We start from the raw sequence: 57671 nt of genomic DNA on the forward strand, positions 1-57671 counted from the left end.
ATCCACAATGCGCCATGCGAAAGGCTAGGACGCCTGGTCGCGCATGCCTTCCAGGCAGATGGAAAACCAGTCGTATCCCTCGCACAGCGTATCGATCTCGCTGTCCGGCGACAGCATGCCCAGCGCCGCCGTCAGCGCCCAGTACTCCCCAAGATGATGTTCGAGCAGGTCGGCGTTCTGCTCCAGATGGCGGAAAATCTCCAGCCGCAGGGCATCCAGGCGGCTGTAGTCGAAGCCTGGCTGCAGCGATTGCGTCACCATCGCCATGGCGCGGCGCGCCAGTTCCGGCAGGGCGAAATCCCAGCAGCCCAGCTGCAGGCACATCGACACGCGCACGTAGTCGTTGGCGGCAGCCAGGCCATGGTTCTGGAACAGCTGACGAATTGCCGGATGGTCCGCCATTGGCTACGACTGCGCCTAATCGACAAAAAGAGAATCCAATTAGTACACGAAGTCGCGCGATTGCGGTATCCGTTCCTGCGCGTCGTGGCTTAGACCTTGGTCGTTGGCACTAATGGCCTGCAACACGCGAATCGGAAGAGACTGACTCGTTCCGGCCGCGCTGGACTTGCCGCTCACTCGGGCTGTAGCACTGCTCCCCTCACCCCGAAGCGGCGCCCAGCACGACCAGCCCTTCGCCAGTCACTCCCGACTCTTCGATTACAGGCCACTAGCGATTGGTCAGCTGGATCTCGATGCGCCGGTTACGTGCCAGTGCCTCGGGTGTCTGCGACGTATCCAGCGGCTGGAACTGGCCGAAGCCGTTGGCGGAGAGCCGATGCGCCGGAAGCCCCTGCACCACGAGATACTTCACGATCGACACGGCGCGGGCCGACGACAGCTCCCAGTTCGAGGGGAAGCGATCCGTATGGATGGGGCGATCATCCGTATGGCCGTCGATACGCAGCACCCAGTCGACGGTGGAAGGAATCTCCGACGCCACCTCCCGGACCGTCATGGCCAGTGTGGCCATCGACGCCAGTGCTGCCGGGCTCAGCTCGGCCGAGCCCGAATCAAACAGGATGTCCGTCGGCACGACGAACCGGTCGCCCACGATGCGGACGTCCGCCCGGTTGCCGAGCGCCTCACGCAGGCGGCCGAAGAACTCGGACCGGTAGCGTTCCAGCTCGCCCACGCGATTGGCCAGGGCAATATTGAGCTCCTTGCCGAGGTTGGCGATCTTCAGGTCTTTCGCGGTGATGTCTTTCCTGGCCACGTCCAGCGCGGCCTGGATCTGCGCCAGCTGCGTGTTGACCGCCGCCAGCTGGCGATTGAGCAACTCGATCTGCGCCACCTGCTGGGCGGACAGTTCCTTGCCCTTGGCCGTCTCCTCCTGGCTGATGCCGAGCTCACCGGCGAGCTTGGCGACCTCGGTTTCCAGCTCCGCCTTGAGCTTCTGCAGTGCCGCCACGTCGGCGCCCAGGCGCGCCGCTTCGGTCTGCGCCGCATCGAGGGAGGTCTTGAACTGGTCGCGTTCGGCGGCGGTGGCGCCCAGTGATGCCGACAATTCCTTCACCTGCGCGTCGAGCGCAGTCTTGGCGGATTCGGCGAGCGACAGGGTTCTCGCCAGTTCCGCCACGCGCGCGTTCAGGCTGTCCAGCGCGCGGTTCTTGCCGGCGAGCGAGTCAGACAGCACGAACTGCCCGATGGCGAACAACAGCAACACGAACATCATCACCATGATCAGCGAGGTGAGCGCATCCACGAATCCCGGCCAGATATCCAGGCCGCGGCGACGCGTCGCAAGACTGCGCATGGGAGGCCTCAGTAACCGCGGTCAGCGGGAGCGGGACGACGCTGCGTGTCCATCGCGGCTGCGATCGTGCGCGACAGCAGGCGGAACTCCGAACGTAGATCGTCGGAGAGCGACTGTCCGCCCTGGGACTGGGCTGCCAGCGACTTGAGCACCGTGCGCAGTTCCTCCTGCACTTCAAGGCTGGCGTGCCGCTCGCGCGCATCGCGCGCGAGGAATTCGGTGAGCTTGGCCAGCTGTCCGCTCAATTCGCCCAGGTGCTCGTTCGAGGCGCGGCGCTCGCGGTCGTTTTCGACCAGGGCGCGATGCATCCGCTCCAGGCCGTCGGCCGTCTGCTCGAGCAGGGCCTGCACGTAGGCAGGCACCGATGTGTCGCCTTCGACGCCGACGGCGGTTCCACCGGAAAGGCGGGTGAGACTGGACAGCCATTCCTCCAGTTCGTTGTAGAAGCGGTTCTGCGCGTGACCTGCCTGCAGGTCGAGAAAACCGACGATGAGCGAACTGGCCAGGCCGAACAAGGACGTGGAGAAGGAGGTTGACATGCCCGCGAGCGGTTCGCGCAGATTGGCCTTGAGCGCAGTGAACATGGCGGCCGCGTCGCTGCCCACGTCCAGCGAGCCGATGATGTCGGAGACCGAACGGATGGTCGCCAGCAGGCCCCAGAACGTTCCGAGCAGGCCCAGGAAGATGGCCAGGCCGATCAGGTAGCGCGACAGGTCGCGCGATTCCTCCAGCCGAAGATAGACGCCGTCGAGCACCGTGCGCATGGAGGTAGGCGTCAGCGCCAGCTTGCCGCGCTCGCGGCCGGCCAGCATCCGCGCCATCGGCACCAGCAGGCGCGGCTTGCCCGGTACCGGCCGCTCGGGGTTCGCACGGCGGAAATGCTCCATCCAGTCGATGTCGCGATTGAGCATCAGCACCTGGCGCAGGTTGACCGCGATGCCGCAGGCCAGGGTCAGCAGGATGATGCCGTTGAAGAACGGGTTGGCCTGGAACGCATCCACCAGGCGCGGCGCAATCAGGGCGACAAGGGCGGCGATGGCGGCAAGGAAGCCGATCATCCAGAGGAGGCTGCGGTACGGTCGGGTCATGTCGGTGCCTGGAGGAGGTCGGGACGGGCGTAACGCCCCCCGGTTGGATGCCGATCAGCTCCGACCGGTTGCGTCGGACTTGGTTCCCGTCCAGCGCCGCCGCGGAGGCTGGCCGACTGTACCGCAGCGTCCGTGAACGTCAGTCCAGCCCGAAGAACTGCATCGCCGTCGCGGTCGTGGCGGCGGCGGTCGCTTCGAGGGACTCGCCGCGGTCCCGCGCGAGCTCCGCGCAGATATGCCCCAGGAACATCGGCTCGTTGCGCCGGTGGCTGGGCATGGGTTTCAGGTTGCGTGGCAGCAGGTAGGGGCTGTCCGTCTCGATCATCAGCCGGTTTGCCGGGATATTGCCGACGATTTCGCGCAGGTGCGTGCCGCGGCGTTCGTCACAGATCCACCCGGTGATGCCGATGTGGCAGTCCAGGTCCAGGTAGTCGAACAACTCCTCGCGCGTTCCGGTGAAACAGTGCACGACCACGGCGCCAAGGCGATCGCGGACGGGTTTGAGCAGGGAGATGAAATCCGCGTGCGCGTCGCGCTGGTGCAGGAACAGGGGCTTGCCGCAGTCCAGGGCGATTTCCAGCTGGCGCTCGAAGGCGAAGAGCTGGGTCGGGCGTGGCGACAGATCGCGGTGGTAATCAAGCCCCGTTTCGCCGACGGCGCGCACCTCGGGGGCTGCGACGAGTTCGCGCAGCAAATCGTCCGTTTCCGCGTCGAATTCGGAGGCGTGATGCGGATGGATGCCGGCCGTCGCGGCCATCAGGCCAGGAAACTTCCGGGCGAGCTCCAGTGCGGCCGGGCTACCCTCGCGGCTGGCACCGGTAATGACCATCCGGCAGACACCGTGTGCGCGGGCCCGCTCGACGACGGCGTCCAGATCATGCTGGAACGAGGAATGGGTCAGGTTTGCGCCGATGTCGATCAACTGCATGGGGTATCACCGCGACAAAGAGCGCGATTATCCTTCAAGGCCGCGCACGCCTCCACGCAGGCACGGCGAGCGACCTCAGACGGGCGGGAAAGTTCATAGGGAATTCATGCGTTCGCGGACAAGCTGCGGACGGTGCGGAAGGCTTATCCAACGGAGAGTGTGATGCGCAATTTCAAGGTTCTCGGCTGGGCCGGGTTGGTTCTGGTGGGCTTTTCGGCCACCGTCATGGCGGCCGACGTGGTAACCGGTGCTGCCGCTGAGGGACGTCGCGAGTCGGTAGCCAGCGAGCAGCAGCAGGCACAGGTCCTGCTGGGCGGGGCAACGCAGAAGACCACCGCCAGTCGCAGCGCTGGTGCCGCAACGACGCCGGGCCCCGTTGCCAAGGCGACCACACCGGCTCCCAACGCGTATCGTGCCTACGCTCCCAGCTGCTTGTCGCACCCATTGCCGGAACAATTCTCCGGCCCGCTCACACCGCCCACGGCTCCCTTCCGCGTGCGCCTCGCCGCAATCCAGACCGGCGTGAACGGCTACGTTACCGAAGATGTCAACGTGCGCCTGTGGCGTATTCCCTGCAGCAGCAGCGGACAGTTCTACGAATCGGTCACCCTGCTGGCGATCGACCGCGATGCGGCGAACGAAGGCAACACGCAGCGCTACCCGCTGTTCCCGGGCGTCCGGGTCACGCAGGGCAGCAATACGCTCAAACTGGTGCGCGTGGCCGAAGAACCCAACACGGTGCTCTCCCACACCAAGGCGGATGAGCCGCTGATCCGCAGCAGCACCTTCGTCCTGGAGAACTTCGCCTCCAACGACAGCTCCACGGCGTACTTCGACTTCAACAATCCGTTCACCATTACGTTCTTCAACTTCTTCAACGGTGACACGGGCCAGGCGCTGCAGGTGCCGGTCTACAACCCGACGCAATCGACTTATCCCACCGCGTTCCAGAACCAGCCCATCACGGGCTATCTCACCGGCAACTGGTATGACCCGGCGCACAGTGGCGAGGGCATCCTGGTGCAGGTGTTCGACCTGCCGGGCAACACCACGCGTAAGCTCTTCACCTTCGCCTGGTTCACCTACACCAATGATGGCCGTCCGTTCTGGCTGTTCGGTGCACAGGACTTCCCCATCGATTCACGCGGACCGCTCGTCGTGCCGACGGTCTACCAGAACGGCGGTGGCTTCGCCGGCAACTTCGGCGCCAGCGCGCAGAGCCTGCCGTGGGGTTCGGTGACGTTCAACTTCCCGACCTGCTATTCGACCAGCTTCACCTTCAACGGCACCGCCAATATCCCCGGCGTCCCGGCCGGCAGCGGCACGCGCAACTGGATCCGCGCGGTCGATACCAACGGCTTGACCTGCGAATAGGCCCACGTTACACCAGTTGTTCCCGCAAGCGCCCCGCGAGGGGCGCTTTGCGTTTGAGGGCAATCAACGGGCTTACCCTATGACCGACGCATTCGAGATCACCACCGACCCGGCACGCGTGGACCGCGACGTCGTCTTCCGCTACCTCTCCGGACATTCGACCTGGGCACGGGGCATATCCCGCGCCGTGGTGGAACGGTCGCTCGATCATTCCCTGTGTTTCAGCGGCTACGTCGGATCCACGCAGGTGGCCTTCGCCCGCGTCATCTCGGACTACGCCACCTTCGCGAACCTGGTCGATGTCTTCGTGCTCCCCGATCGCCGCGGACAGGGCTACAGCAAGCGGATGATGGAAGCGGTGCTGGCGCATCCGCAGTTGCAGGGGTTGCGACGTTTCACCCTGGCGACCTGGGACGCGCACTCGTTGTATGCGCGCTACGGCTTTACCAGCCCGAGCCGGCCCGAGTCGCTGATGGAGCGGTATTTTCCGGACATCTACGCGAACGCCGCTACGCCATGAGCAGCGACTCCGTCTCGATCATTCCGCAGACTGGGGATTACGTCCGCGCCGCCGGCGAGCTGATTGTCGCCATCCAGCGCGATGAGTTCGGCTTCGCGATGAGCATCGACAACCAGCCTGATCTGGTCGACGTCGATGGCTACTACCGTTTGGGCAAGGGAAATTTCTGGATTGCTCTCTCGGAAGGACGTGTCATTGGCACGATCGCGCTCAAGGACATCGGCAATGGCCAGGGCGCCTTGCGCAAGATGTTCGTGCATCCGGATTTCCGCGGTGCCGCGGCCGGCGTCGCGCAGCGCCTGCTGCAGGTGCTGCTGGATTGGTGCCAGGTGCAGGGTTTCCAGACGGTCTTCCTTGGCACCACGGAGCGCTTCCAGGCTGCACACCGGTTCTACGAACGCAACGGCTTCGTGCCGGTGGCGCAGGAAGACCTCCCGGCCGCGTTTCCGCTGATGGGCGTCGATACACGGTTCTATGTCCGGCGGCTTGGGGCAAGGTCTTCCGCTCAATAGGGCATGGCGGCATGGCGGCATGCGCGGCCTGTCCGCGCCCGTTACGCTATGCGGATGACCCAGCCCGCTCCCGTCGCATTCCCCATCCACGAAATCCTCCCCGATATCCGGCGCGCCCTCGCTGAAGGCACGCGCCTGGTACTGGAAGCGCCACCGGGCGCGGGCAAGACGACGCAGGTACCGCTGGCGTTGCTGTCCGCTGAATGGTTGGCCGGGCGCAAGATCATCGTGCTGGAGCCGCGTCGCATCGCGGCGCGGGCGGCCGCCGAGTTCATGGCGCGGCAGCTGGGCGAAGAGGTGGGGCAGACGGTCGGTTATCGCATCCGGTTCGAGGCCTGCGTGAGTGCGACGACGCGGATCGAGGTGGTGACCGAGGGCATTCTGACGCGACTGATCCAGTCGGATCCGGAATTGCCGGACATTGGTGCAATCCTGTTCGACGAATTCCACGAGCGCCATCTGCAGGGGGATCTGGGGGCGGCGCTGGCGCTGGACGTGCAGGGCACGCTGCGGCCGGATCTGCGGCTGGTGATCATGTCCGCGACGCTCGACGGCGAGCGGATTGCGCGGTGGCTGGAGGCGCCGCGGCTGACCAGCGCGGGGCGCAGCTTCCCGGTGCGCATCGAGTATCCGCCCGCGCGTTCCAACGAAGACCCATTCACGCACCTGCGACGAACAGCGGAGCAGGCGCTGCAGGAAACCGATGGCGACATCCTCGTGTTCCTGCCGGGCAAGCGTGAAATCGATCGTGCGCGCAACCTGCTCGAGTCGGTCGTGGATGCGTCGGTCACGGTGCAGCCGCTGCACGGCGAATTGTCGCTGGCGGACCAGCGCGCCGCACTCGCGCCCGCGGCGGCCGGGCAGCGTCGCATCGTGCTGGCCACGAACGTGGCGGAATCCAGCGTCACGCTACCGGGTATCCGTGCGGTAATCGATGCCGGGCAGGCACGCGAGCCGCGCTTTGATCCGAACTCCGGTTTCACCCGACTCCAGACCGTGGCGATCGCCCAGGCCTCGGCTGACCAGCGCGCCGGTCGCGCCGGCCGCGTTGCGCCCGGCATCGCTTACCGGTTGTGGCCACAGAGCCAGCGCCTGGAAGCAGCGCGCCGGCCGGAAATGGACCAGGTGGAATTGTCGGGCCTTGCGCTGGAGCTGGCAGCCTGGGGCGCGGATGCGCTGCCCTGGCTCGATGCGCCGCCCGCTGGCGCATTGGGCCAGGCGCGACAGCTGCTGTCATTGCTGGGCGCGCTGGATGATGCCGGCCGCATTACGGCACTGGGTCGCCAGATGCTGGCGCTGGGCGCCCAGCCACGCTTGTCCGCCGCGGCGTTGCGCGCGCCGGACGCGTCACGTGCGCTGGTGGCCGACCTCCTGGCGGCGATCGATGCACGCTCGCCGCTGCGTGGCGAGGGCGCCCGCAGTGACGATTTCCGTGGGCGCATCGCGGCGCTGCACGCGTGGCGTCGCGGCGACCGCGGCGCGGAAGGCATCGACCGGGGCGCGATTGCGGCCATCGACCAGGCGAGCACCGGATGGCGGCGGCGCCTGCGCTGCGATCGACCGGCGCGGGAAATCCCCGATTCCCACGCCATCGGCGATCTGCTGTTGCACGCCTTCCCCGATCGTGTCGCACGCCAGGACGCCAGCAATCCCCTGCGTTACGCGCTGGCGAACGGGCGCGGCGCGCGCCTGCACGAGAACACGGCGCTGTACGGCGAACCGTGGCTGGTCGCGCTCGATCTGCGGTTCGAGGAGAAAGACAGCCTGGTCCTCGCGGCGGCGCCGTTCGATCCGCGCCTGCTGGAACGCGATTATCCCGAACGGTTCGTCACGCAGCGCGCGGTGCGGTGGAATGATGCGCGCCGTGGTGTCGAGGCATTTGAAGAACGCCGTTTCGCCGCGCTGGTACTGGAACGGCGAAGCGTGCCGGCGAAGCCGGAGGATGCCGTGCCTGCCCTGATTGCCGCGATTCGCGACCAGGGCCTGGACTGCCTGCCCTGGAGCGACAACGCCCGTGAACTGCGCCGTCGCGCCGAATCGCTGCGTGCCTGGTGTCCGGAACTGGAAATGCCGGACCTTTCCGACGCTACCCTCCTGGCCAGCCTGGAAACGTGGCTGGCCCCGTATCTTTCCGGCAAGTCGCGCCTGGACGCCCTGCGCACGGACGATCTTTCCGAGGCGCTGGCTGCCTTGTTCGACTACGAACAGCGCCGCACGCTCGACGCGCAGGCGCCCGTGGCCATCCGCGTTCCCAGTGGCAATGAGCGTCGGCTGGAATATGTGCCCGGCCAGGCCCCCGTACTTGCGGTGAAACTGCAGGAATTGTTCGGGCTGGCCGACACGCCGCGCGTGGCGCAGGGGCGCATCCCGGTCACCCTGCACCTGTTGTCGCCGGCGCAGCGACCCATCCAGGTCACCCAGGATCTCAAGGGCTTCTGGGAGCGCACCTATCCCGAAGTGAAAAAAGAGCTAAAGGGGCGTTATCCAAAACATCCCTGGCCCGATGACCCCTGGACCGCCACCCCGACAGCCCGCGCCAAGCCCCGCGGAACCTGAGCGCTTCGCCGTGACGGAAAACCGTCACGATGCCGTTGCACAGCGTGTCGCGCGGCGCAGGCCGGCGCGGTCGTCGACACGATTGCACCCCTGATCGCGACTGCCCTGGCCTGTGGCGAAAAATCCACTATGATGAGACGGCGCGTCGCCTGGCGGCGGCGTGGCGGGGCCAACAGGGGTCGCCATGAAGACATGGGATCGGTTCGTCGAGGCAAGTGCGAGCGCGTTGTCCGGCGCCGGATGCGCACGGTCTGAATGACACCATGCGCAGCGCCCGCCGAACCGACGTCCCGCCTGTCGATTACCGGCGCCTGCTGTCCCTGACCTGGCCTTACCTGGGCATCGTGGCCCTGGTCGTCGCAGTGGCCGGTTTCAGCATGGACATCATGTCCGCCTGCCGTGCCTACGTCGGCGGCGAGGCTATGTGGTCCAAGGGCCAGAAGCGCGCCAGCGCGGCATTGGACCGCTACACGCGCACCCGTGATCCGGCTGATTTCGACGAGTACCGCCGGGCGGTTGAGGTGACCCTTGGCGACCGGCTGGCGCGGGTGGAACTGGACAAGCGCCGCCCGGACCTCGTCATCGCGCGGGCGGGTTTCCTTCGCGGGCGTAATCACCCGGACGACATTCCATCCATGATCCGGCTGTTCCGCAATTTTCGCGGCACGGCGGACGTCGACCGGGCGATCGCCTTCTGGGCCGATGGCGACGCACTGATTGACGAAATGGTCCAGCTGGGTGATGAGATCCACGCCTCCCTGACGACCGGTTCGCCGGTCCTCGACCTGGACGCCGTGCGTGCCCGCCTGTGGTCCATCGACGCGCGCCTGACGCCGCTCCAAGAGGGGTTTTCGCAGGCATTGGCGCAGCTCTCCCGGCGCACCCAGACCATGCTGGCGCTCGGCATCGTCGCCGCCTCGGCGGTGCTGGTGTTGATCGCGGTGTGGCGCACGCGCCGGATGCTGGCTGAGAACGAACAGTTCGAACGCAATTCGCGCCTGAACGAAGAGCGCTTCCAGCGCGCGGTCACGGGATCGAGCGATGGCCTGTGGGATTTCGAGCGCGACGACGGCAGCCTTTACCTGTCGCCGCGTTTCATCAAGATGCTTGAGCTGGACCCCGCCCTGGCGCCGCGGCATCCCGGCGAACTGCTGGCGCGCGTCCATCCGGAAGACCGTGCGCCGCTGCTGCGCTGCCTGCGCCTGCACCTGACCCGCGGCCTGCGTTTTGACGCCGAATGCCGCCTGCGGCGACGCGACGGACATTACTGCTGGTTGCGCGTGCGCGGCCATGCGGAACGGGACGGCGACGGCCGCGTGCTGCGCGTGAGCGGATCGGCCGGCGATATCGCTGACCGCAAGAAGGCCGAAGCACAACTCTTCGCCGAGAAGGAACGCGCGCAGGTGACACTGGCCTCGATCGGCGACGCCGTGATCGCCACGGACATCCACGGCTCGGTGGAATACCTCAATCCTGTGGCCGAGTCGCTGACTGGCTGGACCAACGCCCAGGCACGCGGGCTGCCCCTGGCCATGGTCTGCGATATCGACGACGAGGCGACCGGGTCCGGCGTGCGCGATCCCGTCGAGGCCGTGCTGCGCGAGCGTGGAACCGTGGCGCTGGGTACCAAGCTGCTGCTACGTCGCCGCAACGGGGGCACCACGCCGATCGACGAGACGGCCACGCCGATCCGCGATCGCGACGGGGAGATCGATGGCGTGGTGCTGGTGTTCCGCGATGTCAGCCGCGAACGGCAGTACTCGGAAACATTGAGCTACCAGGCCAGCCACGATCTGCTCACCGGCCTGTACAACCGTCATGAGTTCGAACGTCGCCTGGATCTGGCGCTGCAGCAGGCGCGTCTGCTGCAGCGGCCTTATGCCCTGCTGTACATCGACCTGGACCAGTTCAAGCTGGTCAACGACACGGCGGGCCACGCCGCCGGCGACGAGATGCTGCGGCAGATCGGCAAGCTGCTGCAGCGCCAGGTGCGCGAAGACGACGTCGTGGCACGGTTGGGTGGCGACGAATTCGTCGTGCTGCTCGACAACTGCCCCCCGGATGCTGCGCAGCGTGTAGCGCAGAAGTTGCGCCAGGCCATCGCCGAGCAGCCGTATCACTGTGGCCAGCGGCACTTCACGGCCCATGCGTCGATCGGCCTGCTGGACCTGGGCTCCGCCCCGCTGACGCGCGACGATGTGCTGGGCATCGCCGATGCCGCGTGCTACGTCGCCAAGGACCAGGGGCGCGACCGCGTGCACCGGTACCACCCGGACGACACGCTGCTCAATTCACGCCGCGGCGAAATGGCGTGGGTCGAGCGGCTGCATCGCGCCTTCGAGCGGGGTCAATTGCGCCTGTATCGCCAGGACATCGTCCCGCTGGGGGCCGAGCCCTACGAAGGCAGCCATTTCGAGGTGCTGTTGCGGCTGGAGGAAGAGGACCGCGTCATCGTGCCGATGGCCTTCATTCCCGCTGCCGAGCGCTACGGACTGATGCCGCTCCTGGACCGCTGGGTGATCCGCGCCGCATTCCATCGCATGGCGCTGGCGCGTCGCGTGCCCGGGGGCGAGCGGATCTCCCTGTGCGCGATCAATCTTTCGGGCGCGTCGCTGGCGGACGACAGCTTTGTCGACTACGCCAAGGAACAATTCATCCACTTCGGGATTTCACCGGAAAGCATCTGCTTTGAGATCACCGAGACGGTGGCGATCTCCGACCTGAACCGGGCGGCGAGTTTCGTGCAGGAACTGCGTGCCCTCGGCTGCCGCTTTGCGCTGGACGATTTCGGCGTGGGCATGTCGTCCCTGACCTACCTCAAGACCTTGCCCGTCGATTTTCTCAAGATCGACGGCAGTTTCGTGCGCGACATGCGCAGCGACGCCATTGACCGCGCGATGGTGGAGGCGATCCATCGCGTCGGCCAGGTCACCGGCAAGGCCACCATCGCGGAGATGGTGGAGGATGCCGCCACGCTGGAAGAAGCCCGCATGCTTGGCATCGGCTTCGCGCAGGGCTACGCCGTTGCCAAGCCACGTCCTTTCCTGGTGGCTGCGGCGGCCGCGCCGGTTCGCGTCGGCAGCGACGATCCTTCGTGATCGCGCCTCAGGCGCGCAAGCCCACGCCCCGGCGCAGCAGGCTCATGCCGAATGCCGCAAGAATGGCGGCGGCCAGCAGCATCACCCCGTAGGCGACGGCGAGGTTCACGTCACTCACGCCAAGCAGGCCGTAGCGGAACGCATTGACCATGTACAGGATCGGGTTGGCCATCGTCAGCGCGTGCCAGGGCTGCGGGAGCAGGTCGACCGAATAGAACACGCCGCCCAGGTAGGTGAGCGGCGTGAGGATGAAGGTCGGCACGATGGCGATGTCGTCGAACTTGCGTGCGTAGACGGCGTTGACGAATCCGGCGAGGGCGAACACAACGGCCGTGAGGACGAAGGTCGAGAGTGTGACCAGCGGGTGGTAGATCTTGATGTCGGTGAAGAACAGCGACACCGCCAGCACGATCGCGCCCACCATCAGGCCGCGCGCGACGGCCCCGGTGACGTAGCCGGTGAGGATCACCCAGTTGGGCATCGGCGACACGAGCATTTCTTCCACATAGCGGCCGAACTTGGCGCCGAAGAAGGAGCTGGAGATATTGCCGTAGGCATTCTGGATGACGCTCATCATGATCAGGCCGGGCACGATGTAGTCGATATAGCGATGCCCGCCCATCTCGCCGATGCGGCTGCCGATGAGATTGCCGAAGATCACGAAATACAGCGCCATCGTGATGGCCGGTGGCAGCAGGGTCTGGCCCCAGATGCGAAGGATCCGCGCAATTTCGCGGCGAACGATGGTGCCCAGGGCAACGAAGCTGGCTTGTGCGTTCATGTGGGATGGCAGTCGTTGGGAGGTGGTCAGGCGGCCTGCTGCGGCGCAGCGGCGTTGTTGCCTTCGACCAGGCGGACGAACAGTTCTTCCAGGCGGTTGGCCTTGTTGCGCATCGAGATGACGGTGACGCCGCGCGCGGTCAATGCGGCGAACAGCGAGTTGAGGTCATGCGTGCGCGCCATTTCGGCCTCGATCGTGTGATCGTCGATGCGCGTCATCGTGATGCCGTCGACGACGGGCAAATCCGCCGGCGCCTGCGCGACGTCGAGGATGAATGTTTCAACATCCAGTTTGGCGAGTAGCCGCTTCATCGAGGTGTTCTCGATGATCGTGCCTTTGTCGATGATGGCGATGTTGCGACACAGCTGCTCGGCTTCTTCCAGGTAGTGCGTGGTCAGGATGACCGTCGTGCCGGCGCGGTTGATCTCGGTGACGAACTTCCACATGGCGCGGCGGATTTCAATGTCCACACCGGCGGTGGGCTCGTCCAGGATCAGCAGCCTGGGCTCGTTCATCATGGCGCGGGCGATCATCAACCGACGCTTCATGCCGCCCGAGAGCGTGCGCGAGGGGACGTCCTTCTTTTCCCATAGCGACAGTTGTTTCAGGTACTTCTCGGCGCGTTCCCGGGCGACATCGCGCGCAATCCCGTAGAACCCGGCGGAATTGACGCAGATGTCGAAGGGATTCTCGAACTGGTTGAAGTTCAGTTCCTGTGGGACCAGCCCGATCAGCTGCATTGCGGCGCTGCGGCGGCTGTGGATGGATTCGCCGAAGATCCGCGCCTCGCCACCGCTGGCGTTGACCAGCGAGGAAAGAATGCCGATGAGAGTGGATTTGCCGGCCCCGTTGGGGCCCAGGAGCGCGAAGAAGTCGCCCGGCTGGACGGTGAGCGAGACACCTTTGAGGGCTTTCACGCCGGTGGCGTAGGTCTTGGTGAGGTTCGTGACTTCCAGCGCGGGTGTCGTGCTCATGGGCTGCGCGAACGGGGAGGGGCAGGTAGTATACGACCCCCTTTGCTGCCGATTGGCTCCGTTCCGTGACTGAACACTTTCCGCTTCGTCTCGTTTCCAGCTACATGCTTGCCGAGGCGTGTCGGCACCTGGTGTTCGAGCGTGCCGACGGCAAGCCCTTCGCCTTTGCGCCCGGGCAGTTCATCCAGATCCATTTCCACTATCCGGACGGCAAGGCCACCAAGCGCAGCTACTCGGTAGCAACCATCGGTGCCGGCGATGCGACGCCTATCCAGCACATCGAGATTGCCGTCTCCTATGTCGAAGGGGGCGCTGCGACGGCTCTGCTATCGGGCCTGAAGGAAGGCGACACCGTCGACGCCAGCGGCCCGTACGGCCGCTTCTGCCTGTTCGACGCGGACGCCAACAAGCGCTACCTGCTGGTCGGCACCGGCACCGGCATCACGCCCTACCGCGCCATGCTGCCGCAGATCCGCCGCGTCATCGAACAGCGCGGGTGCGAGGTCTACGTCATCTTCGGCGCCCGCACCGAACGCGAACTGTTGTACGGACAAGATTTCATCGATTTCGAACGCCACACGCCCGGTTTCCGCTTCTACTCCTGCTTTTCGCGCGAGCAGCGCGCCGTGCCGCGCCTGTACGACCGCAGCGGCTACGTGCAGAACCTGCTGGCGGAGCTGGCGCCCGATCCCTCCGGTGACATCGCCTACCTTTGCGGCAACCCGAACATGGTCGACCAGGCCTTCGCCCAGCTCAAGGAAGCCGGACTGGCCGTACCGCATATCCGCCGCGAGAAATACATCTCGTCCAAATAGCCGGATCCGGCCTGCCACCGGGCGCAGTGGTTGCTGCGGCGCGTCAACCGACTGCCCGGCGCCGCACGGTGCCGGGCGCGCCTGGCCGGGCGGGACGCGGGCTCCGTACGTGGGAGCACGCCAAGCCTGCAATGGGTAAATGTCCGGACAGATTCTCCGGGCACGAAAGGGGCATAAGCGGCTAAATTTGACGATTATCGCTGTACTGATGCCGGTATTCGTCAAAAACCAGGGGGTGCGTTGACAGCCTCCGCGACCCGCAACTAGCGTCCGTTGCCATGACGCAACGCACCAACCACCGCTGGATTCGCACTGCCGGGCACCCGCTCGCAACGCAGATCCTGCGTGTGTGCGAAGCGCGAATTTCGCTCGTCCTCGTACTTGTACTTCTCATTACCAGCGGAGGTGCGGGTTAGGGCGCGCGTCGAAACAAACGACACGAACACTAAGAACCCCGCACCCGGAAACGAGTGCGGGGTTTTTTGTTGCCCGAGGCCTGCGAACAGCAGCCATGCCGACAGAAGATCCCCAGAACCCCCCGGTACCGAACAGCCCGCGCGAACGCGTCCGGGTGTTCGATACGACCCTGCGCGACGGTGAACAGGCGCCGGGCTTTTCCATGACCCGTGCGCAGAAGCTGCGCATGGCCAATGCCCTGGCTGACCTGGGCGTCGACACCATCGAGGCGGGCTTCCCGCAGGCCTCCGACGATGACTTCGCCGCCGTGCAGGCCATCGCCCGCGAGGTGCGCAGCGCCGGCGTGTGCGGGCTGGCCCGCTGCCAGCGCGGCGATATCGAGACGGCAGCACGTGCGCTGGAACCGGCCGCCCGTGGCCGCATCCACGTGTTCATCGCCACCAGCCCGCTGCACCGCGAGTTCAAGCTGGGCATGAGCAAGGACCAGGTGATCGATGCCGCGGTGGCCGGTGTGCGTCGCGCGAACGAGCTGTGCGGTGAAGTGGAATTCTCCGCAGAAGATGCGATGCGCACCGAGCCGGAGTATCTGGCCGAGGTGTTCGCCGCTGTCATCGAAGCGGGCGCCACCACGCTGAATGTGCCCGACACCGTCGGCTACACCACGCCGGCGGAGATGCACGAACGCATACGCTACCTCCGGGGTAGCGTGCGTGGCATCGAGCGAGCCGTGATATCGGTGCACTGCCACGACGATCTGGGCATGGCCGTCGCCAACAGCCTGGCCGCCGTGGCGGCCGGTGCGCGCCAGGTCGAATGCACGCTGACCGGTATCGGCGAACGCGCCGGCAACGCGGCGCTGGAGGAGATCGCCATGGCGCTCAAGACGCGCGCCGAGTTGTACGGCGTCGAAACCGGCGTGCGTACACCCAAGCTGTATCCGACGGCGCGCCTGCTGGCCCAGATCACCGGCCACACGATCACGCGCAACAAGGCGATCGTGGGCGAAAACGCCTTCGCGCACGAATCGGGCATCCACCAGCACGGCATGCTCAAGCATCGCGGCACGTACGAAATCATGCGTCCCGAGGACGTCGGCTTCGCGCGGTCGGCCCTGGTGCTGGGCAAGCACAGTGGCCGACATGCCTTGCGCGAGCGCCTGTCGGCGCTGGGGTTCGCCCCCGCGGACGGCGAGCTGGAACAGATCTTCGCGCGCTTCAAGGCGCTGGCCGACCGCAAGCGCGAAGTGTTCGACAGCGACCTGGAAGCCCTGGCCCTGGGGCGTGACGCCGACGAACCCGGTCCCTGGCACATTGTGCACCTGCATGCCGCCTCGCATCTGGGGGGCAGTGCCTCGGCGTCGGTGCGCCTGCAGCACGAAGACGGCCGCAGCGCCAATGAAGCGGCCATCGGCGACGGCCCCGTCGACGCCACGCTGCGCGCGATTGGCCGCGCCGTCGGCCATGAATTCGAGCTCACCGATTTCCAGATCCGCGCGCTGTCCGAGGGCGGAGACGCCCAGGGCCAGGCCAACCTCGGCGTGCGTTACGCCGGCAAGGAATGGCGCGGCCGCGGCGTGTCCACGGACATCGTCGAAGCCACTGCGCATGCCGCGCTGGAAATTGCCAATCGTATAGAACGCCACGAATTCGCTTCGGGGGTCGCGGTCGGTCCGGCGCCCACCGTTACCCCGAACGAGCAACCCGACGCGGCCGCCCGTGCGGCCGTGAATCACCGCTGAGGATCCACCGCATGAAATCGCCCGCATTTATCTGGCACAACGGACGCATCAAACCCTGGCAGGAAGCGACCGTCAGCGTAGGCGCCCATGCCCTGCACTATGGGTCCTCGGTCTTCGAAGGCGAGCGTGTCTACGCCACGCCCGGCGGCCCGGCCTTCTTTCGCCTGCGTGACCACACCGAACGCCTGTTCAACTCGGCACGCGTGTACGACCTCGACATTGCCTACAGCCTGGACGAAATCGATGCGGCCTGCGCCGAAGTGGTCCGCGCGAACGGTCTGGGAAGCGCCTACCTGCGCCCGATCGTCTACCGTTCCGGTTTCACCTTCAGCCTGGCACCGCCGCGCGATACGGCCATCGACGTCGCCATCATCGCGATCGAATGGGGCAGCATGCACGGCGCCGCCGCGCTGGAGCAGGGCGTGGACGTCTGCGTGAGTTCCTGGAACCGCGCTGCACCCAACACCTATCCCAGCGGCGCGAAGGCCGGCGGCAACTACCTCAACAGCCAGTTGATCGCACAGGAAGCGATCCGCGGCGGTTTCGTGGAAGGCATCGCGCTGGCGCCCGGCGGGCTGCTCAGCGAAGGTGCGGGTGAAAATCTGTTCATTGTGCGCAAAGGCGTGATCTACACGCCGCCCGTCGGTGCCAGCATCCTGTGCGGCATCACTCGCGACACAGTGATCACGCTGGCACAGGAACTGGGCTACAGCGTGGTCGAGCAACCGATGCCGCGCGAGATGCTGTATTTCGCCGACGAGATTTTCATGACCGGAACCGCCGCCGAGATCACACCGGTGCGCAGCGTCGATCGCAAGCCCGTCGGCGAGGGCCGGCCGGGCCCGGTCACAAAGGCCCTGCAACGCGCCTTCTTCGGACTCTTCGACGGCAGCACCGAAGACCACTGGGGCTGGCTCACGCCGGTTGGCGCCGCTGCGCTGGCGAAGGAGGCTGCGTGATGGCCGCACGTACGTTGTTCGACAAGCTCTGGGATGCGCACGTCGTGCGTCCCGCCGGCACGGCCACGCCGGCGATCCTCTACATCGACCTGCACCTGATTCACGAAGTCACTTCGCCGCAGGCGTTTGCGGAATTGCGCGCGCGCCAGCTCGGCGTGCGCTGCCCGGAACGCACGCTGGCCACGCTCGACCACTCCACGCCGACCACGCCGTTCGACGATCTGGGCCAGCCGGTCTACGCCAGCGAAGAAGCGGCCGCGCAGGTCGCCGAGCTCGAGCGCAACTGCGCGGAGTTCGGCATCCGCCTGAATGGCTGGAGCAGCGACCACCGCGGCATCGTGCACGTCATCGGCCCTGAACTGGGCGCGACGCAGCCGGGCATGACCATCGTCTGCGGCGACAGTCACACCTCCACCCACGGTGCCTTCGGAGCGCTGGCCTTTGGCATCGGCACGACGGAAGTCGGTCACGTGCTGGCGACCCAGTGTCTGCTGCAGCAGAAACCGAAGACGCTGTCGATCCAGGTGGACGGCGACCTGCCGCCCGGCACCAGCGCCAAGGACCTGGTCCTGCACATCATCGGGCAGATTGGCGTCAACGGTGGCACCGGTCACGTGATCGAGTATCGCGGCAGCGCGATCCAGGCGCTATCGATGGAACAGCGCATGACGGTGTGCAACATGTCCATCGAAGCCGGTGCCCGCGCGGGCCTTATCGCACCGGACGACACCACGTTCGCCTACCTCAAGGGACGTCCCTACGCGCCGCAGGGCGAAGATTGGGAACGCGCGGTGGCCTATTGGCGCACCCTGCATACTGAACCGGGCGCAGCCTTCGATAGGGAAGTGCGGATCGATGCAGCGTCGGTCAGGCCGAGCCTCACCTACGGCACGCATCCGGGCATGGTGGTCGCGATCGACCAGCCCGTTCCCGCCGCGACCTCGCTGCAGGACCGCCGTGCGCTGGAATACATGCGCGTGGAGGCGGGCAAGTCCTTGCTGGGCATGCCGGTCGACGTGGTGTTTGTCGGCAGCTGCACCAATTCGCGTCTGTCGGACCTGCGCGATGCCGCCGATGTGCTGCGCGGACGTCGCCTGGACGAGCGCGTGCGCATGCTGGTCGTGCCCGGTTCGCTCGCGATCAAGCGCGAGGCCGAACGCGAGGGGCTCGACCAGGTGTTCCGCGCCGCGGGCGCCGAATGGCGCGAGCCCGGCTGCTCGATGTGCATCGCGATGAACGGGGACCTGGCGCAGCCCGGCCAGCTCGTCGTAAGCACCTCCAACCGCAATTTCGAAGGACGTCAGGGGCCGGGTGCACGCACCGTGCTGGCCAGCCCCGCCGTTGCCGCCGCCAGCGCGGTGGCCGGCCGCATCACCGATCCACGCACGCTGTCGCAGGAGCAAGCCGCATGAAGCCGTTGACCCACCTGCGTTCGCGCACCGCGGTGATCTCGCACGAGAACATCGACACCGACCGCATCATCCCGGCGCGCTTCCTGACCACCACCGAGCGCGTGGGCCTGGGCCGGGTCGCCTTCAACGACTGGCGCTATCTCCCGGATGGCCGGCCCAATCCCTCGTTCGAGCTCAACCGGCCCGAGGCACGGGGCTGCGAGATCCTCGTCGCCGGGCGCAATTTCGGTTGTGGTTCCTCGCGCGAACACGCGCCGTGGGCGCTGCTGGACTTCGGTCTGCGCGCGGTTCTCAGCAGCGAAATCGCCGACATCTTCCGCAACAACTCGCTCAAGAACGGCCTGCTGGCCATTGTGGTGAGCGAGGCCGAGCACCGTTACCTGCTGGAACACCCGGGTATCGAGCTGGCCATCGATGTGGCTGCCCAGACGATCGAACTGCCCGATGGCGGGCGCTTCTCGTTCCAGCTGGATCCCTTCGTGAAGCACTGCCTGCTGGCCGGCGTCGACCAGCTGGGTTTCCTGCTTTCCCACGCCGTGGATATCGAACGCTACGAGCGCACTGCGCCGGGCCCGGCGAACTCCGGCGCGGTCGCGCGCCACGCCAGCCACGCATGAGCACGTCGCCACACCCAAAGGAATAATGAGATGAAAGCAAGAATTGCCATTCTACCCGGCGACGGAATCGGACCGGAGGTCACGGCGGCGGCGGTCAGCGTGTTGCGTGACGTGGCCGCGCGTGGCGGCCATGAGTTCAGCTTCAGCGAGCATCTCATCGGCGGTTGCGCCATCGACGCGCAGGGCGATCCGCTGCCCGCGGAGACGCTGATCGTGGCCAAGCAGGCCGACGCGGTGCTGCTCGGCGCCGTCGGTGGCCCGCGTTGGTCCGATCCGAAGGCGAAGGTGCGGCCCGAACAGGGGCTGCTGCGCCTTCGGGCGGAACTGGGCGTATACGCCAACCTGCGGCCGGTCCGCGTGCATCCGCGCCTGGCCGAGCTGTCGCCGCTCAAGAGCGATCGCCTTGGCGGCGTGGACCTGCTTTTCGTGCGCGAACTGACCGGTGGCGCCTATTTCGGCGCGAAGACGCGCACGGCCGACACCGCGACGGACGAAACGCGCTACACGACGCCCGAAGTCGAGCGCGTCTGCCGCCGTGCCTTCCAGCTGGCGCGCTCGCGCGGCCGCCGCGTGACTTCGGTCGACAAGGCAAACGTGCTCGAAACCTCGCGTCTGTGGCGCGAAACCGCGCAGCGCGTGGCGCACGAGTTTCCCGACGTCGCGCTGGAACACCAGCTTGTCGATTCGATGGCCATGCTGCTGCTCACGCGTCCCGCGGCCTACGACGTGATCGTCACCGAGAATCTCTTCGGCGACATCCTGACCGACGAGGCCGCGGCGCTGGTCGGTTCGCTGGGCCTGCTGCCGTCGGCCTCGCTTGGCGATGGCACGTCCGGCCTGTACGAGCCGATCCACGGCTCCGCGCCGGATATCGCCGGGCGCGGCGTGGCCAATCCGATCGGCGCCATCCTGTCGGTGGCGATGATGCTGCGCTATTCGCTCGACCTACCCGAGGAAGCCGGCCGCGTCGAAGCGGCGGTGGACCGGGTCATCGATGCGGGCGTGCTCACCCGCGACCTGGGCGGCGAAGCCGGCACGCGCGAAGTCACTGCCGCGGTGCTGGCGCAACTGGCCGCACTGGCTGCGACGCGGGAGGCTGCGTGATGCGTTTCGTCGCATATCGCCGCGTGCGCAACGCGGAAAACCAAGACGGCACGGCGCTGCGGCGGGCAACCTGTACGCCAGCGTCGCTTGTAGCGATGGCATCGCCCTTTTTCCACCCGCGCGCATCGGATGCGCTCTCTCTTCGAAGCGACTCATCCTCGCTGGAATCTTGCACCCATGCGCAGTAACGCCATCAAGTCCGGACCCGATCGCGCCCCGGCACGCGCCATGCTTCGTGCCACTGGTCTTGATGACGAGGCCATTGCAAAGCCGCTCGTCGCGATTGTTCACACCTGGTCGAACGTCAGCCCGTGCAACCTCAACCTGCGCGAACTGGCGGCGGCCGCGAGCGAAGGCGTTCGCGCGGCCGGCGGCACGCCGATCGAGTTCAACACCATCGCGGTCACCGACGGCATCGCCATGGGCACTTCCGGCATGCGTGCCTCGCTCGTCAGCCGCGAGGTCATCACCGACTCCATCGAACTGGCGGTCGACGGCCACTGCCTGGACGCAATGGTCGTGCTCTGCGGCTGCGACAAGACCATTCCCGCCGCGGCCATGGCGCTGGCACGCCTGAACATTCCCGGCGTCGCGCTGTACGGCGGCAGCATCGCACATGGACGTCTGGACGGCCGTTCGATCACCGTGCAGGACGTCTTCGAAGCCGTTGGCGCGCACGGGGCCGGCAACCTGCCGGCGAAAAAGCTGTGCGACGTGGAGAAGCATGCCTGCCCGGGTGCAGGTGCCTGCGGTGGGCAGTTCACGGCGAACACCATGGCGATGGTGCTGACATCACTCGGGCTGTCGCCGCTGGGTCTCAACGACATTCCGGCCACGGATCCGTCCAAGCGGGATGCCGCTTTCCGTTGCGGCCAGCTGGCGATGGAATGCTTCAACGCCGGCCGCGTGCCGCGCGAGGTCCTCACACCGGCCGCGTTCCGCAATGCAGCGCGCGTCGTGGCCGCGACAGCGGGTTCCACCAACGCGGTGCTGCACCTGCTGGCCATCGCCCGCGAAGCAGACGTGCCGCTGACGCTGGAAGATTTCGAAGATGCCTCGCGGCGCACGCCGGTCATCGCCGACCTCAAGCCCGGCGGTCGCTACACCGCGGTGGAACTGAGCGCGGCCGGCGGCTTGGCCCTGGTAGCGCGGGAAATGCGTGCGGCAGGCCTGCTGGACGATGCGCCGACGGTCACCGGGCAGGGCCTGTATGCCGAGCTCGACGCCAATCCGCCGGCCGCGACCAACCAGGACGTCGTGCGTCCGGTCAGTGCGCCGCTCAAGCCGCGCGGCGGCTACTCCATCCTCTACGGCAACGTGGCGCCCGAGGGCTGCGTGCTCAAGCTCGCCGGTCACGGCCGCACGCGTCACGAAGGTCCGGCACGGGTGTTCGAAAGCGAAGAGCACGCGTTCGCCGCCGTCCAGGCCGGTGCCATCAAGGCCGGTGACGTCGTGGTGATCCGCAACGAAGGCCCGGCTGGCGGCCCCGGCATGCGTGAAATGCTCGCGGTCACGGCGGCGCTGGTCGGGCGAGGCCTCGGCAACGATGTCGCGCTGATCACCGACGGCCGTTTCAGCGGCGCCACGCACGGCTTCATGGTCGGTCATATCGCGCCGGAAGCGGCACGCGGCGGCCCGATCGCGCTGCTGCGCGAGGGCGACCGCCTGGTGATCGACGCGGAGCTGCGCACGCTCTCGACCGACGCCCCGCTGGAAGAGCGTCGCGCCCAATGGCGCGCGCCGGAACCGAAGGTGACGCGCGGCGCGCTCGCCAAATATGCACGACTGGTCGGCTCCGCGGCCGAAGGCGCGGTGACCAGTGCCTGAGCCCGCGATATTCGCCGATCAATTCATTCTTTGTATCGCATTTCCTCTTTCCCATTTTTCTAACGGAGACGCCCCATGACCGCTACAGTACCCACCACCGCTGCCCTGCAGACCGCCCGTGTTGCCGTACTCGGTTACGGCAGCCAGGGCCGCGCCCACGCCCTGAACCTGAAAGATTCCGGCCTGGACGTCGTCGTCGGCGTGCGCCGCAACGGCCCGTCCTGGGAGAAAGCCCGTGCGGATGGCCTCAAGGTCGCCGAGCCGGCCGAAGCCGTGAAAGAAGCGGATCTGGTCGCCGTGCTGACGCCGGACATGGTCCAGCCCGCCCTGTATCGCGACGCGATCGAGCAGAACCTCAAGCCCAATGCCGCACTGCTATTCGCGCACGGCTTCAATGTGCACTTCGGCCAGATTGCGCCGCGCAAGGACATCGACGTGATCCTGGTGGCACCGAAGGGCCCGGGCGCGCTCGTGCGCCGTGAGTACGAAAAGGGCCACGGTGTCCCCTGCATCTACGCCGTTCACCAGGACGCCAGCGGCAAGGCGCGCGACAAGGTGCTGGCCTACGCCGCCGGCATCGGCGGTGCCCGCGCGATGCTGATCGAGACCAACTTCGGCGAAGAAACCGAAACCGACCTCTTCGGCGAACAGGCCGTGCTCTGCGGCGGCGCCACCGAGCTGGTGCTGGCCGGATTCGAGACGCTGGTGGAAGCCGGCTACCAGCCGGAAATCGCCTACTACGAAGTGCTGCACGAGCTGAAGCTCATCGTCGACCTGCTGCACGAAGGCGGCCTGGCCAAGATGCACCAGTACGTTTCCGAAACCGCCCAGTACGGCGACCTGACCCGTGGTCCGCGCGTGGTCGACGCCGGCACCAAGGCGCGCATGAAGGAAATCCTCGACGAAATCCGCGACGGCCGCTTTGCCAAGGAGTGGGTGGGCGAATACCAGGCCGGCAACGGCAACTACCGTTCGCTCAAGCAGAAAGATCTCGCCCATCCGATCGAACAGGTCGGTGCCAGCCTGCGTTCCCGCATGCCGTGGCTCAATCCGGCGACGCCTGCCGTCACGACGGTCCCGGCCCCTGCGGCTGATGCACCCTTGAAACGGAGTGCCTGACCATGGACGGGGGCGGGGATAATCGCAGCAAACCGGATACCGCGAACGACGCGGATCCGACCTCGACGGCCATGCGCACCGGCGCCCAGCATCTGCTCGATGCCCTCGAAGCCGAGGGTGTCGACACGATCTTCGGCTATCCGGGCGGCGCGATCATGCCGGTCTACGATGCCCTGGTCGATTCGTCGCTGCGCCACATTCTGGTGCGGCATGAGCAGGGCGCCGCGCTCGCGGCGGATGGCTATGCCCGGGCCAGCGGACGCGTCGGCGTGTGCATGGCGACCTCCGGTCCGGGTGCCACCAACCTGCTGACGGGCCTGGCCAACGCCTACCTGGATTCGGTACCGATGCTGGCGATCACCGGCCAGGTACCGACCAGCCTGATGGGAACCGATGCGTTCCAGGAAGTGGACGTCTTCGGCATGAGCCTGCCGGTGGTCAAGCACAGCTACATCGTGCGTCGTGCGGAAGATGTCTACGCGACCGTGCGCGAAGCGATTGCGATTGCCACCAGCGGCCGGCCCGGTCCGGTGCTGGTCGACCTGCCCAAGGACATCGCCAATGCCCGTGCCGTGGCACGTCCGCGTCGCACCATGACCCGCCCGGCGGTCACGCCGACGGATACGCGCTTCACCGAGGCGCATACCCTGCTGGCGCGCTCCAAGAAGCCACTGCTCTATGTCGGCGGCGGCGTGGGAATCGCGGGTGCCGAGCGTGAGCTGCGTGAGTTTGCGCGCATGACGGGCATTCCTTCGGTCAGCACGCTCAAGGGCCTGGGCGCCTGTGATCCGGACGAGACCCATCACCTGGGCATGCTGGGCATGCATGGCAATCCGGCGGCGAACTTCGCCGTGCAGGAATGCGATCTGCTGCTGGTCGTCGGCGCGCGTTTCGACGATCGCGCGACCGGCCGCCTGGCCACATTCGCCCCGGATGCGCGGGTGATTCATCTCGATGCGGACCCGGCCGAACTGGGCAAGCTGCGCGCGTGCGATGTCGGCCTGGTCGGCGATCTGCGCGAATTGCTGCCGCGACTGGTGCATCCGGTCGCGATCCGCCCGTGGCAGCGCCGCTGCCGCGTGCTCAAGCAGCAGCACGCGTGGCGCTACGACGCACCTGGCCAGAGCATTTATGCCCCGGCGCTGCTCAAGGAACTGTCGGAAGCCGGTGGCAATCGCCTGATCGTTTCCAGTGACGTCGGCCAGCACCAGATGTGGGTCGCGCAGCACTGGCGCGTGCCGTACACCGCCGCGCATCTGTCGAGCGGCGGCCTGGGCACGATGGGTTATGGCCTGCCGGCTGCCATCGGCGCACAGCTGGCGCGTCCGGGTGCGACGGTGATCTGCGTCTCCGGCGACGGCTCCATCATGATGAACATCCAGGAGCTGGCCACGCTCAAGCGCTACAACATTCCGGTGAAGATCGTCCTGCTGGACAACTCCAGCCTGGGCATGGTGCGCCAGTGGCAGGAGCTGTTCTTCTCCGAGCGCTACAGCGAAGTGGATCTGTCGGACAACCCGGACTTCGCCGAGCTGTCGCGCGCCTTCGGAATCCCGGCATTCACGATCGAACGGCGTGACCAGGTCGAGGGCGCGATCCAGCGGCTGCTGCGCGAGCCGGGCCCGTTGTTCTGCCACGTGAAGATCAACGCGCGCGAAAACGTCTGGCCGCTGGTGCCGCCGGGCAAGTCCAATGCTGAAATGATGGGGTGCGCCGCATGAGTTGCAGCCTGGAGCTCGCGCTGGATCGGGCCGAAGGCGCGCTGCTGCGCGTGCTGGGCACGATCGAGCGGCGTGGCTGGAATCTGGTGACGGTGAGTGCGGCCAGCGGGCCGAATGTTTATGCAGTCAAGGTAACGCTCGACGGCGCGCGCGATCCGGAGATCCTCTGCCGGCAACTGGAACGGCTGGTGGATGTCCAGAATGTGCGTCTGCTGGCGGCGGAAGTCTGAGCGCAAGAAATCTCACGTGCGGCCGGAAGCGGCCGCACGTGAAGCCGGTGACGCGGTCGCCGGTGGCAGGAACGGAACGTGGCCGCCCACGCGCGGCCGCAACGTTTTCAACCTCTTCGTGATTGAAGGAATCCACAATGAACATTCTGTCCATTCGAATTATTGGCGTGTCTGCCGCTCGTCCCGTCCTTTCCCTGACTTGCGACCGCCGCCATGACTGCTCACGCAAACGTAGCCTCCTCGTACTTCGCTGATCGTCCCGCAGCCTCCGCCGCGACCGCCCTGCCGGCTGTGCCGGCGCGAGGGCCGTACCCGCTGCACATCGAGACTCCGCTGCTCGAATCCCGCGTCGGCGACCGCCGCGTGCAGCTCAAGCTGGAAAATCTGCAACCGGCCCGCTCGTTCAAGCTGCGCGGCATCGGCCACCTGTGCCAGCACCACGCCGCCAATGGCATCCGCCGGTTCGTGTGTTCCTCCGCCGGCAACGCCGGCTACGCCGTGGCCTGGGCCGGCCGGGCGCTTGGGATCCCCGTCACCGTTGTCATCCCCGAAACCACGCCCGACTTCATGCGCCAGCGCATTGCGGCGCTGGGTGCGGAGGTGCGCTGCGAAGGCCGCGTCTGGGACGAGGCCAATGCCGTGGCGCTCACCCTGGCCCAGGCGCGCGCGACCGCATTCATCCCTCCGTTTGACCACCCGCTGCTGTGGGCCGGGCACGCGAGCCTGGTGGATGAACTGGCGCGGCAGTGCGATACACCGCCGGATACGATCCTGCTGGCCGTCGGCGGCGGCGGATTGCTGTTGGGCGTGCTCGAAGGCCTTGATCGGGTCGGTTGGCGCAACACGCGTGTCGTGGCCGTCGAGCCGGAAGGCTCGGCCTCGCTGGCGGCGAGCCTGGCCCTGGGCCGGGTCGTGGAGGTGCCGGCGCCGCGCAGCCTGGCGACCAGCCTGTGCGTCAAGCGCATCGCGCCGGCGTTGATCGGCGCCTGCAAGCGGCACGATGTCGTGCCCGTCACCGTAAGCGATGCCGATGCCGCCATGGCCTGCGTGCACCTGGCTGAAGACCATGGGCAGATGATCGAACCGGCCTGCGGCGCGGCGTTGGCACCGCTGTACAACCGGCATCCTGCCCTCGACGGCGCCCGGCACGTCGTCGCTGTCGTGTGCGGTGGGCAGGTGGTGACCTTGCGCCAGCTCGCTGACTGGGGGCGGCCGTCGCCGCCTGAGGCGACGTCATCCGGAAGCCGCGGGTCCGGCTTCCGGCGAAAGGCAAGCGAGCATACACAGCCGTCCGCACCGTTTCTTCGTCACTGGCAGACGCCGGCGCGAGGGCTTGATTACACTTTGCCGGTTCTGTCTGGGAACCCGGCCATGCTCGCCTCACTTGCTACTGTTTTGATTGGCGCGGCCACGGCCGCCGCGGACGACGGGTTTTCCGTCGGTACCTTGCGCTTTGCCCGCTGTGAATTGGCGACGGCTCGCGCGGCGGCCACCAGCGCGGGCTGGTGCGCCCCTTTGACGTACCGGAGGACCGCGCCACGCCGGGTGGTCGCCGGCTGGCGATGAAACTGGCCCTGATCCGAAGCACTGCCGCCGAGGTCCAGGATGATCCGGTGGTCTTCCTGGCGGGAGGCCCGGGGCAGGCGGCGACGCAGTACTACGCCGATGTTGCCGAGTGGCTGGGTTTCGTGCGGCGGTACCGGCACATCGTGCTGATGGACCAGCGTGGCACGGGCGCCTCCAATCCGCTGACCTGCGAGGCGGCAGATAACCTCTTCGCCACGCCCGTGACGGATGCAAACCTCGAACAGTACCAGGCCCAGACGCGCGACTGTGCCAAGGCGTTGGCGGGTCGGGCCGACCCGCGCTTCTACACCACCACGGACGCTGTCGAAGACCTCGAAGCGCTGCGGCGGGCGCTGGGCGGGCCGCGGCTCAATCTGGTGGGGGTTTCCTACGGAACACGCGTCGCCCAGCAATACGCGATGCGGTACCCCGAAGGGGTTCGCAGCCTGGTGCTCGACGGTGTCGTGCCCAACGAGCTCTACGTCGGCTCAGACAACGGTGAAACCTACGATGTGGCGCTCAAGGCGCGCTTCGCCCAGTGCGCCGACAATCCGGAGTGCAAGGCACGCTTTGGCGATGTGTACGCGTCGATGATCGAGGTTGCCGCGAAGCTGCGCCAGGCGCCGCTATCGATCACGTACCGCGACAGCGACAGCTTCCAGATAAAGAACACCGCCTTCGACGTCCACGCCTTTGCGACACTCGTGCACCTCTACGCGTTCTCCGCGGAGACAGCCGCGCTGCTGCCGCTGCTGATTCACGACATCGGCGCGGGCGACGCAGGACCGGCGATGAGCCAGCTCGACATGGCGGGCAAGAACCTGGTGCGCGGCATGACGCCCGGCATGCGCATGTCTGTCCTGTGCACCGAAGATTTGCTGGATGAATCGCGCAAACCCGGCTACCAGTCGCCACTGACGCAGGAGGATTACGACCACTGGCGCGGCCTCTGCAGCGCCTGGCCGAAGGCCGAAATGCCGGCGGATTTTCATCAACCGATGCGCAGCAACGTGCCAGCCTTGCTGCTCTCGGGCGAATTCGACCCGGCAACGCCGGCGCGCTACGCCGAGCAGGTGCTCGCCGGTTTGCCGCGCGGCCGTCACCTGGTGGCAGGCGGGCAGGGCCACAACGTGATCGGACGCGGCTGCATTCCCAAGTTGGTCGGGCGTTTCATCGACAAGCTGGAGCCCGAAACGCTGGATGCGGGCTGCATCGCCGATATCGGTCCACCCCCGTTCTACCTCGACGACAACGGAGCGTCGCCATGATCGAAGTGACTGACCTCCACAAGGCCTTCGGCACGGTCAAGGCCGTCGACGGGGTGAGCTTCGTCGCCAAGGATGGCGAGATCACCGGCCTGCTCGGTCCCAACGGGGCGGGCAAGACGACGACGCTGCGCATGCTCTACACGCTGATGACACCCGATCGCGGCCAGGTCCGCGTGGATGGGCTCGACGTGGCCACGCATGCGGATGCCGTCCGCCGGCGCCTGGGTGTGCTGCCGGATGCGCGCGGTCTGTACAAGCGCCTGACCTCGCGCGAGAACATCGAATACTTCGCCCGCCTGCAGGGACTGGACGAAGCGACCATTGCACAGCGCTGCGCCGCGCTCTTCGATGCGCTGGACATGCGTGATATTGCCGATCGCCGGACCGAAGGCTTTTCGCAGGGGCAGCGCGTCAAGACGGCTATCGCGCGCGCGCTGGTGCATGATCCGCGCAACGTGATCCTGGATGAACCCACCAATGGCCTGGATGTCATGGCCACGCGGGCGATGCGCACCTTTCTGGCGCGTTTGCGCGGCGAAAACCGGTGCGTGTTGTTCTCCAGCCACATCATGCAGGAGGTCGCCGCGCTGTGTGACCGCATCGTCGTGATCGCCGATGGCAAAGTCGTGGCCGCCGGCACGGCCGACGAGCTGCGTGCGCAGACCGGAAAGGACAACCTCGAAGATGCCTTCGTGCGCATCATCGGATCGGACGAAGGACTCGCCGCATGAAAACCATCCTGGTGGTATTTCTGAAAGAAGTGCTGGAAAACCTGCGCGACCGCCGTACCGTGCTCAACGCGCTGGTGTTCGTTCCTTTGCTTTCGCCGCTGGTGTTCATGGCGATCGTCAAGATCGAGCTGACGCGGCGCCTGGACCAGGGCGAGAAGACGCTGGAAGTCTCCGTCATCGGCGCAGAGAACGCGCCAAACCTCGTGGGATTTCTCAAGCAGCAGGGCCTGCGCATCAAGCCGCCGGTCGCGGATCCGGAGGCGGCCGTGCGCCAGCGCGATGAAGATGTCGTCGTGCGGATTCCGGCCTCGTATGCGCCATCGTGGAAGGAGGGTGCGCCGGCCCAGGTGGACCTGGTCTTTGACGCCTCGCAGCGCGATGCAATGACGTCGGTCGAGCGCATGCGTGCCTTGCTGCAGGCCTATTCGGGGCAGCACGCGGCCGTGCGGTTGCTTGTCCGCGGCATCAATCCGACGATCGCCACGCCGGTTGTTGTCGCCTCGCGCGATGTGTCGACACCGCAAAGCCGCGGCGAAGGCATCTTCGGCATGCTGCCTTACCTGCTGGTCGTGGCGAGCTTCGTCGGGGGCATGTACCTGGCGATCGACACCACCGCCGGCGAACGCGAGCGACAGTCGCTCGAGCCCTTGCTGGCGAACCCGGTACCGCGCTCGTCGATCCTGGCCGGAAAACTGGCGGCTACCGTGGCATTCGCGTTTGCCAGCCTGACGTTGACCGTCATCGGCTTCGGTCTGGCCGGCCTCATGGTGCCTTCGGAAGCGATCGGCGTGCACCTGAATTTCGGGCCCTCGTTCGTGTTTACGGTGCTGCTCGCCATGGTGCCGCTGGTGTTGCTGGCGTCGTGCCTGCAGACCCTGGTTGCCGCGTTCGCCAAGAGCTACCGCGAAGCGCAGACCTACCTCACCCTGCTGATGCTCATTCCCACGCTCAACGCCATGCTGCTGGTGATCACGCCATCCAAGGCGGTGTGGTGGATGTACGCGGTGCCACTGCTGGGCCAGCACCACATCGTCACGCACCTGGTGCGTGGCGAGAGCGTGACCGCCGCTCAACTGGGGCTGTGTCTTGCTGGCGGCATGGCCGCGGCGCTCGTGTGCTGGCTGGTGACGGAACGCGTCTATCAATCGGAAAAACTTGCGGTTTCTGCCTGAACGGGCGCCCGGCCACCGCTGGCCGAACGGCCCGGACGGTGTTGTCCGGTCGGCGTCGTCGGCAGGCGACGCGTAGGGGTTTTCGCGTGACCGTCCGTTTACTCCAGCGCGGCTGCTGTTGTCGGAACGATCTGTCGCATGGCGTCAATCACGCGTCATGCAATGGTGCAGGCCTCGTGCTGCCGTGCAATTTCCAAGAGGAACAATAAAATGAAAATGTGGATCCGTTCGGTCTGCGCCGTGGGCGTGGCTGCAGGTATGGCGGGTGCGGCCGATGCGGTCGTGCTTGCGCCGCGTGGCACCGGACAAGTGTTGATCTATCCATACTTTTCCGCCAATGCGGGCAATTCGACCGTCCTTTCGGTCGTCAACAATGACAATCGTCCCAAGGCGCTGCTGGTCCGGGTGGCGGAGGGCAAGACCGGAAACACACTGCGTGCGTTCAACCTGTACCTGGCGGCGCGCGACGCCTGGACGGCAGCCATCGTCAAGTATGGCAGCGGCGACCTTGCCGCGCTGATCACGAACGATGATTCCTGCACCGTGCCGGCCATTCATCGCAGCACGACGTTGCCGCAGCTGCCGGACGGGCGCCGCTACGTGCCCTTGCCCATACCGGTCGGTGACGGGGGCGGCTCGGATTCTGCGCGTTCGCGCGAAGGATTTGTGGAAATCATCGAAATGGCGACCGTCGCTGACGGCACGCCGGTCCAGCGCGACATCGACTCGACGAGTGCCGACACGGTGCCGCTGTGCAACGAAGTCGTGTCGGCGTGGGGGACGTCAGGCTACTGGCGAACCGAGCCCAAGCGGCACCTGGCAAATCCGACCGGCGGACTGAGCGGCGAAGCCTGGATCGTCAATCCGGCTGCCGGCACGTTGTTCTCGACCCGTGCGACGGCCCTGGACGATTTCCGTACCGATCCTGCGGATGCGCCGCGCGGCAAGCTCTCGTCGGTTGTGATCCACCACCTGGGTGTCGATACGCCGGAGCACCCGACGCTGGCCGACGCGCTGAACGATCCGATCAACAAGACGGCGCGCGCGACGGTCGCGATTGACGGTGGCACAGTGATCGCCACCTATCCTGCCGAGCGCCAGGGCATAGACGCCGTGTCAGCGGTACTGATGTCGACCACCGTATCGGGTGAGTACGACATCCAGCCCGAAGCGGGCGCCACGACCTCGTATCTGCTCAACTTTCCCACGCGGCGTTTCTATACGGACCGCGCCTTGGCCGGAATGCCGGCGATGGCGATCCGTCCGTTCCGTGAATTCTTTAACGGCGGCAATTCGGCGCAGCAGACGATGGTGATCGACTACACGATCTATGACCGGACATCGATGATGTACTCGTCATTGATTCCGCCGGACGGCTGCGGGTTTCTCTGCCCGCCAGATGAATCCGTACTCGAAACCGGCACGACGGTCCAGGTGATCAGTCCGGTCGTCGCGGGTGATCCGCTGCTTGGTTCGAACCTGCGTGGTTCGCTGACGGATACCCAGCAGAATCTGGACCGCATATTCCGAACCGGTACGGTAGAGCTGGCCTTCAATGAGTGGAGTGGCGCGGAATTGCGTCCCTCCAACGAAGGCTATCGTTTCATCGGCTTGCCGGTGATCGGCACGCGCATGGTGAGCTACATCAACAGCAACGTGACGCCGGGCGTGATCGCCAACTACACCGGCGCGACGCCGATGACCAGCACGCTGCAGTGCCTGGCTGTCTCGGCGAAATCCTGTCTGCCCTGAACAGACGCGCACGGCGGCGCTGATCGATGATCATCGCCGCTGCCGGTTTGCGAAAGGGAAGCGTGATGCGGAACAGCGCGCGTGCGCACCCGCCGGCCGTGTCTTCGTAGGGTGGGCGGGCCGGCACTCCTCAGTGGGGGCGTACGTGCGCTGGCCGCAGCTTCTAATAGCGCGATGTCCGCGCCCGGTCGCGGTCGCTGTAGAGCAATTCGGCGACCGTGCCGCCTTCCTCGCGCGATGCCAGGCTCACCTGCCAGCCATACAGATCGCAGAGGCGCTTGACGATCGCCAGGCCAAGCCCCGCTCCCTTGCCGGTTTCCACGCCGCGCACGCCGCGGGCGAACAGCTGCTCGGGAGGCACGGAAAGCCCTGGCCCTGAATCCTCCACGCGCACGCCATCGGCGGTGATGCGCACCGTGATCGTTCCGGTCTGGGTGTAGCGGCAGGCGTTGCCGATCAGGTTGTTGAGTGCCACGGACAGAACCGTTGCCGGCATGAAGACATCGGGCTGTGCGTCTTCGATCAGGAGCATCTCGACCGGCTTGTTGCTCAGGGTTTCGCGATGAATCTCCACGACCTGGCGTGCGACCTGCGTGACGTTGGTCAGCACGCCATTGTCTGGCGGCGCGCGTTCGCTGCGCGACAGGAGCAGCAGCGTCTCGGTCAGTTCGGTGCACTGGGAGACGGCGCGGCGGATGCGCAGGAGGCGTTCGCGCGACTTGGGTGTCAGCTCCGGTGCGCCGAGCATGAGTTCGGCCGTGCTGGAGATGATCGTCAGCGGCGTGCGCAGCTCGTGGCTGACATCGGCATTGAAGGCCTTGTCGCGCTCGGTCAGCTGGGTCAGGCGCGTGGCGTAGCTGTCCAGCGCGGTGGCCAGTTCGCCTACCTCGTCGTCGGCGAAGGACGGCGCCAGCGGTTCGTTCTTCTCCGAATGCGCGCCGCGCAGGCGCTGCGCCAGTTCCAGCACGGGGCTGATCACGCGCGAGGCCGACGACGCGCCAATGGCGAACGACAGGATGGTGAAGAGCACGACCGATAGCAACAGGATGGCGTTGATGCGGCGGGAGGTCAGCTCCTCGCGCGACGCGTCGTAGCGGATGAACCCGAGGATGTCATCGCTGCGCCGCACGGCCAGCTTGTAGTGCGTGGCCTTGCCGTCTGGCGAGGTCTCGGAGATATCGTGCACGCCGGTGGGTAGCTTCTGCCACGCCAGCGGAATCTTGTAGCTGGTGCGCTGGCTGAAGGTCCAGGCCTCCAGGATGGAGGTGCCCGGCAGGCGCGACGGATCGGTGCGCACCTGGTCGACCATGGAATCGACGTCGCGGCGCAGCTGGTCGTTGACCAGTGCGTTCTCGGTCGCGCGCCGGGTATAGAGCGCAGACAACGCAAAAAGGCTTGAAAGTGCAAAACCGAAAAACGTGAACGACAGGATGATGCGAGTCCGAAGCCGCCTTTTTCCGCTGTTCATACTGTCGTGTACCGTCTCAAGTCGCCCGACGCCCGGACACCCCGCCCGGGAGCCGCAAGCGTACACCCGGGATTCCGCGTCGATCCACGCAGTGATGCCGCGGGCGCAGGACAGTACCGCAACCGGCCAACCGGATTGTCAGCCGGACGTTAAGCCCCGGGCTGCCCCGGGGGCAGCGGCGGCGCCCGGGGGCGGCCCCGGGGTGAGGCGTCAGTGGCGGAAGTGGCGCACGCCCGTGAACACCATGGCCATGTCGTTCTCGTCGGCTGCGGCGATGACTTCCTCGTCGCGCATCGAGCCGCCCGGCTGGATCACCGCACGGATGCCGGCCTGCGCGGCCGTGTCGATGCCGTCGCGGAACGGGAAGAAGGCGTCGGAGGCCATTACGCTGCCCTTGACGGCCAGGCCTGCTTCCTCGGCTTTCATGCTGGCGATCCGCGCGCTGATGACCCGGCTCATCTGGCCGGCACCCACGCCGATGGTCTGGCCGCCGCGCGCGAAGACGATGGCGTTGGATTTGACATACATCGCCACGTGCCAGGCGAACAGCAGGTCGCGCAGCTCGTCGGCGGTGGGAATGCGCTTGGAGACGACCTGGAGGTCCGACAGCAGCAGGGTGTCGCGGTCGGCATCCTGCACCAGTACGCCGCCGGCAATGCGCTTGATGTCCAGGCTCTGCGGCGCGTGTTCCGGCCAGTGGCCGGTGGCCAGCACGCGCACATTCGGCTTTTTCGCAAACGCTGCCAACGCCGCTTCGTCCACTTCCGGTGCAATCACCACCTCGACGAACTGGCGATCCAGGATGGCGCGCGCGGTGACCACATCGAGCGACCGGTTGAAGGCGATGATGCCGCCGAAAGCCGACGTCGGGTCGCAGCTGTAGGCCCGCTCGTAGGCCAGCATCGGGGTTTCGCCCAGCGCCACGCCGCAGGGGTTGGCGTGCTTGACGATGACGCAGGCGGGTGCGCTGCCGAAGGCCTTGACGCATTCAAGCGCCGCATCGGCATCGGCGATGTTGTTGAACGACAGTTCCTTGCCGGCGAGCACGCGGGCGGTCGCCACGATGCCGGGCGAGGCATCCGATTCCACATACAAGGCGGCGGACTGGTGCGGGTTCTCGCCGTAGCGCAGCGTCTGCGCACGACGGTAGGCCAGGTGCAGGCTGGGCGGGAAGTTGTCTTCGCGCTCGCCGGTGCGGGCACCGAGCCAGTTCGCGATCAGGCCGTCATAGCGCGCCGTGTGCGCGTAGGTCTTGGCGGCGAGGCGGCGGCGCAGGTCCAGCGTGGTGCCCTGGGCGCTGTGCAGACCCTGGAGCAGCTCGGCGTAGTCGGTCGGGTCGGTGAGCACGGCGACGTGTTCGTGATTCTTCGCGGCGGCGCGCAGCATGGCCGGTCCGCCGATGTCGATGTTCTCGATGCCCTCGTCCAGCGTGCAGTCGGGCCGGCTGGTGGCTTGTTCAAAGGGATAAAGATTGACAACGAGCAGGTCGATCGGCGCGATGCCGTGCTGCGCCATGACCTGGTCGTCGATGCCGCGACGGCCGAGCAGGCCGCCGTGGATTTTCGGGTGCAATGTCTTGACGCGGCCGTCCATGATCTCGGGGAAACCCGTGACGGCGCTGACGTCGGTCACCGGAATCCCGGCCTCGCGCAGGGCGCGCGCCGTGCCGCCGGTGGATAGCAGACTGATACCCAGCGCGTCCAGGCCGCGAGCGAGGTCGATGAGGCCGGTCTTGTCCGATACGCTCAGGAGCGCGCGTCGGACGGGAACGAGGGTTGCGTCAAACATGGGCGACATCGCTGCAAAAGGGGGCACGCAGTATAGCGGTCGCCGCCCCGTTCAGTCTTTGCGAATGCCGGCTGCTGCCGGGCCGGGAAGCGCATAAGCGCTTGTTCGGCAAATGGTATATGCGAAAAGAGATATATGCGCGCCGCGTTTGAAACGCCGCAGCGGCAGTCATGCGTCGACCGGGTTACAGCAGGCCGTGCTGGGCGAGCTTCTTGCGCAACGTGGCGCGGTTGATGCCCAGTGCCAACGCCGCCTTGCTCTGGTTGTCACCGTGCCAGGCCATGACTTCCCGCAGCATCGGGCCTTCGACTTCCTGCATGACAAGGTCATACAGGCCTTCGGCCTGGTGCGTGTCAAGGTCGGTAAGGTAACGACGCACCGCACGCGCAACACAATCGCGCAACGCGGGTTGCAGTAGAGCGTCGTTGACCTGTTCGGCGCGAAGGGCGGTTACGGCATTCACGGTGACGGGAAACCTGGGTTCGTTTCTTCCATGACCGTCGGAAGCGAACGCCGACGGGGTCGGGATGTTAGCGCGAGATCGTCAACTTGGTAAGTGCCAGCTGTCGTCGAAACGAAAAACATCTCAGTGTGACAGCCGATGGATCGGAACATGGACATGACCAGTCCTTTGTGACAACCGCGCGATACGCGCGCACCGCACATGACGATTACAGAAACTTGAATTCAAACGCGACGGCGTTCTTGCCTGGATCTTTCACTTCAAACACCAGTGCGGTGCTGGCGCCTGCCGCAAGTCCTTTGCTGATCAACCGCGTGTCACCCAGATATTCGCGCGGCTGGAACCGCCGCATCGCGACGCGGTTCTCATCCAGATCCGAGAGTGTGATCTCGACGATGGGAAAGGCTTGCGAAAAATCCGCGGCATTGCGCAGTGTGGCGGAGACGATGAGTGCACCCGGCACCGACGGGTGCGGGCGGATGTCACGCGACAGCAATTCCAGCTGGTCCAGGTCTTGCCGCAGCGGCAGCTGGCAATGGACGATTTCGCAGGCGCTGTCGAGCAGCGGACGGACGGTGGCGTGATTGAGCAGCACCGTACGCTCGGCATAAGCCAGCTGGGCGGAGAGCGTCAGGAACAACGCCGTGCTGCCGGCCACCCAGGGCCAGCGTCGTCCGGGTGCGCGCGTGCCGTGCCGGGCAAAGGCGGGCAGTCCATGCGCGCGGCGGTGTTCGCGCGGGCGCGGCTTGTCGTCGGGATCGAACGTGAAGGTGACGGGTTGCGGGTTGGGCCGGTACACGGGCACGCCCAGCAGTGGCGGCTCCACCTGCGGCGCGTGCACCTCGAGACGATCGAAGGGTTCCGGTGGCAACTGGTCGGCGAGCGTGCGCAGCACGTCGAAGACCGCATTGCAGTGGCTGCACCGGGCCATGCCGTGACCGCGCGCGATGGTCGGCGCCGTGGCACTGAAAACGGTATGGCACTCGGGGCATTGCGTATACATACCGGGATCTTAAGGAAGCTGCGGCCAAGATGGGAGCGAGCGCGTCGCAGGCCGGCGTCGCGGCCGGTTCAGCCTTGCAAACATCCATTATCGCCGAAGGCAGCGCCTCAGCGCCGGCAACCGCTGATGCGCACCCAGTCTTCGCGCTGCGCAACGTCGAGGTCGGTGAACCATTCGCTGTAGCGCCGGAGCAGCTCGACGTCCTGGCCGGCGAGGATGCCCGACAGCGCAAAGGGATGGCCCGGCTTGATGCTGGCGGCGAACAGCGGCGCCAGCTCATCCAGCGGTCCGGCGAGAATATTGGCGACGAGGATATCCTGCGGCACCGCGGTGTAGTCCGCCGGCAGCATCAGCTCCAGGGCGTCCACAACGCCGTTGCGTTCGGCGTTGTCGCGGCTGGATTCGAGTGCCTGGGGATCCAGGTCGACGCCGATGACGCGCGCGGCTCCCAGTTTCAACGCGGCAATCGCCAGCACGCCCGAACCGCAGCCGTAATCGACCACGGTCTTGCCGTTGAGGTCGACGCCGTCGAGCCATTCCAGGCACAGGGCCGTGGTGGGATGCGTGCCGGTGCCGAAAGCCAGGCCCGGATCCAGGCGGACGATGACGGCGTCGGCGGCATCGTCCGGCGGTTCGATGTTCCACGGGTAGATCCACAGCCGCCGGCCGAACTGCATCGGCTGGAAGGTATCCATCCAGGCGCGGGTCCAGTCCTCGTCGGGAACATCCCGGAACTGCAATTGATCCGGCGCGATTTCCGGTACCAGGTCGGTGAGCACGTGCACCAGGCCGACGCGATCGCACACGATGTCGAACAGCGCCGCCAGCTTGATCGTCGGCCAGACCGGTGTCTCGCCGGGCATGGGCTCGAAAATCGGATGGTCTTCGGCGTCGAGCAGGGTGACCGAGAGCGCGCCCAGCTCGTTGAGCGCCGATTCGATGCGTTCCTGCTGATCAGCGTGGAGGGTCAGCGAGAGTTCGATCCATGGCATGGCAGTGGGGCTCTTGATGTTGCGCGATCCGTGCGAAGAACGTGCCGGAGTTGTCGGGTGAGGTGGTATGCGGGCGGGGATGGCGCGCATTGTGGCCCGAATGGCGCTGTCTGGCGACCGTTCGGCGAAGTTCGCTTCGCCGCACGGTCGCCAGACAAATCGTCAGCCCAGGGTGATGCCTTTCTCGCGCTGCTCGGCGATGCGCTTCTCCAGATAATGGATGTTCTGGCCGCCGGTCTGGAAGCCGACGTCGGCCATGATGCGCTGCTGCAGTGGAATGTTCGTCTTGACGCCGTCGATCACCATCTCGGCCAGCGCCAGGCGCATGCGCGCGATGGCGGTCGCGCGGTCGCGTCCGTGCACGATCAGCTTGCCGATCATCGAATCGTAGTTCGGCGGGATGCGGTAGCCGTCATAGATGTGCGTGTCCAGGCGTACACCGGGGCCGCCGGCACCCAGGAAGCGCTTGACCGTGCCGGGGCTCGGCATGAAGGTTTCCGGATCTTCCGCGTTGATGCGGCACTCGATCGCATGGCCGGTCAGGCGGATGTCTTCCTGGCGGATCGACAGCTTCTCGCCCGCGGCGATCAGCAGTTGCTCACGGACCAGGTCGATGCCCGTCACCAGTTCGGTCACCGGGTGCTCCACCTGGATGCGCGTATTCATCTCGATGAAGTAGAAGCGACCGGCCTCGAACAGGAACTCGAAGGTGCCCGCGCCGCGATAGCCGATGCGCAGGCAGGCCTCCACGCAGACCCGGCCGATCTCGGCGCGCTGTTCGTCGCTGATGCCAGGTGCTGGCGCCTCTTCGACGACCTTCTGGTGGCGCCGCTGCATCGAGCAGTCGCGTTCGCCCAGGTGAATGGCATTGCCCTGGCCGTCAGCCAGCACCTGGATCTCGATGTGGCGCGGATTCTCGAGAAACTTCTCCATGTACACCATGTCGTTGCCGAACGCTGCCTTGGCCTCGGACTTGGTCATGGTGATGGCGTTATGCAGATGCGCCTCGGTGTGGACCACGCGCATGCCGCGGCCGCCGCCGCCGCCCGCCGCCTTGACGATCACCGGATAGCCGATGTCGCGGGCGATGCGGCCGTTCTCGATCGGATCGTCGCCCAGCGGGCCGCCGGAACCGGGCACGCAGGGCACGCCAGCCGCCTTCATGGCCTTGATCGCCTCGACCTTGTCGCCCATCAGGCGGATCACGCCCGGCGTCGGGCCGATGAAGATGAAGCCGGATTTCTCCACGCGCTCGGCGAAGTCGGCATTCTCGGACAGAAAGCCGTAGCCCGGGTGGATCGCCTGGGCGTCGGTCACTTCGGCCGCGGCGATGATCGCCGGCACGTTCAGGTAGCTTTCCGCCGCCGGCGCAGGACCGATGCAGACGGATTCATCCGCCATGCCGACGTGCTTGAGGTTGCGGTCGACCGTGGAATGCACGGCCACCGTCTTGATGCCCAGGGCGTGGCAGGCACGCAGCACGCGCAGGGCGATTTCGCCGCGATTGGCGATGACGACTTTGTCGAGCATGGCGATATCCCGCTCAGCCGATGACGAAGAGCGGTTCGTCGAACTCGATCGGCTGGCCGTTGCTGGCCAGGACTGCCACGACCGTGCCGCTGATGTCGGCCTCGATCTGGTTGAACATCTTCATCGCTTCGATGATGCCCAGCGTATCGCCGGCCTTGACCTGCTGCCCGACCTTCACGAACGCCGGTGCGTCGGGATTGGGCGAGGCGTAGAAGGTGCCGACCATCGGCGAACGGACGACGTGGCCTTCCGGCAGCGTCTTGCCCGAGGCCGCCGGTGCCGCCGGTTCGGATGCCGCGGGAGCGGACTGGCCGGCCCGGTGCTGCTCGACGTGAACGTGGGTCACCGGCTGCTGCGGCGCGGCCATGACCGGCACGGCCCCGCGCGGCATGCGCGACAGGCGGACGACTTCTTCACCTTCCTTGATTTCCAGTTCGGCCAGATTCGACTCTTCCAGGATGTCGATCAGCTTCTTGATTTTGCGCAAGTCCACGGACGGATCCTCACGGGTGCGGACAACAGGGATGGAATGGGGTGTGATCAGAGCCGGCGCAGCGCTGCTTCCAGCGCCAGCCGGTAGCTGTCGGCGCCGAAACCGGCGATGACACCCACGGCGATATCCGAGAAATACGAGTGATGACGGAATGGTTCGCGCGCGTGCACGTTCGAAAGGTGCAGTTCGATGAACGGCAGGGCGACTGCCAGCAGCGCGTCGCGCAGGGCCACGCTGGTGTGCGTGAACGCCGCCGGATTGAACAGGATGAAGGCCGTGCCATCGGCCCGGGCCGCATGAATGCGATCGATCAGCGCATGCTCGGCGTTGGACTGGAAGCTTTCCAGCTCGTGACCGGCAGCCTGCGCGGAGGTGATCAGATCACCTACGATCGTCGCCAGCGTGGCATGGCCATAGGTTTCCGGCTCGCGCGTGCCGAGCAGGTTCAGATTCGGTCCGTGCAGCAACAGGATTCTGGCCACAGCAGCGCTCCAGGGCCGGTCATCCGGCCGGCAAGGAGCGCAAGTCTGCGCTTCGCCGCTTATCTTGTCTATATCGACGACGTTTGCCGATGTTTTACAGGGCGAGGACATTTCCCAGCGGCAGGTCGCGGTGGCGGCGACCGGTAGCGGCTGCGATGGCGTTGGCCAGCGCCGGCGCCACCACCGGGGTTGCCAGCTCCCCGGCGCCCGTCGGTGGCGCGCTCGACGCGAGGATGTGGACCCGAACTGGGACCGCTTCGGCCATTCGCAAGAGGCGGTATTGATGAAAGTTGCTCTGTTCCGCGCCGTCCGGCGTCAGCGCGATCCGACCGTAGAGCGCGTCGGAAAGTCCGTAGAGCACGCCACCTTCGATCTGTTGCCGCAGAAGGTCGGCATGGATCACGCGGCCGCAATCGACCACGGCGTCGAACCCGACCAGCCGGACGGTGTCGTTGCCGGCCACGGTCACCCGCGCGGCCAGGGCGACGAAGGATCCGCGCATCGCCGCGCAGGCATGGCCGGCGATGACGCCTTCCGCGTGCGTGCGGGCCAGTTCGTCGCGCAGCCGGCGCAACACACGGTCCAGGCCGGCGCGGTCGTGATCGCGCGTGGAGGGCGGGCCGGAGTGGTCCGGCTGGTGATCGATCAGGGCCAGTTGCAGGGCAATCGGATCCAGGCCGCGCCGCAGCGCGATCTCGCCGATCGCGCTCTGGATCGCAAACACCAGGTGCCAACTGGCGACCGAGCGCTGCCAGGCCACGCGGACCGGCGCCTTCACTGCGGCGGCGTGGAAACGCTGCCGTGCGACGCGGTAAGGAAAGGCGCGCAGTTCCTCCAGTTCCCAGTCCGCATGGCGCGTCGCCGCCGGGTCCTCCACGGTGGCGACACTGGCGAACGCGACCCGGTGGTCCCACCGCTGCGGGCGTCCCTCGGCGTCCAGCGTGATCGCCAGCTGCTGCCGGCTGGCGGGGCGGAAGTAGCCGCGACTGAACTCGTCCTCCCGCCGCCACAGCACCTGCACCGGCCAGGCCACCTGCCTGGCCAGCAGCGCCGCTTCGACGACGAAGTCCTGCTGTGCCTTGCGCCCGAAGCTGCCGCCCAGGAGCGTCACGTGGACCGTCACCTTTGCCGGTTCCATTCCCAGCGCACGGGCCACCAGCTTTTGCGCCAGCTGCGGATTCTGCGTCGGTGCCCAGATTTCGCAGCGGCCCTCGGCGTAGCGCGCGGTCGCCATGGGCGGTTCCAGTGGCGCATGGGCGGTCATCGCCGTGGTGTAGGTGAGCGACAGGGTGTCGCCGTCGGATGTGCCCGCATCGCTGCCGCTTTCCTGGACGGGAAGGGCCTGCGCCGTGGCTTCCTCGAGCATCGCCTCGGACCAGGTGGGCGCCTGGCTCCACTGCACCGTGAGCAGGCGCGCCGCCTTGATCGCTGCCCAGGTGGTGCGGGCGATGACGGCGACGGACGCGAGCGAGTTGGCCGGCGCGGCCTGAGCTTCCAGCGGCAGGACGGCTTCGACGCCGGAAACGGCACGCGCCCTGGCGTCATCGATGCGCACGATCCGCTGCGCCGGAAAGGGCGCGCGCACCAGCACGGCAAAGCGCTGCTCCGGCAACTGGATGTCGATGCCAAAGCGGGCCTTGCCGCGCACGATGTCGTCGCCGTCGATGCGTCGTGGCAGCGTCGCGGGCATTCCCGGCGACAGCGGCTTGGGCATCTCCTTCTGCGGTAGTGGTCGGGCGGCGGCGACGGCGACGAGATCGGCGTAGGGGATCCGGTGACGGGTGCCTGGCCGGACCACGGCGCCTGCGTCGGTATCCAGAGTCGCGGCCTTGGTGCCCCAGCGTTGTGCGGCAGCCTCCATCAGCGCGGCGCGCGCCTTTCCGGCCGCTTGCCGCAGCGGCGCATGACAGCTACGGATGGTGTAGCTCCCTTCGGTGTTCTGGTCGCCCAGCTGCGCATCCGCGTCGCCCTGCACGACACGTACCGATGACCAGGGCACATCCAGTGCCTGGGCAAGGACCAGGGCCAGGCTGGTGCGCACGCCCTGGCCCATTTCCGAGCGGTGGATGGTCAGCGATACCGAACCATCCGCGCCGATTTCCACGAAAGCGCCCAGCCGGCGTGCCGCCCGCGGCAGGGCCAGTCCGACGCGCAGGCTGGCCAGGGCCGCCACGGCAACGCCGGCTTTCAGGAACCGGCGCCGGTCGGGGTGCGGCGGCAGCGCTATCGAGTCACCGTCGTGGCTCATAGCTTGAGCTCCAGCCAGCCGCCGGTGTGCGTGGCCGCCGTTCCCGCGGGAAAGACGATGCCGGGCTCGCGCGTGTGCACGTCCAGCCGCAGGCGCCAGTGCCGGCCGGGGAACCGCTGCCGCCGAATGTGAAACTCGGTGGCTTCCGCCGGCGCGAAAGTGAGCGTCCTGAAATCGGTCACGCGGGCGACGCTGGCCGACCAGTCGTGATGGTTCCACCAGGTCCAGGTGGGCGCAGCGTCATCGGTGACGGTCCGTTCGCCCAGCATGGCCGAGGCGTGCAGATTGTGGATCACGCCGTCATCGGCGGCGAGGAAAAGGTCCACGCCGTAGGACTTCGGCGGCGTGTAGTGGAGGCAGAGCGCGACGGTGCCGTCGTGCTGCGTAATGCGTAGCACGATCTCGCCAGACAGGTTGACCGTCGCTGCCCTGGCATATTCATCCGTGCCGCAGCGCCCGTCGAGCAGGCTGCCGCGGGTTTCGGGAATGCGCAGCGGGGGGCGCTGGCGGCGGTCGATGCCGTGGCGGCCAGTGTCAGCAGGAAAGCAAGGGCAGGTCTCATGGCCGATCCTCGTGCGCGCGCCGCAACGACTCGAAATCGCTGCTGAAAAGCCGATCGCCGATCACCGTCACCAGGCCGCTGCCGGTATTGCCCGTTGCCGCAGGCTGCAGCGCGATCGGGTAGTCGCGATAGCTCACTTCGCTGTGCGGACCCTGCGGATCGTTGAGCAGCGTCACCCGGATCGCGCCCGACGGCGGCGTCGCCGGCGAGGACGGAATGGTGGCCGCAACGTACCACTGGCGAGTACCGGTCGCAGCGACTTCCAGCATCGCCGTGGCCGTCGGGTCCGACAGGTCCAGGCTCAGCAGCCCGTCGACCAGGGTCAGGCCGGCCGTGTCAAAGTACCCCACGCGGGTGTCGGCATGGGGCTCCCAGCGACCGTCGCCGTCGTCCACGAACAGGCTGATGCGTTGAATCAGCCCGCGCAGCGCATCGGCGGTCAGTGGCGTGCCATTGGCGTCGTCCCACTGCAGCCGCAGCGTGCGTAACCGCGACGAGGGATCGGCACGACGGCCCAGGTGGCGCATCCGTACTCCCAGCAATCCGACGTCGTTGCCCGGCCCGATCGTGGCGCCGGCGACTGGATGGCCATCCAGCCGATAGTGTCCCCGTGTCGACGGCCACCAGTGCAGACCGGCCACCGACGAGGGTGCGCTGGCGATGACGTCTTGCGTTCCGTTGCCATCGACGTCCACCACCGCCAGTGAATGGGGTGATGAGATCCAGGCGGCGTACAAGCCCGTATCCAGCGCATGAGGGATGAAGTTCGGCCGGTCCCATTCCACCCAGGTGGCGGCGTTGTCGCCGGTGATGGCGAAATCCAGGTCGCCGTCGTCGTCCAGGTCGGCCGCGTGCGTTGAATTGGGAACAGCGATGCCGCCCGTCGGGAAGCCGTGGCGGTCCCAGCCGCCGGTCCACCGGGTGTTCAGGTAGAAATTGAACTGGCCATTGAACCCGGGGCCGAACAGATCGATGTCACCGTCGTGGTCGATGTCGATGGGCTGCAGGTCGCCTGATCCATAGTTGTAGCGCTGGTCGTGCACGATGCCGCGATTCCACGTGCCGCCGCCGCGGCCGGGATTGGAAAACCAGTGCGTCGCCGCGGTATTGCCGCTGCCGTCGCGGTACTGGGAAACCGCGAGGTCACTATCGCCGTCGTGGTCGAAGTCCGCCACCGCAAGGGTGCGCGGCGCGGTCATCGCGCCAACGGCGCGCTTTTCCCAGCGGCCGCCAGCGCCATCGAGATTGGCCCACCAGTCCACCGCATGGGTGCTTTCGTTGCCGGCGACGACATCCACGTCGCCATCGTCGTCCAGGTCGGCCAGTTCCACGGACACGACGGACGGCGTACCGCTGGCCAGTTCAACGGGAACAAGCGCGGAACGCTGGCCCACGTTGCTGTACCAGATGAGGCGGCCACCGGAACGATCGTTGGCCACGGCGTCGGGCTTGCCGTCCCGGTTGATGTCGCCGACGGCCAGTGCGTCGCCGACCAGCGTATCCAGCCGGATGTCCCAGCCCGCACCCGTGTTGAAACCACGAAACAGGTTGCTGGGGTACATGCCGATGCCGATCACGTCCGGGTCACCGTCATTGTCGAGGTCTGCCACGCGGAAGCCGCCCATGCCGTAATAGCCGGTCGGCTCGATGCCCCAGATTTGCCGTCGGGCGCCGAACTGCGCCTGGCTGTGCATGCGCACGTTGGGATACACGCGGACCATGCCGTCGGACTGGCCGCCGGCGATATCCAGATCGCCGTCGTTGTCCGGGTCTGCCAGGCTGATCAGGGTAGAGCCCTCGGTGCCGCTGCTGATGGTGTAGCTGGCCCAATCCCGGCCGGATCCATCGCGGTTCTCGCGCCAGAGCACGGTGTTGGCGACCACGGTGCTCATGACCAGGTCGTGATCGGAATCGCCGTCGAGGTCGCGCACCTGGACGGTACGTACGCGCTGTACAGATGCGCCGGTTTCGTGCCGCGCCCATCCCCGGGCCTCGCCGGTGTTTTCGTACCAGTGCAGGAAATGGCCGTTGCCGACTGCCAGGTCCAGGTCGCCGTCCCGGTCGACATCGGCGGCATCCAGGGCGCTGGGCGCGCCCGGGTTCTCCCAGACGACGTGGCGGTCCCAGCGCGTGCTGTCGCCCGAGGCGTTTTCGTACCAGTACAGCCGGTTGCTGCTCATCGAGAGGGCAGCAACGTCCGTGTCGCCGTCACCGTCGAAATCGCCGGTATCCAGCGCCGATGCGCCCGGAATCGCGCTGTCGACCATATGCGAGGTGCTCCAGTTCGCCCCCCGATCCCGGTTCATGAACACGCCCGTCCGACCCATCGTGACCGAGCCGGCGACGACGTCGAGGCTGCCATCGCCATTGGTGTCGGCCAGCGACGCCGCCACTGCGCCGGGATAGGCGGCGACCGGATGCATCTGCCAGGACTCGCCGCGGTTCTCCCACCAGTCGATGCGCCCGCCGGTGCCGCTGGGCACTGCGCCGGGCGACGCGGTGAGGATGTCCAGGTCGCCGTCGTCGTCGATATCGCCGACGTCGACGCTGCGCGGCTGCGCCGCTGCCAGGGCGACGGTCACGGGCCGCCAGGTGTCATCCACCTCGTGGCTCCAGACGATGATGCGGTGATCCGTGGCGGACACGCCGACAATGTCGTCGTCCCCGTCCGCATCCATGTCGGCCCAGTGCAGGTCCGCCACCTCGCCGAAATCATGGCCGGCATCGACCGGCGTTGCGAAGGGGATGGCGGTTGCGCCGGCCAGCACCGGCGCCATCGCGGCCAGGAACACCGCGCAATAGCGAAAAAGTGGATTAATCATGGCGATCGGCTCGCGGCTGGCGTCAGGGCTTCTGCGGATAGTTCAGCGATCGGAAGATGCGCCATCGTCCTGAGTCATCGCGCCGGAGTACGTCAATCGAACGGTTGGTGGTGACGACACTGTCCTGCCCCTGGGCGTCCGTGCGCACCAGTTCCCAGGACGAACGCACGTAGGCCAGCCGGCCGTCCGCACTGATTTCCTCCAGGCGCGCGCGCCAGCGCTGCCCGGGGGCATTGCGCGCGAAATCGTCGCGGTAGCTGCGTTGCAGCGCCGGCCAGCCCTGGTCGGGAACGCCCTGGAAGCTGAACACCACGTCAGGGTCGAAGATCGCCATGACCTGCTCCAGGCGCTTCTGGGCATAGGCGTCCAGCCATTGCTGGAAGACCGTCCATACCTCGCGGGCCTTGGTGCGGTCACCCAGCAATTGAGAGTCGCCGGGAAGCGTCGCGGATGCCGCGGTACCAGCATGGTCGTCGGCAAGGGCGCAGGACGAGGACAGCGCAACTAGCAGCGCGGTGACGTGACACAGCAATCGGTTCATGGCGTGAAGTCCGTGGTGGAGGATTGGCGCGGCTCGAAGCCGTCGCGGAAGAAGGTGTCGGCGTCCACCACCAGGAATCCGGTAGCGCCGTTAGATGTGGCGCTGTTGCTGAGTGCTACACCATACGTATCGCGTACCAGGCTGGCGGGCCGCCCGGCACCATCGGTCACGCCGAGGAACGTGGCGCGAAACCGGGCCGGCAAGGCGGGTGGATTTGCCACGTACGTCGGAACGATGAAGTAGCGCTGCTGCGAGAACGTCGACACCTGGAAAAGGGATTGGGCCGTGCTGTCGTCGATTGCCAGCACGCCGTCGGAAAGGCTGAGGTCCTCGACCGTGGCGGCCACCGTGTCCATCGGGTCGAGCACGCCGTTTCCGTTGTCGGTGTAGACGTGTACACGCTGGATCAGCGCATTGGCTTCGGCACTGGTAAGGGGAACGCCGGGCGCGCTCTCGAAGTACAGATTGAGCCGGGCGATCTTCAGGTCCAGATCGTCCTGGTTGCCCTGGTGCCAGATCGTCGCCGCCATCAGCACGCTGGCCCGGCCGGCGGGAACCGTGCCGGACGGTGTGTTCGATGCGAGCAACTCGTACTGACCGCCGAAGTTGCGCCACCAGCGCACGCCGCTGGCGGGCGTGATCTTGCGTCCCGCACCGATGAGATCCGGATCGCCGTCGCCGTCGATATCGCCGCTGTCCAGGTCGACTGCACCGGGCAACGTGTCGAAGCCGACCCACCCCGTCAGATACACTGAGTCGTCGTTCTCGCCCCAGAACAGCATGCCCATGTCCGCTGCAGAAACGGCGAGGTCGGCATCACCGTCGGTGTCGAAATCGGCGGCGCTGATGGCGGTGTAACCGTAATCGCCCGGATCACGCAGGCCGATGCGCGGCGTCCAGCTCGTGGCGTTCGCGTTGTTCTTGACCAGGGTCGTGCCGGCCGACTGGCTGACCAGGAGGTCCAGGTCGCCGTCGCTGTCGATGTCACGCGCGGCGATACCGGTGGGCTGTTCGATGCCACTGGTGGCGAGCGTCGCGATCCAGCCGGCACTGCCGTTGCGATACCAGCGCACCGTGCCGTCAGTGCTGATGGTGCCCAGATCGGTGCGGCCGTCGCGGTCGAAGTCACCGCTGGCGATGCCGTTGACGCCGGTGATCCCCGTGGCAACGACCTGGCGGGTCCAGGTGTTGCCGCCGTCGACGTTGATCCAGGCATACACGGCGCCCTCGACATCGTCGGCGATCGCCACGTCGGTGCGGCCGTCGCGGTTGAAGTCGGCCGCTGCCACGCCGATGGCATGGCTCATCTCCGGTGTCTTGGCGATGCCGTAGCGCGTCCACGTTCCCGTGTGCCAGCCGTACCAGGCCAGCTCCGCGCCAGCGGCCACGGCGTCAACGACGCCGTCGCGATTGACGTCGGCCAGTGCCAGATCCGCGTGCTGTCCGGCGCCGAAGTTCAGGGGCGCGGAGAATTGCCCGGTACCGTCGTTGATCCAGCGCACCAGCATGCCGGCGGGGCCGGGTTGATTGGCATAGGCGATGCCGATGCCGTCGAGATCGCCGTCGCGATCCAGGTCCGCCAGGCGGGCGCGCTGCGCATGCATCGGCACCTGGATGTCGCGCTGCTGCGAGGAATGAAAGAAGAACTTCCGATGCAGGCGCCAGTTGCGGTACAGCCCGACGTCGCCTTCCGTGCCGCCGGCAACGACGTCCAGGTCGCCGTCGCGGTCGACGTCGCCGGCGACCACGGCATTGGCTTGGAACAGGCCCACGTCCAGCCGGCGTTCCGTCCACTGCGTGCCGCGGCCGTCGATGTTTTCACGCCAGAGCAGCAGATGCGCGCTGGTGCTGGTGGAAACCAGGTCCGCGTCGCCGTCCTGGTCCAGGTCCACCGGGATGGTCTTGAGAACATTCGGCAGTGCCGGCCCGGTCTGGTGGGCGATCCAGCCGTGCGCGTTGCCTTCGTTCTCGTACCAGTACACGCCGTCACCGCCGCCTAGCGTGACATCGAGGTCGCCGTCGCGGTCGATGTCGGCCAGGCGCGCATCCAGCGGTGCGGTGATGTCGTCCGTGACCGTGCGCGCCACCCAGGCGCCGCCGGCACCCGCCGCACGGTTTTCGTACCACTTGACCGATGTGCCGCCGAAGGCGGTGGCGACCAGGTCCTGGTCGCCATCGCCATCGAGATCGCCCGCGGCCACTGACGAGGCCTTCGGCAGCGCGGTGTCGGTGGCCACTTCGGCCCAGTCGGTTCCGTTGCTGCGGTTGATGAAGGTGAAGACGCGGTTGGCGTTCAGCGCCGTGCCGATGACATCCAGCGTGCCGTCGGCGTTGACATCCGCCAGGGTGACGGACCAGGCGTCCAGCACGCTGGCAATCGGATGCGGCGACCAGCCGACGCTGGTCTGTTCCCACCAGATCACCTGGTGCGCGCCGTTGAGCGCGCCCACGAGGTCCAGGTCGCCGTCGCGGTCGATGTCGCCGACGGCGACGCTGCGCACGCCGGCGGCCATCGACGAGATCGTACGCGCGGTGTACGTGAGCCCGTTGCGGTACCAGCCCATGATCGTGGCGGTGTTACTGGAGGCGCCGATCACGTCCTGGTCGCCGTCGCCGTCAAGGTCGGCCAGTTGCAGTGAAGCGACCGCGCCGAAGTTCGTGCCGATCGGTACGCCGCTGTCGATGGGCAGGTCCGCGGCGGAAAGCAGAGGACTCAGGACCAGCGCGGCGAGGCCGGCGGCGCGGCCGGTTCGGCGCGGCCTGATTCGTGAAGTCGGTATATGGAGCATGGGAGTTTCCAGGACGGGAGTGGCACAGCCGGCGCCGCCCGGAGTGGGCTCGCCGATGGCCGCGGATCCTCGGCGGCGGCCCGCAGCGGCGCTTGAGGAAGACCTGAGGCCCGGCTGAGGTCCGCCTGAGGAGCGGACCAACGGTGGCTCCGGTGCGCCGGAACGAACCGTGGAAGGCACCGCGGGTCGGGCAGTGGCTTGAGCCTTCCGCGCGGCTGACCGGACAATGGGCCCTCGATGCCGGCAAGCACCGCGGGTGCGGGGGAGCGGGAGTGGGCGAGGCCAATCGCGATCAGGAGTTTGTGCTGGCCGACGCGCGCGTCTGGCCGGCCCTGCTGGAGATCGAGCGCGGCGGCGAGCGCAGCCGCGTCGAGCCGCGCATGATGGAGGTGCTTGTCTATCTGGCGCAGCACGCCCCCCAGCCGGTCAGCCGGGATGCGTTGATGGAGGCCGTCTGGCCTGATCGCCCTGTATCGGAAGATTCGCTCAACCGGATCATCTCGCGCCTGCGCGCCGTGTTTGACGATGACCCGCGCAGCCCGCGCCTGATCGAAACCATTCCCCGGCGCGGGTATCGCCTGTTGCAGACGCCGCAGCAGACGGAGCCGGAGACGCTGAGCGCCGACGCGCCGGCGGAAGGTCCCGCGCAGGCCAGTACCTACGCGGCGTTCGACACCTCCGAGCGCATTGCGGACCTGATGGCGTCAGCGCCGGTGCCGGCGCAGACGGCCACGGCGGTGCCACCCCGGCCCGTGTTCGGTTACCGGTCGCTCTGGTGGATGGGAGCGGTCGTCCTGCTCGCGGCGGCCGGCACGGTGCGCGACTGGTCGCGTCCGGATGCCGCCGAGCCGCCGCCGGCGCCACGATTCGGCGTACTGACGGCCTATCCGGGCAAGGAGACGTCGGTCGCCTTTGATCGCACGGGCCAGCGTGCCGTCTTCACCTGGGACGGCGAGGCACCGGGAAATCGCGACCTCTACCTGCGTGACGTTATCGGCGGGCTGCCGCAGCGATTGACCCGCGATCCCGCCGACGACCATGCCGCCGTCTTCGCGCCGGACGGCGAGCACCTGGCCTTCGTCCGGTCGGATGCGCAGGCCCAGTGCTCGGTGCGCTGGCTGAATCTGAGCACTGGCGAGGAGCGCGAGCTGGTGACCTGCCATCCCATGGCGCACACGCGGCTCGCCGTGACCCCGGACGGCGGGCGCGTCATCTTCAACGACACGCCAGGATTGACCAGCGGACGACTGGTGGAGGTGCGCCTGGACAATCCCGTACGGCGCGACCTCACCTCGCCGCCGCCGGGCGCACACGATCACTTTCCGGCCGTCAGTCACGATGGTCGCTGGGTCGCCTTCACCCGGCTGGGTGATCTGGGCGGGCAGGATATTTTCCGCATGCCGGCAGAGGGTGGGGTCCCCGAACGCCTCACGTACCAGGACGCTGCGATCTTCAACCTGGCATGGACCCCGCGCGGCGACATCCTCTACGTGAGCGACAAGAACGGCGGGCAGGGGTTCTGGCGCGTGCGTCCGGGGAAAGTGCCGCAGTGGCTGGGGTTGTCGGAAAGCGATGTGCAGTTCCCGGCGTTGAGCGGTGACGGCCACCTGCTGAGCTTTGAGCGGGTGCAGTTGCAGTCGGGCCTGTGGCACAGCCGGCTGTCGACGGATCGCAGCGGCGGGCGGGCGGTGATGCCGTCCTCGCGGCAGGACTGGTTTCCCCGCTATTCGGCCGACGGCAGGCAATTGGTGTTCAGCAGCAATCGCAGTGGCCAGTTCGGCGTGTGGCTGGTCGACGCTGACGGCGGCGTGCCGCGCGCGCTGCGCGAAGGGCTGGGCCTGTCGCCCGTCGCACCGTCGTTCGCGCCGGACGGTACGCGCGTGATCTATTCCGAGCGGCAGCAGCACAACGCGGATATCTGCGTCATCACTGTGACTGACGGAAGCCGTCACTGCCCGGTCAGTGACCCCGCCAACGACGTGCACCCGCTGTTCACCCCGGACGGGAAGTCGATCGTGTTCGCCTCCAACCGGGCCGGCACCTACCACCTGTATCGCGCGGCAGCGGACGGCAGTGCGGTGACGCGGATCAGCGACACGCCCGCGGTGGCTCCGCTGCCCTTGGCGGACGGGCGGCTTCTCTTCATGCGCTTCGGGCGTCCGGGCCTCTGGGTGCGCGAGATCGAGGGCGCCGAACGGGAGTTGCATCCGGGCCTGCCGGCGCTGTCCTTCCGAAATTTCGACAGCGATGGCGTGGATGCCTGGTTCATCGACCAGCGCGGACACCTGCTGCGGATACCCCTGCCCGGCGGCGAGGCCGTCGACCTGGGCGAACTGGCCGGCGCGGGCGAACGATCGGGTTTCACCCTGTGCCCGGTCAGCGACGGCTATGCCTATGCGCGCATCGAGCGCGATGAAATCGATCTTGCCCTGGTGCAGGGACTCTTCGATGCCGGTGACTGGCGTTGAGCCGAATGCGTGTCGTGCCGCTGGTCAAAGATGCGGCGCAATCCACTCTTCCAGGAATTCCTGCTTGAGCGCGCCGGGGCGCGTCGCCACGATGCGGCCGTCGCGGCCGATCAGCACGCTGAACGGCAATACGCCGTAGGTATTGCCAAATTGCGTGGCGACTTGCGGCGCGGACGGCGGCGGCAGGACGATGGGATAGGCCACCGGCGTACCCGCCAGAAATTCCTTCACCGAAGCCGCATCGTCCAGTGCCAGTCCGACCACCTGCACGCCCTTGGGCGACCAGGCCTGCTGGAACTTGTCCAGGGCAGGCATCTCCTCGCGGCAGGGCGCGCACCAGGTCGCCCAGAAATTGAGCAAGACGACCTTGCCGTCCCATTGCGCCAGCTCCGTGGTGCTGCCATCCAGTTGCAGCAGGGAAAGGTCGGGGCGGCGGTCGCCCTTGCCGGCAACGACGACACCCTGCGGTGCGCGCGGCGCAGCGGCTTCGATCCAGGCATCGGCGAGCTTGCGACCAAACTCGGTACGGCTGAGGGGCGAGGTAATCCAGGGCGGCGGTACCTGCCCGGTGAGGAAGGTGCCGGAAACCAGGCCGGCCGTGCCGGCCGCCAGCGCCAGGGCGATGACCCCAATGGTGCGTTTGACGCTCATCCGCGCGGCACCTGCTGCACGCGGGCGACGAACTTGTCTGCGGCCTCGAAGCCGATCAGGCGTCGCGGGCGGACTTCCTGGCCACTCGCATCGAAGAACAGCGTGGCCGGCGGGCCGACCAGGCCGAAGCGCTTCATCAGCGCCTGGTCGACGTCGTCGTTGGCAGTGACGTCAGCCTTGAGCAGGGTGATGCCGGAAAGCGCCTGGTGCACGGACGGCTCGGTAAAGGTGAGGTGTTCCATTTCCTTGCACGCGACGCACCAGTCGGCATAGAAGTCGAGCATCACCGTCTTGCCGGCGGCGAGTTCGCGGTCGAGGTCGTCGACGCTCTTGATGGTGCGGAAGGGCAGCCCCTTCTCTTCCACCGGCGCGCCGCCGCCGCCCAGCCCCTTGAGCGGCTGCAGCAGGTCGCGCGATCCGGCGGCCACGCCGACCAGTTGCGCAGCACCGAAGATCAGCAGCAGCACGCCCAGGCTCTTCCACAGCGTGCGCCAGCCCGAAGCGTGTTCCGGCAGGCGTTCCAGTGCGCCCAGGAACACGGCGCAGGCGATCGCCAGTGCGCCGCTCATCAGCATGATCCAGGTCGGATCGAGGATGCGCGACAGCATCCAGATGGCCAGGGCCAGGAAACTCACGCCGAACACGGACTTGACCGCGTCCATCCACGCGCCGGCGCGCGGCAGGAAGCGGCCGGCCGCCGTGCCGGCGACCACCAGGGGTGCGCCCATGCCCAGCGAAAGGACGAACAGGGCCAGGCCGCCGAAGAACGGGTCGCGCGTCTGGCTGATGTACAGCACGGCCGCAGCCAGCGGCGGCGCGACGCAGGGGCCCACGATCAGGGCCGACAGCACGCCCATGATGGCCACGCCGATGAGCGATCCGCCCTGCTGGCGATTGCTGACCGTCGCAATGCGGCTCTGCCACGACGAGGGCAGCTGCAGTTCGTAGAAGCCGAACATCGACAGCGACAGCGCGACGAAAAGACCGGCGAAACTCCACAGGATCCAGGGCTTCTGGAACACGGCCTGCAGATTGGCGCCGACCAGCCCGGCCACGACGCCTGCGATGGTGAAGATCGCCGTGGACGCCAGTACATACACCAGCGACAGCACCAGGGCCCGTTTCGTGGAGACGTTCTCGCCGGCGCCGGCGATGATGCCCGAGAGGATCGGCAGCATCGGAAAGACACACGGTGTGAACGCCAGCAGCAGGCCGAATCCGAAGAACCAGAGCAGGGTCATCAGCCGGTCGCTGGAAAGGCGCGCGGCAAGGACCTGTTCTTCCGACTGTTCGCCCGCGGCATCAGTGCTCGCGACCGGGGTCTTCTGCGAAGCCGCCACCTGCTCGGCGGTTGCCGCCGGCAAGTCGATAGAGACAGTGCGGGTCATCACGGGATAGCACACGCCGTTGTCCTCGCAGCCCTGGAAGCTGGCCTCGAGCGTCATCACGGCGCCGCCGGGCTTGGGCAGGATCAAGGGAATCGGCAGCTCGACCTGGTCGAAGAACACCGTGACCATGCCGAACTTTTCGTCCTTGTGCAGCTTGCCCTCGGGCCAGCGCGGTGCGCCGAGCTGGATGCCGGCATCACCCTTGACCGTCAGCTGTGTCTTGTCGCGATAGAGGTAGTAGCCCTTGGGCATGGTCCAGCGGGCCAGCAGCTCGGTCGGGCTGCTGGCAATGGCTTCGAAACGGAAGGCCTGCTCCGGCGGCAGCGGCAGGCCGGCCTCGCCTTCCGCCGGGTCGGCCGGTGTGGCAATGGCCTTGCCACCGATCTGGCCGAGTGCGTCCTTGAGCGAAGTCGAGGCGGCCGGTGCGGCAACCGGCAGGGTTTCCACCGGGGCCGGGGCCGGCTCGCGCAGCGCCGCTGCGGTCGTGGCGGTGACCGGCGGCAGGCGCAGGCTCACCTTGGTGTTCGACGGGGGGTAGCAGATCTTCGGGTCCAGTTCGTGGCAGCCCTGGATGGAGAGCATGAACTCGACCGTGTCGGCGGCAGGATCGGCCAGGGTGAACGACTGCGTGGCGGTGGCGCTGCCGTGGTAGACCTCCACATCGCCCAGGAACTCATCGTGCTTCTTCTCGCCCGGGGCGAGGTCCAGCGTCCCCAGGGTCACTGCCGGGCTGGCTGCCTTCGTCTTGATGCGCGAGCGGTAGAGGTAATAGCCGTCCGCGACTTTCCAGTCGAGGCGGACGGTATCCCGGGTGGGTGCGGTGGCGGTCAGCGCGAAGGCTTTCTCCACCGGCAGGAGCAGGTCATCCGACTGGGCTGTCGCGCTGCCCATCCCGAGGAAAGCGGCCAGTCCGGCCAGGAAGCGGGAAATTCGGTGACTCATTGCGACTCCAGCAATCAGTGGATGACGTTCCGTGACGTACGCGGGATGCCCGGCCGAAGGTTTCGCCGGCGTCCTCATGGCGGCGCGGGGCCGACGGATCGTGCCACCCAGTCCAGGTAGGCCGGATTGCCAGCGGCGACATCGACCGCGATGACCTCGGGGAGTTCATAGGGATGCAGCGCCACCAGACGGGCGGTCAGGGCCGGCAGCTGGTCGCGGGTCGTCTTGATGAGCAGCAGGTGCTCGGCATCCCGGCACAGGCGGCCCTCCCAGACGTAGGTGGACGCCACGCCCGGCAGGCTGTTGACGCATGCGGCCAGCCGCTCCTGGACAAGCTGGCCGGCGATCCGGCCGGCCGTTTCCGCATCGGGCACGGTGCAATAGGCGATCAGGACTGACATGGCGCATCCGGAAGGGGGCTGGGTGCCGGGTGGCAGCCGCGCACGATAACCGATCCGGTCGCCGGCTCGCACCGGCCCCCTTGAAAGCCGCCGGCGGGTGCCCCAAATGCCGCCCACCGCCGCCGAGGCATTGCCTTGCGGCATTGTCCGGCTAGAATTAGCACTCACCGACCCGGAGTGCTAACAACCGGGCAATATCAGTTTCCGTTCAATCTGTTGTCTTTCATCATCTGAGGGAGTCCCCATGAAGCTTCGTCCCCTGCACGACCGCGTGATCATCAAGCGCATGGAAGAAGAGCGCATCTCCGCCGGCGGCATCGTGATTCCGGACAGCGCCACCGAGAAGCCCATCCGCGGTGAAGTCGTGGCGGCCGGCACCGGCAAGATCCTCGAAGACGGCAAGGTCCGTCCGATCGCCGTGAAGTCGGGCGACAAGGTCCTGTTCGGCAAGTACAGCGGCACTGAAGTGAAGGTCGATGGCGAGGAACTGCTCGTCATGCGCGAAGAAGACATCATGGCGGTGATCGAAGCCTGATCGCGCCCCGCGGCGCCCGTGCGCCGCGCCGACAGCTCGAAACGATCCCCCATTCCAGCATTCCTTTTGAGAGAAAATTCCCATGGCAGCCAAAGAAATCCGTTTTAGCGAAGACGCCCGCGCCCGCATGGTCCGTGGCGTGAATGTCCTGGCCAACGCCGTCAAGGCGACGCTGGGTCCGAAGGGCCGCAACGTCGTGCTCGAGAAGAGCTTCGGCGCCCCGACGATCACCAAGGACGGCGTGTCCGTTGCCAAGGAGATCGAACTGGCCGACAAGTTCGAGAACATGGGCGCCCAGATGGTGAAGGAAGTCGCCTCCAAGACCTCCGACGTCGCTGGCGACGGCACCACCACCGCCACCGTGCTGGCCCAGGCGCTGATCCGCGAAGGCATGAAGGCCGTCGCCGCCGGCATGAACCCGATGGACCTCAAGCGCGGTATCGACAAGGCCGTGCACGCCGCCGTCGCCGAGCTGAAGTCGCTCTCCAAGCCCACCGCTGACGACAAGGCGATCGCCCAGGTCGGCACGATCTCGGCCAACTCCGACGCCAACATCGGCGAAATCATCGCCGAAGCGATGAAGAAGGTCGGCAAGGAAGGCGTGATCACCGTCGAGGAAGGCTCGGGCCTGGAAAACGAACTCGACGTCGTCGAAGGCATGCAGTTCGACCGCGGCTACCTCTCGCCGTACTTCATCAACAACCAGCAGTCGATGCAGGCCGAGCTGGATGATCCGTTCATCCTGCTGCACGACAAGAAGATCTCCAACGTGCGCGAACTGCTGCCGGTGCTTGAAGGCGTCGCCAAGGCCGGCAAGCCGCTGCTGATCGTCGCCGAGGAAGTCGAAGGCGAAGCGCTGGCCACCCTCGTGGTCAACACCATCCGTGGCATCGTCAAGGTCTGCGCCGTGAAGGCCCCGGGCTTCGGCGACCGTCGCAAGGCGATGCTCGAAGACATGGCCGTCCTCACCGGCGGTACCGTGATCTCCGAAGAAGTCGGCCTGCAGCTGGAAAAGGCCACGATCAAGGATCTGGGCCGCGCCAAGAAGATCGTCGTCTCGAAGGAAAACTCCACCATCATCGACGGCGCCGGCGACGGTGACGCGATCCAGGCCCGCATCAAGCAGATCAAGGCCCAGATCGAGGAAACCTCGTCCGACTACGACCGTGAAAAGCTGCAGGAACGCGTGGCGAAGCTCGCCGGCGGCGTTGCGGTGATCAAGGTCGGTGCGGCCACCGAAGTCGAAATGAAGGAAAAGAAGGCCCGCGTTGAAGACGCCCTGCACGCCACCCGTGCGGCCGTCGAGGAAGGCGTGGTCCCGGGCGGCGGCGTGGCCCTGCTGCGCGCGCTGCAGTCGCTCACCAGCCTCAAGGGTGACAACGAAGACCAGAACCACGGCATCAACATCGCCAAGCGCGCGATGGAAGCGCCGCTGCGCGAAATCGTCTCCAACTGCGGCGACGAGCCGTCGGTGGTGCTGAACAAGGTCCTGGAAGGCAAGGGCAACTTCGGCTACAACGCCGCGACCGGCGAATACGGCGACATGATCGCTTTCGGCATCCTGGACCCGACCAAGGTCACGCGTTCTGCCCTGCAGAACGCCGCCTCGATCGCCGGCCTCATGATCACGACCGAAGCCATGGTCGCCGAGGCCCCGAAGAAGGACGCTCCGGCCGCCGGCGGCCATGACCACGGCGGTGGCATGGGCGGCATGGGTGGTATGGACTTCTGATCCCGCGCCCGGAACCCGTTCCGGGCCTGATCGAAGGTGTGACGAAAAGCCCCGCAGCAATGCGGGGCTTTTTCTTTTAGGGGGCCGGGGCACTGGCCCCCTACCCGATGCGGGGACGCATGTGTCTGGCTACGGTGGAGGCACGAGGTGGCTTCCACGATGATCGGCCCGCGCGACGTCCAGGGTAAGCGGTGGTCATGTCCAGCGCTGGTCGCCGCCGGCCTGACCAGCCGGCTACCTGTGCAGAAAAGTCGGTCTTAGCCGACATCTCTATGCAAGAGCGTCCAGATTCCCCTAAAGTCGGCAATGTACGACTTTCGAGAGTACGACCGGACTGG

At 66.7% G+C, this 57671-nt stretch carries 46 protein-coding genes and 1 pseudogene (1 of these 47 cut by a window edge); 25 read left to right on the plus strand and 22 right to left on the minus strand.

Annotated elements, in window-relative coordinates; translation table 11 throughout:
- Position 1, plus strand: partial view of an error-prone DNA polymerase gene (locus tag N4264_RS03625; protein ID WP_261695714.1) — a 1-nt sliver only. The gene continues 3278 nt to the left of window position 1, outside the view; a 1-nt sliver of its 3279-nt coding sequence is all that appears in the window; its start codon lies off the left edge, out of view; only part of the stop codon is in view: it crosses the left edge, with 1 base visible at position 1.
- Positions 2-24: 23 nt separating this feature from the next.
- On the opposite strand, the gene N4264_RS03630 is transcribed toward N4264_RS03625, so the two are convergent.
- The 4 genes from N4264_RS03630 to N4264_RS03645 all read right to left on the minus strand — a co-directional run bounded on the left by N4264_RS03630 (position 25) and on the right by N4264_RS03645 (position 3772).
- The gene (locus N4264_RS03630; protein WP_261695715.1) at positions 25-402 is read right to left on the minus strand and encodes a hypothetical protein; all 378 of its coding nucleotides are present in this window, start codon (positions 400-402) and stop codon (positions 25-27) included.
- Positions 403-670: 268 nt separating this feature from the next.
- A complete protein-coding gene (locus N4264_RS03635; protein WP_261695716.1) occupies positions 671-1756 on the minus strand; it encodes a peptidoglycan -binding protein in 1086 nt (361 codons plus the stop codon).
- Between the two features lie 8 nt (positions 1757-1764).
- Positions 1765-2844 (minus strand): flagellar motor protein MotA, encoded by a 1080-nt coding sequence (locus tag N4264_RS03640; RefSeq protein WP_261695717.1) that lies wholly within the window; start codon positions 2842-2844, stop codon positions 1765-1767.
- A gap of 139 nt (positions 2845-2983) precedes the next feature.
- Positions 2984-3772, minus strand: a complete 789-nt coding sequence (locus N4264_RS03645) for a TatD family hydrolase (protein WP_261695718.1) — start codon at positions 3770-3772, stop codon at positions 2984-2986.
- A gap of 162 nt (positions 3773-3934) precedes the next feature.
- Here N4264_RS03645 and N4264_RS03650 point away from each other — a divergent pair, with 162 nt between their 5' ends.
- From N4264_RS03650 to N4264_RS03670, 5 genes are all read left to right on the plus strand, one after another.
- Positions 3935-5146, plus strand: a complete 1212-nt coding sequence (locus N4264_RS03650) for a hypothetical protein (RefSeq protein WP_261695719.1) — start codon at positions 3935-3937, stop codon at positions 5144-5146.
- 79 nt (positions 5147-5225) lie between these two features.
- Positions 5226-5666 (plus strand): GNAT family N-acetyltransferase, encoded by a 441-nt coding sequence (locus tag N4264_RS03655; protein WP_261695720.1) that lies wholly within the window; start codon positions 5226-5228, stop codon positions 5664-5666.
- Positions 5663-6178: a GNAT family N-acetyltransferase gene (locus N4264_RS03660; protein ID WP_261695721.1), complete on the plus strand. Its 516-nt coding sequence runs from the start codon at positions 5663-5665 to the stop codon at positions 6176-6178. Before N4264_RS03655 ends, N4264_RS03660 begins: the two co-directional genes overlap by 4 nt.
- Positions 6179-6232: 54 nt before the next feature.
- Entirely contained in the window at positions 6233-8734 is a 2502-nt protein-coding gene (hrpB, locus tag N4264_RS03665) for an ATP-dependent helicase HrpB (protein ID WP_261695722.1), read from the plus strand.
- 263 nt (positions 8735-8997) lie between these two features.
- On the plus strand, positions 8998-11832 hold the full coding sequence (locus tag N4264_RS03670; protein ID WP_261695723.1) for an EAL domain-containing protein: 2835 nt from the start codon (positions 8998-9000) through the stop codon (positions 11830-11832).
- Positions 11833-11839: 7 nt separating this feature from the next.
- On the opposite strand, the gene N4264_RS03675 is transcribed toward N4264_RS03670, so the two are convergent.
- Together N4264_RS03675 and N4264_RS03680 are read right to left on the minus strand one after the other, a co-directional pair.
- Positions 11840-12613 (minus strand): ABC transporter permease, encoded by a 774-nt coding sequence (locus tag N4264_RS03675; protein WP_261695724.1) that lies wholly within the window; start codon positions 12611-12613, stop codon positions 11840-11842.
- Positions 12614-12639: 26 nt separating this feature from the next.
- The gene (locus tag N4264_RS03680; protein WP_261695725.1) at positions 12640-13587 is read right to left on the minus strand and encodes an ABC transporter ATP-binding protein; all 948 of its coding nucleotides are present in this window, start codon (positions 13585-13587) and stop codon (positions 12640-12642) included.
- Between the two features lie 65 nt (positions 13588-13652).
- On the opposite strand from N4264_RS03680, the gene N4264_RS03685 reads away from it, so the two are divergent.
- From N4264_RS03685 to N4264_RS03755, 16 genes and pseudogenes are all read left to right on the plus strand, one after another.
- Positions 13653-14402, plus strand: coding sequence for an FAD-binding oxidoreductase (locus N4264_RS03685; protein WP_261695726.1), 750 nt, complete (start codon positions 13653-13655; stop codon positions 14400-14402).
- A 511-nt stretch (positions 14403-14913) separates the two neighbouring features.
- Complete coding sequence (locus N4264_RS03690; protein ID WP_261695727.1) at positions 14914-16557, plus strand: 2-isopropylmalate synthase; 1644 nt, start codon at positions 14914-14916, stop codon at positions 16555-16557.
- 11 nt (positions 16558-16568) lie between these two features.
- Positions 16569-17516 carry a branched-chain amino acid transaminase gene (locus tag N4264_RS03695; protein ID WP_261695728.1) on the plus strand — a complete coding sequence of 316 codons (948 nt, stop codon included), beginning with the start codon at positions 16569-16571 and terminating at the stop codon, positions 17514-17516.
- Positions 17516-18928 (plus strand): 3-isopropylmalate dehydratase large subunit, encoded by a 1413-nt coding sequence (gene leuC / locus N4264_RS03700; protein ID WP_261695729.1) that lies wholly within the window; start codon positions 17516-17518, stop codon positions 18926-18928. The genes N4264_RS03695 and leuC overlap by 1 nt, the downstream gene beginning before the upstream one ends.
- The gene (gene leuD, locus N4264_RS03705; RefSeq protein WP_261695730.1) at positions 18925-19545 is read left to right on the plus strand and encodes a 3-isopropylmalate dehydratase small subunit; all 621 of its coding nucleotides are present in this window, start codon (positions 18925-18927) and stop codon (positions 19543-19545) included. The genes leuC and leuD overlap by 4 nt, the downstream gene beginning before the upstream one ends.
- 30 nt (positions 19546-19575) lie before the next feature.
- Complete coding sequence (leuB, locus tag N4264_RS03710) at positions 19576-20649, plus strand: 3-isopropylmalate dehydrogenase (RefSeq protein ID WP_261695731.1); 1074 nt, start codon at positions 19576-19578, stop codon at positions 20647-20649.
- Between the two features lie 177 nt (positions 20650-20826).
- Positions 20827-22476: a dihydroxy-acid dehydratase gene (ilvD, locus tag N4264_RS03715; RefSeq protein WP_261695732.1), complete on the plus strand. Its 1650-nt coding sequence runs from the start codon at positions 20827-20829 to the stop codon at positions 22474-22476.
- A 75-nt stretch (positions 22477-22551) separates the two neighbouring features.
- The gene (ilvC, locus tag N4264_RS03720; RefSeq protein WP_261695733.1) at positions 22552-23595 is read left to right on the plus strand and encodes a ketol-acid reductoisomerase; all 1044 of its coding nucleotides are present in this window, start codon (positions 22552-22554) and stop codon (positions 23593-23595) included.
- A 71-nt stretch (positions 23596-23666) separates the two neighbouring features.
- On the plus strand, positions 23667-25316 hold the full coding sequence (gene ilvG / locus N4264_RS03725) for an acetolactate synthase 2 catalytic subunit (RefSeq protein WP_261697570.1): 1650 nt from the start codon (positions 23667-23669) through the stop codon (positions 25314-25316).
- A complete protein-coding gene (locus N4264_RS03730; RefSeq protein ID WP_261695734.1) occupies positions 25313-25546 on the plus strand; it encodes an ACT domain-containing protein in 234 nt (77 codons plus the stop codon). Before ilvG ends, N4264_RS03730 begins: the two co-directional genes overlap by 4 nt.
- 213 nt (positions 25547-25759) lie before the next feature.
- Positions 25760-27112 (plus strand): pyridoxal-phosphate dependent enzyme, encoded by a 1353-nt coding sequence (locus N4264_RS03735; RefSeq protein ID WP_261695735.1) that lies wholly within the window; start codon positions 25760-25762, stop codon positions 27110-27112.
- Positions 27052-28380 (plus strand): alpha/beta hydrolase, encoded by a 1329-nt coding sequence (locus tag N4264_RS03740; RefSeq protein WP_261695736.1) that lies wholly within the window; start codon positions 27052-27054, stop codon positions 28378-28380. The genes N4264_RS03735 and N4264_RS03740 overlap by 61 nt, the downstream gene beginning before the upstream one ends.
- A complete protein-coding gene (locus tag N4264_RS03745) occupies positions 28377-29111 on the plus strand; it encodes an ABC transporter ATP-binding protein (RefSeq protein WP_261695737.1) in 735 nt (244 codons plus the stop codon). The genes N4264_RS03740 and N4264_RS03745 overlap by 4 nt, the downstream gene beginning before the upstream one ends.
- Entirely contained in the window at positions 29108-30283 is a 1176-nt protein-coding gene (locus N4264_RS03750; RefSeq protein WP_261695738.1) for an ABC transporter permease, read from the plus strand. Before N4264_RS03745 ends, N4264_RS03750 begins: the two co-directional genes overlap by 4 nt.
- A gap of 106 nt (positions 30284-30389) precedes the next feature.
- Positions 30390-30497 (plus strand): annotated as a pseudogene (locus N4264_RS25765) (hypothetical protein); the annotation flags it as partial.
- A complete protein-coding gene (locus tag N4264_RS03755) occupies positions 30494-32035 on the plus strand; it encodes a hypothetical protein (protein WP_261695739.1) in 1542 nt (513 codons plus the stop codon). The pseudogene N4264_RS25765 and the gene N4264_RS03755, both read left to right, overlap by 4 nt.
- A gap of 163 nt (positions 32036-32198) precedes the next feature.
- On the opposite strand, the gene N4264_RS03760 is transcribed toward N4264_RS03755, so the two are convergent.
- The 13 genes from N4264_RS03760 to N4264_RS03820 all read right to left on the minus strand — a co-directional run bounded on the left by N4264_RS03760 (position 32199) and on the right by N4264_RS03820 (position 49216).
- Complete coding sequence (locus N4264_RS03760; RefSeq protein ID WP_261695740.1) at positions 32199-33419, minus strand: sensor histidine kinase; 1221 nt, start codon at positions 33417-33419, stop codon at positions 32199-32201.
- A 294-nt stretch (positions 33420-33713) separates the two neighbouring features.
- A complete protein-coding gene (gene purH, locus N4264_RS03765) occupies positions 33714-35300 on the minus strand; it encodes a bifunctional phosphoribosylaminoimidazolecarboxamide formyltransferase/IMP cyclohydrolase (RefSeq protein ID WP_261695741.1) in 1587 nt (528 codons plus the stop codon).
- A gap of 175 nt (positions 35301-35475) precedes the next feature.
- Positions 35476-35754, minus strand: coding sequence for a helix-turn-helix domain-containing protein (locus tag N4264_RS03770; RefSeq protein WP_261695742.1), 279 nt, complete (start codon positions 35752-35754; stop codon positions 35476-35478).
- A 208-nt stretch (positions 35755-35962) separates the two neighbouring features.
- Entirely contained in the window at positions 35963-36757 is a 795-nt protein-coding gene (locus N4264_RS03775; protein WP_261695743.1) for a zinc-ribbon and DUF3426 domain-containing protein, read from the minus strand.
- A 107-nt stretch (positions 36758-36864) separates the two neighbouring features.
- Entirely contained in the window at positions 36865-37749 is an 885-nt protein-coding gene (gene prmA / locus N4264_RS03780; protein WP_261695744.1) for a 50S ribosomal protein L11 methyltransferase, read from the minus strand.
- Between the two features lie 162 nt (positions 37750-37911).
- Entirely contained in the window at positions 37912-39279 is a 1368-nt protein-coding gene (gene accC / locus N4264_RS03785; RefSeq protein ID WP_261695745.1) for an acetyl-CoA carboxylase biotin carboxylase subunit, read from the minus strand.
- 13 nt (positions 39280-39292) lie between these two features.
- Positions 39293-39772, minus strand: coding sequence for an acetyl-CoA carboxylase biotin carboxyl carrier protein (accB, locus tag N4264_RS03790; protein WP_261695746.1), 480 nt, complete (start codon positions 39770-39772; stop codon positions 39293-39295).
- A 47-nt stretch (positions 39773-39819) separates the two neighbouring features.
- Entirely contained in the window at positions 39820-40254 is a 435-nt protein-coding gene (aroQ, locus tag N4264_RS03795) for a type II 3-dehydroquinate dehydratase (protein ID WP_261695747.1), read from the minus strand.
- A gap of 94 nt (positions 40255-40348) precedes the next feature.
- A complete protein-coding gene (locus N4264_RS03800; RefSeq protein WP_261695748.1) occupies positions 40349-42502 on the minus strand; it encodes a xanthine dehydrogenase family protein molybdopterin-binding subunit in 2154 nt (717 codons plus the stop codon).
- A complete protein-coding gene (locus tag N4264_RS03805) occupies positions 42499-42900 on the minus strand; it encodes a hypothetical protein (RefSeq protein WP_261695749.1) in 402 nt (133 codons plus the stop codon). The genes N4264_RS03800 and N4264_RS03805 overlap by 4 nt, the downstream gene beginning before the upstream one ends.
- 160 nt (positions 42901-43060) lie before the next feature.
- On the minus strand, positions 43061-45886 hold the full coding sequence (locus N4264_RS03810) for an FG-GAP repeat domain-containing protein (protein WP_261695750.1): 2826 nt from the start codon (positions 45884-45886) through the stop codon (positions 43061-43063).
- A 22-nt stretch (positions 45887-45908) separates the two neighbouring features.
- Positions 45909-46427: a YybH family protein gene (locus N4264_RS03815; RefSeq protein WP_261695751.1), complete on the minus strand. Its 519-nt coding sequence runs from the start codon at positions 46425-46427 to the stop codon at positions 45909-45911.
- Positions 46424-49216: an FG-GAP repeat domain-containing protein gene (locus N4264_RS03820; protein ID WP_261695752.1), complete on the minus strand. Its 2793-nt coding sequence runs from the start codon at positions 49214-49216 to the stop codon at positions 46424-46426. The genes N4264_RS03815 and N4264_RS03820 overlap by 4 nt, the downstream gene beginning before the upstream one ends.
- 152 nt (positions 49217-49368) lie before the next feature.
- On the opposite strand from N4264_RS03820, the gene N4264_RS03825 reads away from it, so the two are divergent.
- Positions 49369-51684 (plus strand): winged helix-turn-helix domain-containing protein, encoded by a 2316-nt coding sequence (locus N4264_RS03825; RefSeq protein WP_261695753.1) that lies wholly within the window; start codon positions 49369-49371, stop codon positions 51682-51684.
- A 24-nt stretch (positions 51685-51708) separates the two neighbouring features.
- Here the strand turns inward: N4264_RS03825 and N4264_RS03830 are convergent, their stop codons facing one another.
- The 3 genes from N4264_RS03830 to cutA form a co-directional block, all read right to left on the minus strand.
- Complete coding sequence (locus N4264_RS03830; RefSeq protein WP_261695754.1) at positions 51709-52335, minus strand: TlpA family protein disulfide reductase; 627 nt, start codon at positions 52333-52335, stop codon at positions 51709-51711.
- Positions 52332-54665: a protein-disulfide reductase DsbD gene (locus N4264_RS03835; protein ID WP_261695755.1), complete on the minus strand. Its 2334-nt coding sequence runs from the start codon at positions 54663-54665 to the stop codon at positions 52332-52334. Before N4264_RS03835 ends, N4264_RS03830 begins: the two co-directional genes overlap by 4 nt.
- A gap of 74 nt (positions 54666-54739) precedes the next feature.
- Positions 54740-55066 (minus strand): divalent-cation tolerance protein CutA, encoded by a 327-nt coding sequence (gene cutA / locus N4264_RS03840; protein WP_261695756.1) that lies wholly within the window; start codon positions 55064-55066, stop codon positions 54740-54742.
- A 244-nt stretch (positions 55067-55310) separates the two neighbouring features.
- Between cutA and groES the strand changes: the two genes are divergently transcribed.
- A complete protein-coding gene (gene groES, locus N4264_RS03845) occupies positions 55311-55601 on the plus strand; it encodes a co-chaperone GroES (RefSeq protein ID WP_261695757.1) in 291 nt (96 codons plus the stop codon).
- An 82-nt stretch (positions 55602-55683) separates the two neighbouring features.
- On the plus strand, positions 55684-57333 hold the full coding sequence (gene groL / locus N4264_RS03850; protein ID WP_261695758.1) for a chaperonin GroEL: 1650 nt from the start codon (positions 55684-55686) through the stop codon (positions 57331-57333).
- Positions 57334-57671 lie beyond the last annotated feature (338 nt).

This window comes from Tahibacter amnicola (genome assembly GCF_025398735.1).
GTDB lineage: Bacteria > Pseudomonadota > Gammaproteobacteria > Xanthomonadales > Rhodanobacteraceae > Tahibacter > Tahibacter amnicola.

Excerpts from the sequence above, each read along its gene's own strand:
- N4264_RS03750 (WP_261695738.1), top strand. The coding sequence starts at position 29,108 with ATGAAAACCATCCTGGTGGTATTTCTGAAAGAAGTGCTGGAAAACCTG.
- N4264_RS03640 (WP_261695717.1), bottom strand. The coding sequence starts at position 2,844 with ATGACCCGACCGTACCGCAGCCTCCTCTGGATGATCGGCTTCCTTGCC.
- ilvD (WP_261695732.1), top strand. The coding sequence starts at position 20,827 with ATGCGCAGTAACGCCATCAAGTCCGGACCCGATCGCGCCCCGGCACGC.
- N4264_RS03690 (WP_261695727.1), top strand. The coding sequence starts at position 14,914 with ATGCCGACAGAAGATCCCCAGAACCCCCCGGTACCGAACAGCCCGCGC.
- N4264_RS03680 (WP_261695725.1), bottom strand. The coding sequence starts at position 13,587 with ATGAGCACGACACCCGCGCTGGAAGTCACGAACCTCACCAAGACCTAC.
- N4264_RS03675 (WP_261695724.1), bottom strand. The coding sequence starts at position 12,613 with ATGAACGCACAAGCCAGCTTCGTTGCCCTGGGCACCATCGTTCGCCGC.
- prmA (WP_261695744.1), bottom strand. The coding sequence starts at position 37,749 with ATGCCATGGATCGAACTCTCGCTGACCCTCCACGCTGATCAGCAGGAA.
- leuB (WP_261695731.1), top strand. The coding sequence starts at position 19,576 with ATGAAAGCAAGAATTGCCATTCTACCCGGCGACGGAATCGGACCGGAG.
- N4264_RS03830 (WP_261695754.1), bottom strand. The coding sequence starts at position 52,335 with ATGAGCGTCAAACGCACCATTGGGGTCATCGCCCTGGCGCTGGCGGCC.
- hrpB (WP_261695722.1), top strand. The coding sequence starts at position 6,233 with ATGACCCAGCCCGCTCCCGTCGCATTCCCCATCCACGAAATCCTCCCC.
- purH (WP_261695741.1), bottom strand. The coding sequence starts at position 35,300 with ATGTCGCCCATGTTTGACGCAACCCTCGTTCCCGTCCGACGCGCGCTC.
- N4264_RS03755 (WP_261695739.1), top strand. The coding sequence starts at position 30,494 with ATGAAAATGTGGATCCGTTCGGTCTGCGCCGTGGGCGTGGCTGCAGGT.
- N4264_RS03670 (WP_261695723.1), top strand. The coding sequence starts at position 8,998 with ATGCGCAGCGCCCGCCGAACCGACGTCCCGCCTGTCGATTACCGGCGC.
- ilvG (WP_261697570.1), top strand. The coding sequence starts at position 23,667 with ATGCGCACCGGCGCCCAGCATCTGCTCGATGCCCTCGAAGCCGAGGGT.
- N4264_RS03655 (WP_261695720.1), top strand. The coding sequence starts at position 5,226 with ATGACCGACGCATTCGAGATCACCACCGACCCGGCACGCGTGGACCGC.
- N4264_RS03645 (WP_261695718.1), bottom strand. The coding sequence starts at position 3,772 with ATGCAGTTGATCGACATCGGCGCAAACCTGACCCATTCCTCGTTCCAG.
- N4264_RS03775 (WP_261695743.1), bottom strand. The coding sequence starts at position 36,757 with ATGTATACGCAATGCCCCGAGTGCCATACCGTTTTCAGTGCCACGGCG.
- N4264_RS03650 (WP_261695719.1), top strand. The coding sequence starts at position 3,935 with ATGCGCAATTTCAAGGTTCTCGGCTGGGCCGGGTTGGTTCTGGTGGGC.
- leuD (WP_261695730.1), top strand. The coding sequence starts at position 18,925 with ATGAAGCCGTTGACCCACCTGCGTTCGCGCACCGCGGTGATCTCGCAC.
- N4264_RS03820 (WP_261695752.1), bottom strand. The coding sequence starts at position 49,216 with ATGCTCCATATACCGACTTCACGAATCAGGCCGCGCCGAACCGGCCGC.
- N4264_RS03695 (WP_261695728.1), top strand. The coding sequence starts at position 16,569 with ATGAAATCGCCCGCATTTATCTGGCACAACGGACGCATCAAACCCTGG.
- N4264_RS03745 (WP_261695737.1), top strand. The coding sequence starts at position 28,377 with ATGATCGAAGTGACTGACCTCCACAAGGCCTTCGGCACGGTCAAGGCC.
- N4264_RS03815 (WP_261695751.1), bottom strand. The coding sequence starts at position 46,427 with ATGAACCGATTGCTGTGTCACGTCACCGCGCTGCTAGTTGCGCTGTCC.
- N4264_RS03810 (WP_261695750.1), bottom strand. The coding sequence starts at position 45,886 with ATGATTAATCCACTTTTTCGCTATTGCGCGGTGTTCCTGGCCGCGATG.
- N4264_RS03835 (WP_261695755.1), bottom strand. The coding sequence starts at position 54,665 with ATGAGTCACCGAATTTCCCGCTTCCTGGCCGGACTGGCCGCTTTCCTC.
- N4264_RS03735 (WP_261695735.1), top strand. The coding sequence starts at position 25,760 with ATGACTGCTCACGCAAACGTAGCCTCCTCGTACTTCGCTGATCGTCCC.
- N4264_RS03635 (WP_261695716.1), bottom strand. The coding sequence starts at position 1,756 with ATGCGCAGTCTTGCGACGCGTCGCCGCGGCCTGGATATCTGGCCGGGA.
- N4264_RS03730 (WP_261695734.1), top strand. The coding sequence starts at position 25,313 with ATGAGTTGCAGCCTGGAGCTCGCGCTGGATCGGGCCGAAGGCGCGCTG.
- cutA (WP_261695756.1), bottom strand. The coding sequence starts at position 55,066 with ATGTCAGTCCTGATCGCCTATTGCACCGTGCCCGATGCGGAAACGGCC.
- N4264_RS03630 (WP_261695715.1), bottom strand. The coding sequence starts at position 402 with ATGGCGGACCATCCGGCAATTCGTCAGCTGTTCCAGAACCATGGCCTG.
- N4264_RS03800 (WP_261695748.1), bottom strand. The coding sequence starts at position 42,502 with ATGAGCCACGACGGTGACTCGATAGCGCTGCCGCCGCACCCCGACCGG.
- groES (WP_261695757.1), top strand. The coding sequence starts at position 55,311 with ATGAAGCTTCGTCCCCTGCACGACCGCGTGATCATCAAGCGCATGGAA.
- groL (WP_261695758.1), top strand. The coding sequence starts at position 55,684 with ATGGCAGCCAAAGAAATCCGTTTTAGCGAAGACGCCCGCGCCCGCATG.
- accC (WP_261695745.1), bottom strand. The coding sequence starts at position 39,279 with ATGCTCGACAAAGTCGTCATCGCCAATCGCGGCGAAATCGCCCTGCGC.
- ilvC (WP_261695733.1), top strand. The coding sequence starts at position 22,552 with ATGACCGCTACAGTACCCACCACCGCTGCCCTGCAGACCGCCCGTGTT.
- leuC (WP_261695729.1), top strand. The coding sequence starts at position 17,516 with ATGGCCGCACGTACGTTGTTCGACAAGCTCTGGGATGCGCACGTCGTG.
- N4264_RS03660 (WP_261695721.1), top strand. The coding sequence starts at position 5,663 with ATGAGCAGCGACTCCGTCTCGATCATTCCGCAGACTGGGGATTACGTC.